The sequence below is a fragment of the Paenibacillus sp. Soil724D2 genome (genome assembly GCF_001427935.1).
In the GTDB taxonomy this organism is placed as follows: Bacteria; Bacillota; Bacilli; order Paenibacillales; family NBRC-103111; genus Paenibacillus_E.
Map to the genome: position 1 here is coordinate 57,672 of NZ_LMRY01000008.1, position 57,671 is coordinate 115,342.

General features: G+C 43.7%; 63 protein-coding genes (2 of these 63 cut by a window edge). 55 read left to right on the forward strand and 8 right to left on the reverse strand.

All coding sequences use genetic code 11. The features are described 5' to 3' along the window. The 23 genes from ASG85_RS10525 to ASG85_RS10635 all read left to right on the forward strand — a co-directional run. Positions 1-1,231 carry the 3' portion of a ribonuclease H-like domain-containing protein gene (locus tag ASG85_RS10525; RefSeq protein ID WP_060646169.1) on the forward strand. The gene continues 230 nt to the left of window position 1, outside the view, so 1,231 of the gene's 1,461 nt are visible here — the last part of the coding sequence; the start codon falls outside the window, past its left edge; it ends in the stop codon at positions 1,229-1,231. 187 nt (positions 1,232-1,418) lie between these two features. Further along, entirely contained in the window at positions 1,419-2,228 is an 810-nt protein-coding gene (locus ASG85_RS10530) for an Fpg/Nei family DNA glycosylase (RefSeq protein ID WP_057302371.1), read from the forward strand. A gap of 15 nt (positions 2,229-2,243) precedes the next feature. Continuing rightward, positions 2,244-3,071: a deoxyribonuclease IV gene (locus ASG85_RS10535; protein WP_060646213.1), complete on the forward strand. Its 828-nt coding sequence runs from the start codon at positions 2,244-2,246 to the stop codon at positions 3,069-3,071. Between the two features lie 42 nt (positions 3,072-3,113). Further along, complete coding sequence (locus ASG85_RS10540; protein WP_063860249.1) at positions 3,114-3,467, forward strand: cyclic-phosphate processing receiver domain-containing protein; 354 nt, start codon at positions 3,114-3,116, stop codon at positions 3,465-3,467. A 21-nt stretch (positions 3,468-3,488) separates the two neighbouring features. After that, positions 3,489-4,262, forward strand: coding sequence for an ABC transporter ATP-binding protein (locus ASG85_RS10545; RefSeq protein WP_057302372.1), 774 nt, complete (start codon positions 3,489-3,491; stop codon positions 4,260-4,262). 23 nt (positions 4,263-4,285) lie between these two features. Continuing rightward, entirely contained in the window at positions 4,286-5,323 is a 1,038-nt protein-coding gene (locus tag ASG85_RS10550) for an SAM-dependent methyltransferase (protein WP_057302373.1), read from the forward strand. Between the two features lie 86 nt (positions 5,324-5,409). Then, the gene (locus ASG85_RS10555) at positions 5,410-7,050 is read left to right on the forward strand and encodes a serine/threonine protein kinase (RefSeq protein WP_060646170.1); all 1,641 of its coding nucleotides are present in this window, start codon (positions 5,410-5,412) and stop codon (positions 7,048-7,050) included. A gap of 103 nt (positions 7,051-7,153) precedes the next feature. Next, a complete protein-coding gene (locus ASG85_RS10560) occupies positions 7,154-7,666 on the forward strand; it encodes an acyl-CoA thioesterase (RefSeq protein WP_057302375.1) in 513 nt (170 codons plus the stop codon). Positions 7,667-7,927: 261 nt separating this feature from the next. Then, positions 7,928-9,043, forward strand: coding sequence for an AAA family ATPase (locus ASG85_RS10565; RefSeq protein WP_060646171.1), 1,116 nt, complete (start codon positions 7,928-7,930; stop codon positions 9,041-9,043). Further along, a complete protein-coding gene (locus ASG85_RS10570) occupies positions 9,040-10,302 on the forward strand; it encodes a CpaF family protein (protein ID WP_060646172.1) in 1,263 nt (420 codons plus the stop codon). Before ASG85_RS10565 ends, ASG85_RS10570 begins: the two co-directional genes overlap by 4 nt. Then, complete coding sequence (locus ASG85_RS10575) at positions 10,299-11,171, forward strand: type II secretion system F family protein (RefSeq protein WP_082588045.1); 873 nt, start codon at positions 10,299-10,301, stop codon at positions 11,169-11,171. The genes ASG85_RS10570 and ASG85_RS10575 overlap by 4 nt, the downstream gene beginning before the upstream one ends. Position 11,172: 1 nt before the next feature. After that, a complete protein-coding gene (locus tag ASG85_RS10580) occupies positions 11,173-12,042 on the forward strand; it encodes a type II secretion system F family protein (protein WP_060646173.1) in 870 nt (289 codons plus the stop codon). Between the two features lie 15 nt (positions 12,043-12,057). After that, on the forward strand, positions 12,058-12,285 hold the full coding sequence (locus ASG85_RS10585) for a Flp1 family type IVb pilin (protein ID WP_057302380.1): 228 nt from the start codon (positions 12,058-12,060) through the stop codon (positions 12,283-12,285). Continuing rightward, positions 12,251-13,279, forward strand: a complete 1,029-nt coding sequence (locus tag ASG85_RS10590) for a TadE family protein (RefSeq protein ID WP_162257250.1) — start codon at positions 12,251-12,253, stop codon at positions 13,277-13,279. The genes ASG85_RS10585 and ASG85_RS10590 overlap by 35 nt, the downstream gene beginning before the upstream one ends. Positions 13,280-13,293: 14 nt before the next feature. Continuing rightward, positions 13,294-15,585 carry a hypothetical protein gene (locus ASG85_RS10595; protein ID WP_060646175.1) on the forward strand — a complete coding sequence of 764 codons (2,292 nt, stop codon included), beginning with the start codon at positions 13,294-13,296 and terminating at the stop codon, positions 15,583-15,585. A gap of 18 nt (positions 15,586-15,603) precedes the next feature. Beyond that, positions 15,604-16,269 carry a TadE/TadG family type IV pilus assembly protein gene (locus ASG85_RS10600; protein ID WP_060646176.1) on the forward strand — a complete coding sequence of 222 codons (666 nt, stop codon included), beginning with the start codon at positions 15,604-15,606 and terminating at the stop codon, positions 16,267-16,269. 36 nt (positions 16,270-16,305) lie between these two features. Beyond that, positions 16,306-16,815 (forward strand): prepilin peptidase, encoded by a 510-nt coding sequence (locus ASG85_RS10605; RefSeq protein ID WP_060646177.1) that lies wholly within the window; start codon positions 16,306-16,308, stop codon positions 16,813-16,815. A 13-nt stretch (positions 16,816-16,828) separates the two neighbouring features. Then, positions 16,829-18,322: a DUF6382 domain-containing protein gene (locus ASG85_RS10610; protein WP_060646178.1), complete on the forward strand. Its 1,494-nt coding sequence runs from the start codon at positions 16,829-16,831 to the stop codon at positions 18,320-18,322. A gap of 201 nt (positions 18,323-18,523) precedes the next feature. Beyond that, the gene (locus ASG85_RS10615) at positions 18,524-20,080 is read left to right on the forward strand and encodes an ABC-F family ATP-binding cassette domain-containing protein (RefSeq protein WP_057302386.1); all 1,557 of its coding nucleotides are present in this window, start codon (positions 18,524-18,526) and stop codon (positions 20,078-20,080) included. A gap of 13 nt (positions 20,081-20,093) precedes the next feature. Further along, positions 20,094-20,384, forward strand: a complete 291-nt coding sequence (locus ASG85_RS10620; RefSeq protein WP_057302387.1) for a Dabb family protein — start codon at positions 20,094-20,096, stop codon at positions 20,382-20,384. A gap of 427 nt (positions 20,385-20,811) precedes the next feature. Beyond that, positions 20,812-21,861, forward strand: a complete 1,050-nt coding sequence (locus ASG85_RS10625) for a M42 family metallopeptidase (RefSeq protein WP_235549179.1) — start codon at positions 20,812-20,814, stop codon at positions 21,859-21,861. Beyond that, positions 21,858-23,831 carry an ABC-F family ATP-binding cassette domain-containing protein gene (locus tag ASG85_RS10630; protein ID WP_060646179.1) on the forward strand — a complete coding sequence of 658 codons (1,974 nt, stop codon included), beginning with the start codon at positions 21,858-21,860 and terminating at the stop codon, positions 23,829-23,831. Before ASG85_RS10625 ends, ASG85_RS10630 begins: the two co-directional genes overlap by 4 nt. 189 nt (positions 23,832-24,020) lie before the next feature. After that, positions 24,021-25,634: an ABC-F family ATP-binding cassette domain-containing protein gene (locus tag ASG85_RS10635; protein ID WP_057302389.1), complete on the forward strand. Its 1,614-nt coding sequence runs from the start codon at positions 24,021-24,023 to the stop codon at positions 25,632-25,634. Between the two features lie 63 nt (positions 25,635-25,697). Here the strand turns inward: ASG85_RS10635 and ASG85_RS10640 are convergent, their stop codons facing one another. Further along, on the reverse strand, positions 25,698-25,910 hold the full coding sequence (locus ASG85_RS10640) for a hypothetical protein (protein ID WP_051253490.1): 213 nt from the start codon (positions 25,908-25,910) through the stop codon (positions 25,698-25,700). A 72-nt stretch (positions 25,911-25,982) separates the two neighbouring features. Between ASG85_RS10640 and ASG85_RS10645 the strand changes: the two genes are divergently transcribed. The 3 genes from ASG85_RS10645 to ASG85_RS10655 are packed head-to-tail and all read left to right on the forward strand — an operon-like array spanning position 25,983 to position 27,240. Further along, on the forward strand, positions 25,983-26,501 hold the full coding sequence (locus ASG85_RS10645) for a hypothetical protein (RefSeq protein WP_060646180.1): 519 nt from the start codon (positions 25,983-25,985) through the stop codon (positions 26,499-26,501). Between the two features lies 1 nt (position 26,502). Further along, positions 26,503-26,823, forward strand: coding sequence for a thioredoxin family protein (locus ASG85_RS10650; RefSeq protein WP_057302391.1), 321 nt, complete (start codon positions 26,503-26,505; stop codon positions 26,821-26,823). Between the two features lie 27 nt (positions 26,824-26,850). Next, entirely contained in the window at positions 26,851-27,240 is a 390-nt protein-coding gene (locus ASG85_RS10655; RefSeq protein WP_057302392.1) for a kinase-associated lipoprotein B, read from the forward strand. Here ASG85_RS10655 and ASG85_RS10660 read toward each other — a convergent pair. Further along, a complete protein-coding gene (locus ASG85_RS10660) occupies positions 27,237-27,458 on the reverse strand; it encodes a hypothetical protein (RefSeq protein WP_057302393.1) in 222 nt (73 codons plus the stop codon). The genes ASG85_RS10655 and ASG85_RS10660 overlap by 4 nt on opposite strands. Before the next feature lie 279 nt (positions 27,459-27,737). Here ASG85_RS10660 and ASG85_RS10665 point away from each other — a divergent pair, with 279 nt between their 5' ends. The 18 genes from ASG85_RS10665 (at position 27,738) to ASG85_RS10750 (ending at position 44,061) form a co-directional block, all read left to right on the forward strand. Then, positions 27,738-28,814, forward strand: a complete 1,077-nt coding sequence (locus tag ASG85_RS10665; RefSeq protein ID WP_057302394.1) for a Gfo/Idh/MocA family protein — start codon at positions 27,738-27,740, stop codon at positions 28,812-28,814. A gap of 16 nt (positions 28,815-28,830) precedes the next feature. Further along, positions 28,831-29,466: a trimeric intracellular cation channel family protein gene (locus tag ASG85_RS10670; RefSeq protein ID WP_057302395.1), complete on the forward strand. Its 636-nt coding sequence runs from the start codon at positions 28,831-28,833 to the stop codon at positions 29,464-29,466. 38 nt (positions 29,467-29,504) lie between these two features. Beyond that, a complete protein-coding gene (locus tag ASG85_RS10675) occupies positions 29,505-29,984 on the forward strand; it encodes a hypothetical protein (protein WP_156389907.1) in 480 nt (159 codons plus the stop codon). Between the two features lie 715 nt (positions 29,985-30,699). Next, entirely contained in the window at positions 30,700-30,855 is a 156-nt protein-coding gene (locus ASG85_RS37755; RefSeq protein WP_156389908.1) for a hypothetical protein, read from the forward strand. A gap of 28 nt (positions 30,856-30,883) precedes the next feature. Then, positions 30,884-31,588, forward strand: a complete 705-nt coding sequence (locus ASG85_RS10680) for a hypothetical protein (RefSeq protein ID WP_060646181.1) — start codon at positions 30,884-30,886, stop codon at positions 31,586-31,588. 470 nt (positions 31,589-32,058) lie between these two features. Further along, the gene (locus ASG85_RS10690; RefSeq protein ID WP_060646182.1) at positions 32,059-32,946 is read left to right on the forward strand and encodes an ATP-binding protein; all 888 of its coding nucleotides are present in this window, start codon (positions 32,059-32,061) and stop codon (positions 32,944-32,946) included. 49 nt (positions 32,947-32,995) lie between these two features. Beyond that, positions 32,996-34,876, forward strand: coding sequence for a nitric oxide reductase activation protein NorD (locus ASG85_RS10695; RefSeq protein WP_235550103.1), 1,881 nt, complete (start codon positions 32,996-32,998; stop codon positions 34,874-34,876). Between the two features lie 148 nt (positions 34,877-35,024). After that, the gene (gene purT / locus ASG85_RS10700; protein WP_057302399.1) at positions 35,025-36,203 is read left to right on the forward strand and encodes a formate-dependent phosphoribosylglycinamide formyltransferase; all 1,179 of its coding nucleotides are present in this window, start codon (positions 35,025-35,027) and stop codon (positions 36,201-36,203) included. 45 nt (positions 36,204-36,248) lie between these two features. Further along, on the forward strand, positions 36,249-36,731 hold the full coding sequence (locus ASG85_RS10705; RefSeq protein WP_029195928.1) for an acyl-CoA thioesterase: 483 nt from the start codon (positions 36,249-36,251) through the stop codon (positions 36,729-36,731). Positions 36,732-36,925: 194 nt separating this feature from the next. Beyond that, on the forward strand, positions 36,926-37,372 hold the full coding sequence (locus tag ASG85_RS10710) for a DinB family protein (protein WP_268796102.1): 447 nt from the start codon (positions 36,926-36,928) through the stop codon (positions 37,370-37,372). A gap of 239 nt (positions 37,373-37,611) precedes the next feature. Beyond that, positions 37,612-38,424 carry a class I SAM-dependent methyltransferase gene (locus ASG85_RS10715; protein ID WP_060646184.1) on the forward strand — a complete coding sequence of 271 codons (813 nt, stop codon included), beginning with the start codon at positions 37,612-37,614 and terminating at the stop codon, positions 38,422-38,424. A gap of 11 nt (positions 38,425-38,435) precedes the next feature. Beyond that, positions 38,436-38,879: an NUDIX hydrolase gene (locus tag ASG85_RS10720; protein WP_060646185.1), complete on the forward strand. Its 444-nt coding sequence runs from the start codon at positions 38,436-38,438 to the stop codon at positions 38,877-38,879. Between the two features lie 304 nt (positions 38,880-39,183). Next, on the forward strand, positions 39,184-40,062 hold the full coding sequence (locus tag ASG85_RS10725; protein WP_060646186.1) for a class I SAM-dependent methyltransferase: 879 nt from the start codon (positions 39,184-39,186) through the stop codon (positions 40,060-40,062). Positions 40,063-40,125: 63 nt separating this feature from the next. Further along, entirely contained in the window at positions 40,126-40,470 is a 345-nt protein-coding gene (locus ASG85_RS36900) for a hypothetical protein (RefSeq protein ID WP_082588046.1), read from the forward strand. A 311-nt stretch (positions 40,471-40,781) separates the two neighbouring features. After that, positions 40,782-41,636, forward strand: a complete 855-nt coding sequence (locus tag ASG85_RS10735; protein WP_060646187.1) for an ornithine carbamoyltransferase — start codon at positions 40,782-40,784, stop codon at positions 41,634-41,636. Positions 41,637-41,756: 120 nt separating this feature from the next. Further along, complete coding sequence (locus ASG85_RS10740) at positions 41,757-42,260, forward strand: GNAT family N-acetyltransferase (protein ID WP_060646188.1); 504 nt, start codon at positions 41,757-41,759, stop codon at positions 42,258-42,260. 115 nt (positions 42,261-42,375) lie between these two features. After that, on the forward strand, positions 42,376-43,161 hold the full coding sequence (locus ASG85_RS10745; protein ID WP_060646189.1) for a sugar phosphate isomerase/epimerase family protein: 786 nt from the start codon (positions 42,376-42,378) through the stop codon (positions 43,159-43,161). A gap of 105 nt (positions 43,162-43,266) precedes the next feature. Beyond that, positions 43,267-44,061 (forward strand): TIGR00266 family protein, encoded by a 795-nt coding sequence (locus ASG85_RS10750; protein WP_060646190.1) that lies wholly within the window; start codon positions 43,267-43,269, stop codon positions 44,059-44,061. Between the two features lie 80 nt (positions 44,062-44,141). Here ASG85_RS10750 and ASG85_RS10755 read toward each other — a convergent pair whose 3' ends face one another. From ASG85_RS10755 to cysT, 4 genes are read right to left on the reverse strand one after another with little or no spacing between them, the layout of a single operon-like run. Beyond that, positions 44,142-45,254, reverse strand: a complete 1,113-nt coding sequence (locus ASG85_RS10755) for a sulfate ABC transporter substrate-binding protein (RefSeq protein WP_060646191.1) — start codon at positions 45,252-45,254, stop codon at positions 44,142-44,144. Between the two features lie 35 nt (positions 45,255-45,289). Further along, positions 45,290-46,375 (reverse strand): ABC transporter ATP-binding protein, encoded by a 1,086-nt coding sequence (locus ASG85_RS10760; RefSeq protein ID WP_057302408.1) that lies wholly within the window; start codon positions 46,373-46,375, stop codon positions 45,290-45,292. Positions 46,376-46,389: 14 nt separating this feature from the next. Continuing rightward, positions 46,390-47,196 (reverse strand): sulfate ABC transporter permease subunit, encoded by an 807-nt coding sequence (locus tag ASG85_RS10765; protein ID WP_060646192.1) that lies wholly within the window; start codon positions 47,194-47,196, stop codon positions 46,390-46,392. After that, positions 47,193-47,999, reverse strand: a complete 807-nt coding sequence (cysT, locus tag ASG85_RS10770; protein WP_235549181.1) for a sulfate ABC transporter permease subunit CysT — start codon at positions 47,997-47,999, stop codon at positions 47,193-47,195. Before cysT ends, ASG85_RS10765 begins: the two co-directional genes overlap by 4 nt. Positions 48,000-48,503: 504 nt before the next feature. Here cysT and ASG85_RS10775 point away from each other — a divergent pair. The 9 genes from ASG85_RS10775 (at position 48,504) to ASG85_RS10815 (ending at position 55,936) form a co-directional block, all read left to right on the forward strand. Next, entirely contained in the window at positions 48,504-49,295 is a 792-nt protein-coding gene (locus tag ASG85_RS10775) for an ABC transporter permease subunit (protein WP_060646193.1), read from the forward strand. A gap of 16 nt (positions 49,296-49,311) precedes the next feature. Continuing rightward, positions 49,312-50,082, forward strand: coding sequence for an ATP-binding cassette domain-containing protein (locus ASG85_RS10780; protein WP_060646194.1), 771 nt, complete (start codon positions 49,312-49,314; stop codon positions 50,080-50,082). A 35-nt stretch (positions 50,083-50,117) separates the two neighbouring features. Beyond that, positions 50,118-51,728, forward strand: coding sequence for an FAD-dependent oxidoreductase (locus ASG85_RS10785; RefSeq protein ID WP_060646195.1), 1,611 nt, complete (start codon positions 50,118-50,120; stop codon positions 51,726-51,728). Beyond that, complete coding sequence (locus tag ASG85_RS10790) at positions 51,728-52,066, forward strand: 4Fe-4S binding protein (RefSeq protein ID WP_057302414.1); 339 nt, start codon at positions 51,728-51,730, stop codon at positions 52,064-52,066. The genes ASG85_RS10785 and ASG85_RS10790 overlap by 1 nt, the downstream gene beginning before the upstream one ends. A gap of 46 nt (positions 52,067-52,112) precedes the next feature. Then, positions 52,113-53,135: an ABC transporter substrate-binding protein gene (locus tag ASG85_RS10795; RefSeq protein ID WP_057302415.1), complete on the forward strand. Its 1,023-nt coding sequence runs from the start codon at positions 52,113-52,115 to the stop codon at positions 53,133-53,135. Positions 53,136-53,157: 22 nt separating this feature from the next. Beyond that, positions 53,158-53,565: a DUF4395 domain-containing protein gene (locus ASG85_RS10800; RefSeq protein ID WP_057302416.1), complete on the forward strand. Its 408-nt coding sequence runs from the start codon at positions 53,158-53,160 to the stop codon at positions 53,563-53,565. A gap of 228 nt (positions 53,566-53,793) precedes the next feature. Continuing rightward, a complete protein-coding gene (locus tag ASG85_RS10805) occupies positions 53,794-54,624 on the forward strand; it encodes an alpha/beta hydrolase family protein (protein ID WP_060646196.1) in 831 nt (276 codons plus the stop codon). A gap of 19 nt (positions 54,625-54,643) precedes the next feature. Continuing rightward, positions 54,644-54,853 carry a YezD family protein gene (locus ASG85_RS10810; protein ID WP_057302418.1) on the forward strand — a complete coding sequence of 70 codons (210 nt, stop codon included), beginning with the start codon at positions 54,644-54,646 and terminating at the stop codon, positions 54,851-54,853. 132 nt (positions 54,854-54,985) lie between these two features. Then, positions 54,986-55,936 carry an alpha/beta fold hydrolase gene (locus tag ASG85_RS10815; protein WP_060646197.1) on the forward strand — a complete coding sequence of 317 codons (951 nt, stop codon included), beginning with the start codon at positions 54,986-54,988 and terminating at the stop codon, positions 55,934-55,936. A gap of 97 nt (positions 55,937-56,033) precedes the next feature. Here ASG85_RS10815 and ASG85_RS10820 read toward each other — a convergent pair whose 3' ends face one another. Further along, positions 56,034-56,456: an ester cyclase gene (locus ASG85_RS10820; protein WP_060646198.1), complete on the reverse strand. Its 423-nt coding sequence runs from the start codon at positions 56,454-56,456 to the stop codon at positions 56,034-56,036. 193 nt (positions 56,457-56,649) lie between these two features. On the opposite strand from ASG85_RS10820, the gene ASG85_RS39075 reads away from it, so the two are divergent. Both ASG85_RS39075 and ASG85_RS39080 read left to right on the forward strand, forming a co-directional pair. Next, positions 56,650-57,024: a heparan-alpha-glucosaminide N-acetyltransferase domain-containing protein gene (locus ASG85_RS39075; protein ID WP_060646199.1), complete on the forward strand. Its 375-nt coding sequence runs from the start codon at positions 56,650-56,652 to the stop codon at positions 57,022-57,024. A 12-nt stretch (positions 57,025-57,036) separates the two neighbouring features. Further along, entirely contained in the window at positions 57,037-57,228 is a 192-nt protein-coding gene (locus tag ASG85_RS39080) for a DUF418 domain-containing protein (RefSeq protein ID WP_060646200.1), read from the forward strand. A gap of 63 nt (positions 57,229-57,291) precedes the next feature. On the opposite strand, the gene ASG85_RS10835 is transcribed toward ASG85_RS39080, so the two are convergent. Then, positions 57,292-57,671: the 3' end of an electron transfer flavoprotein subunit alpha/FixB family protein gene (locus ASG85_RS10835; protein WP_060646201.1), read on the reverse strand. Its footprint extends 607 nt past the window's final position; only the last 380 of its 987 coding nucleotides appear in the window; its start codon lies off the right edge, out of view — the gene reads right to left on this strand; the stop codon is at positions 57,292-57,294.

Consider the following 57,671-nt stretch of genomic DNA (forward strand, 5'->3'; position numbering starts at 1 on the left):
TCACGACCGTGACGCCGTCGTCCGGCTCGAAGAGTTGCTCTTCTTCGACACCGAAACGACCGGACTCGGCGTCGGTGCAGGTAACGTGCCGTTCATGGTCGGCATCGGCTTTTATACCGGTGAGCTGTTCACGGTAGAACAGCTGTTGATTCGCAACCCAGCGGAAGAGCATGCTATGCTTGTTTATTTGCAAGAACTGCTCGACCGCTTCACGCATATTATTTCCTACAATGGCCGAACGTTCGATTGGCCGATTCTAAAGAATCGCTATGTTCTTAATCGACTCCAATTGGACGATGGGAAGCTCCTTCAACTTGATCTTCTTTATCCCTCGCGAAGCTTATGGCGAAACACGCTTCCTTCTTGCCGTCTTAGCAAAGTTGAAGAGAGCCGCCTTGGCTTTGAGCGTGTAGATGATGTGCCGGGGTCTATGGCACCCGCTTTATATTTTCAATATCTGGCGGAGAAAAATCCATCCGTACTTGAAGGTGTGTTCGTTCATAATGAGCACGATATCGTTACTTTAGCTGCACTTGCCATACATTTCGGCAAACTGTTGAGCGGGGGTAGTGAAGTTACAGGAAGAATACCGGGTTCATACCGTTTTGAACTGGAGCAAATGAAGGGATTGCCGTCGAATGGAGAGCAAGAGATTGAAACTGATCCCGAGCTCGAACTCGAAGAATTGTTCCGAACAGGTGTATGGCTAGACAAAATGGGCCGTACTGTATTAGCTGAGAATTATTTCGATGAATTATTTGATAGGTTAATGAATGATCCAAGATCAGCTGATCCAGCTGATCAAGAATCTGCCATTCTTCTATTAGCTGCCTTTTACAAGAAGAATGGTGAAAATCTTCGAGCAGTTGAACTATGGAAGCGCTGGATTGCCATCAAAAAAGCGAGCATTGCGCTTCATTTGGAGCCTTATTTGGAGCTAGCGATGTATTACGAACATCGAGAGAAGAACTTTGCTCAGGCGATATTTTACGCTGAGGAGGCTTGGGCGAAGCTCTGGCGCCGCCGTTCGCTTCATCGTGGAGATAAAAGGCAAAACGAGGTCGAGGAAGCACTGGAGAAACGTATCCATCGATTGAAAGGAAAGTTGAGGAAAACCGAAAGTCATTCGTTTGAAATGACATCTCCTGTTGTGAAGGGGAAAAATACATCGAAAGAGAAAAACAAAACTCGCAAAATAAAGCCGATTTACGTCAGTGAAGGGCTAATTTAAGCATTTTCACCATTTTTGTTAGCATTCCATAGTAACAGAAGTCCCTAAAGACTGCTATTAGTCATTTTAATAACATTATGATTAAAATAAGACTCTCCAGAACCATCCAGAAGTTGTATTAGGTAGTTCCGTTTACTTTCCCAGTCATTTGGATATACAAGGAAGAAAAAGGCAAGGAGAATGTGCCATGCCCGAACTTCCAGAGATGGAAACCTATCGCCAGCAGTTGACGCGGTTGATCCAAGGTTCGCCAATCACAGGGGCGGAAGTTACTCGTCCGAAATCATTGAATGTGGAGCCGGATAGTTTCATTCGTACGCTAACCGGGAACCGTATTGTACGGATAGATCGCAGAGCTAAGCATTTGCTGTTTCATTTGGTATCAGGTGAAGTTTTATTATTGCATTTAATGCTTGGTGGTTGGATGTTCTATGGCACGGAGGAAGAGAAGCCGGATCGGACAACGCAAGTTATGATCCATTTTGGCACGAAGCACTTATATTTCATCGGATTGCGGTTAGGATATTTGCACATGCATAAACTGCCTGAGGTTGATCTGCTATTAGGCAAGCTTGGGCCTGAGCCACTGGAATCCAGTTTTACTTTTACACAATTCCAACGGGTGTTGAAAAGTAAGAATAGCAACTTGAAAGCAGCATTTGTCGATCAATCATTTCTCTCAGGGATTGGGAACTGTTACTCTGATGAGATATGTTTTTATGCGGGCATTCTCCCTCTTCGTAAACTTTCCTCACTGACAGAAGAAGAGCAGAATCGCTTATTTCAAGCCATGCGCTCGGTTCTTCTCGAAGCTATTCAATTCGGGGGATATATAGACGAGCCTCTGTTTGTTGGTGACCGTTTGACGGGGCAGTTCGATGCTATGTGTCGTGTATATGATCGAGAAGGGGAGCCTTGTTTGCGCTGTGGACATCAACTAATCAAGACAGAAGTTTCGAGTCGCAAATGCTTCTATTGTGCTAATTGTCAAGCGTGAAAGGGCTGATTCATGATGTTTATTGGCGCTCATGTTAGTACGCGTGGAGGCTATTTAGGTGCGGCCAAAACCGCACTGTCTATAGGAGCAAATGCGTTTCAATACTTTCCCATGAATCCGCGCAGTCTTTCTACCAAGTTGGTTAATCAAAGAGATACAAGCGCATGTGCGCAATTTTGCCTGGAACACGGCATTTTGTCAATTGGGCACGCTCCGTATCCACTGAACCCTGCGGCTGATGAGGCTGAACGCGAGAATATGATAAAGCTTTTGAGGAATGGTTTGGAAATTACGGATGCCTGCGGTTCGGTAGGATTAGTGGTGCACTTTGGAAAATATATTGGAAAAGACCCGTTACAAGGCTATAAAAATATAATACAATCTTTGAATAGTGCTGCTCAAGGATATGAGGGTTCTTCTTTGATTTTGCTTGAGAATCAAGCTGGAGAAGGTGCTCAGCTGGGGCTAACTTTGGAAGAAATGGTTCAAGTGCGCAAACTGAGTGAAGCTCCAGAGAAGATTGGATTTTGCTTGGATACGTGTCATGCATTTGCAAGTGGTTTATGGCAGGGGCATAATTGGTTAGAGCTTGAGACCAAGGGGAGACAGCTTGACTATTTTCCGCATCTGAAGGCCGTTCATTTGAATGACTCTGTCCATCCATGTGGTTCCCGCCGAGACCGCCATGCAAATATTGGGGCTGGTTATATTGGCCGAGAGAATTTACAGCAGATGCTAAGCTCTTCCTTTTTGAAGCAAATTCCTATCGTTCTTGAAACAGGTTCAGGTAGTGATGGTACACATGCTCAGGAAATTGCACTGGTGAAATCTTTGGTTTACTAGTCCATCATTCATTCCATCATGAATAGGAAAGGAAATCCGATCATGATTCATGTATACTTAGATGACTTGCGCCCTTGTCCCCAAGGATTTACTTTAGCCAAAGATGTCAAAGAATGCATTTTACTTCTCCAGGAATTTGATGTTGATATTTTGTCGTTAGATCATGATTTGGGTTGGTCTACGATGGAGACTGGCATGGACGTCGTCATTTGGTTGACGCAACAGCGTAAATTTCCCAAAACAATTTATATTCATACTTCCAGTCCCTCGGCTTGCACGGCCATGTATCAAACGCTTTACACGGCCAAACCCGAAGGAATGAGTCTATACCCTCACCGAATTCCTGACGATTTGCTCATGCAGATTGCACAAGGGACTTATAAGAGTGAGCCGTAGTCAGAAAGGAATCGACCGCAAATGATCCATTTATCCGGTATTCATTTTATTAGAGAAGAACGTCATATTTTACAGGATGTGAATGTACACATTCAGCCAGGTGAACACTGGGTATTGTTAGGCCGTAATGGTTCAGGTAAGACAACATTGCTTGAAATGATGAATGGATACGAGTTCCCGAGTCGGGGAACGGTAGACGTGCTGGGCAATCGATATGGTCAATGTGATGTGAGGGAAGTTCGCAAAAAAATCGGCTATATTTCACAGTCTTTATTCGAAAAATTGAACCTGAGTGACCCTGTCCTCGAGGTTGTCGCTACGGGTGAATATGCCTATTTACGGTTTTATCAGGAAATACCGCAAGAGGTGAAAGATCGTGCTCTAGTCATGTTGGAGCGTGTTCGCATTCCTCATTTGGCACATCAGCCTTTAGGAAGTCTTTCGCAAGGAGAACGTAAAAAAGTCATGCTTGCCAGATCGCTCATGATGAAGCCTTCCATTCTCATTATGGACGAACCAGCGGCTGGTCTAGATTTATACGAGAGAGAACGTTTTCTAACAGATGTCAATGACCTTAGCAAGCAAAACATTACGGTCGTCTACGTGACGCATCATATCGAAGAAATAATCCCTTTATTTACACATGTTGCTATCATTGAACAAGGTGAAATCATTGCTGCAGGGCGCAAAGAAGAGGTATTGACTCCGGAACATATTCATCGAGCTTTTGGGATCGAAATCACGTTGGAATGGTTCCAAGAACGGCCATGGATTAAGGTTATTGAATCAAGATAGTAGATTACATAAAGGATGCGGCTATGACACACTTAACGACATACATTGGTACCTCGAATCACGGGTTCGCTCAATATGCACAAGATGAAATTCGTAAGTTATTTCCCTTAACTAAGTTTACTTTGTTGGTGCCAACAGAGGTTTTTATATTCGAAGTGCCCGAGGGTGCAGAAGATATGATCACAACGCTTAAAGAGCAGGAGCCTATGTTTCTTAGGCATGTTCAGCCTGTGAGTCAAGACTGGGACTTGAGCCGTACGGATGCGGATATCGAACATCTCAAGGCTTGGCTAAGAGATGCCATTTCTTCAGGACTTATTGGTTCAGGCGAGAAAATAGCCACCCAAGTGCGCAAAGAAGAGCGGGCGGATGTACCTTACGCGCCTTTTACCGTCAAGGCAGCTTTAGATGAAATATTGGTTTCGGAGATTCAGGCTGAACCCGTAGTTCGATATGCGGATCAAATCATTTCCGTGTATATTAGCGCTAAGAAGTTATTCGTGGGGCTATCCAAGCCTGCCGACAATTTGTCAGATTGGTCAGGCGGTGCGATCCGGTTCATGAAGGAAGAGGATCAAATCTCGCGTGCTAAATTCAAGCTTTTGGAAGCGGAACAGCGATTCGGTATTGATTTCAGCGTTGCTCGTACGGCACTAGATATTGGTGCGGCCCCTGGTGGATGGACATCGTTACTTTTGGAGCGCGGCTTGCGTGTTACGGCTATTGACCCTGCTTCCATGAGTCCCAGACTTCAAGGCAACCGACTTCTCACGATTCTTAAGAAAAATGCTGGTGAAGTAAAGCTGAGGGAAAATGAGTTTGATTTGCTTGTCTGCGATATGAGCTGGGATCCACGTCAAATGGGTCGTTTAGTTGCTGATTTGCTCTATTCCTTACAAAGTGGGGGAACGGCAATCATTACGGTCAAACTCATGCATAAAAAACCGTTCCAAACGGTTCGTGATGTTTTGAAGATTTTGGAGCCGTCTCTCTTCCTGCTTAAAGCCAAGCAATTGTTTCACAATCGGGAAGAATTGACACTTTATTTGCAAAAGACGTAGAATGTGGAAAAAAATGTAGATTTTTAAAGAAGGCCCTCTTATAATCAAGGTAAATCTTACCTGATAAGGGGGCCATTTATTTATTGATGAATAAACAAAGCTTGATTGGAACATGTATTGGGGGAAGATATCGAATTGAAGCCTTGCTCGGTCAAGGTGGTATGAGTCACGTTTATTTAGCAGAAGATTTGAAGCTGAAAGGGAAGAAATGGGCAGTGAAAGAATGTTTGCCTTTTGAAGCCGATGATTTGACATTCTTTCTAGAAGAAGCGGAAATGCTCGCTAGGCTCCAACATCCACAGTTGCCGCAGTTAGTTGATTATTTTACAACCGATGATGGAAAAGGCTTCTTGGTAATGGATTATATTCAAGGGCCAACCTTGCAAGACTTATTCGAAGATAAAGGACGCGAGTTACCCGTTGCGAAAATTGTTCATATGGCCTTTCAGCTGTGCGATTTACTTCACTATTTGCACACGTTTCAACCTCGTCCGATTATTTACCGCGATCTCAAGCCATCTAATGTGATGTTGAATGAGCAGAACCAAGTTCGATTAATCGATTTTGGCGTTGCCCGGCACTTCAAAAACGGCAAACAATCCGACACCATCCAAATGGGTACGATTGGCTTTGCTGCTCCCGAACAATTCCTAGGCTTACAAACGGATGCGCGCACTGATTTATTTACACTCGGCGCTATGCTGTATTATTTATTATCAGCCGGCCAGTATGCGTATGTAACCCAAAAATCGTTGGAACAGATACGTCCAGATTTACCTGAAGCTTTAACCTCCACCGTACGATTACTCCTGCAAGAGCACCCGCAAAACCGCTGTCAATCTGCCATGGAAGTAAAAATGAGACTTCGTTCCATCTATTCCGAAACAACTGTGGCCCCATTAGCTCTTGGACAACACACACCAATCATCACTTCAACACCAGATAAATTAATTGTTATTGGCGGTTTATTTGCTGGTGTAGGTGCGACATTCATGGCAATTACATTGGCAAGAATTCTTCACGCTATGCACATTCCGAACGCGCTTGTTGAGCAGCCAACAATTGAACCTGATTTGTATATGCTCCTTTACGGCGATAACAAGGCCCCTAAGGATTACACATTCACTTCTAATCTCATTAGTGAACAAACGTCTGCTGCGATTTCATCATGGATCAACGGTTTTACGACATGGGTACCTCTTCATCCTGAAGGGTTTCAAAGCACATGGCATCCTGCGGATTCCTTCAAGCTTCTACATACGATAAAAAAACCGATCGTCATTTGGGATGTATCCACGCATTGGGAGGATCCTTCTGTTCAAGAACTTTGTCATAGTGCGGATGAGATCATTGTAGTTGTAGACGCCTCTCCTGGAAAGTGTAATCGCCCAAGTTCACGAGCGCATTTCAATCGATTTGATAAGTATCAGCAGCGTGGTAAAAAGGTGCATTTTGTGGCGAACGGCACGATGCCGGGAAATTTGCGGAATGAATGGGTAGATTCACTGCCAGCGGCACCGTTATGCACCTTACCTGAAATTCCGCGTGCTGAAGTCATGCGTGCTGTTTGGAAAGGGGAATGTATTCAAGATCAGACCGAGGTTTTGGAGAAGTTGAAAGATGCTCTGACCCCTTTACTTAGAGAAATTCTGCCGGCAGATACGGTTAGAAAAAGCAGTTTGAAGGAGAGTAAATCGTTATTCTCACGATTCAAAAAGCCTAGTTAACCCCTTTAATAAATTTGTAAATTGATTCTCAAATTATAACCAAACGACCTTAATTGTGTTATGATGAGTCATATTTCATTTGCAGATAGAGGGGGCCATACATATGGAACAAAGATTTGCTAGAGAATCCAGATGCTTTAAGACGTCACGAATTTTTCCTACGGATGTAAATAACCACAACACACTCTTTGGTGGAAAATTGATGTCCTATATTGATGACATTGCATCGATTGCTGCACATAAACATTGCCGGAGGTCTGTCGTGACAGCCTCAACGGATTCTGTTGACTTTTTGTCGCCCATACATACGTCAGACTCGGTTTGCTTGGAGTCATTCGTGACATGGACAGGCAAAAGCTCGATGGAGGTTTTCGTCAAAGTCGTAACCGAAGATTTGAAAACTGGGGCAAGAAAAATTGCCGCGACTTCTTTCCTGACATTCGTAGCACTCGATGACAACAAAGTTCCGGTTGAAGTTCCCGATGTGGTTCCAGAAACGGAAGAAGAGAAGAAGCTGCATGAATCGGCGCCACACCGAGCAGAAATGAGACGTTTACGAAGAGTTGAAAGTAAGAAGCTGGCGAGCTTCTTCACGATGAAATACCCTTGGGAATAAAAGGGATTGATTTTCCGGTAAAATGTGGTACAATTTGGATAAATTAAATCGGACAAGCGGAAGCACCGCTGATCGTGGAGATCATATCTCCTCAATCGGCGTGTGCTTTTTTTGTTTTCTCCGAATCGCGAAGGAGGCTGATGATGAAGGTTGAGACGACCATTCGCATTGCCATTGTGCTTACGGTTATTAGCTTTGTCTTAATCGCCAGTGGCGTGTATGCCAATGTTTCATGAATAAAATAAGAAAAAGGAGGTAGGAATGAATAAAATTCAACTTTACGTCTTAGATGATGACATCGTTTACGCAGAGAGACTTGCTGCCTTCATACGATCTTCTGAGTTCGCGGAGAGAATACAAGTGAGGCTTTTTTCCAAAATAGAATTGGTTTTCGAGGTGATTGAAAATCAGCAATTAGAAGGGGTTTTATTACTGTCCGAGGCATATTACCCCTTTATGATGAATCGGAGTACATCCTTATGCAAAATGATTTTGAGTGAAACGATTGCAAATTCCAAAGAAGCGGAGACGAAGATTCCGTTCTTATATCGCTTTCAATCCCTGCACCAATTAATATCGCGACTTCAGGCTTTTTATATGGAAAAACATAGATTTGATGCGGGGCCTGGGACGAAAAGAACTAAAGTTCTATCAGTCTACAGTAGCAGCGGGAATAGTGGGAAAACGATGACCGCCGTTCATTTGGCGAAGCAGTTGTCTTTTCGCGGAGAACAGGTTTTTTATCTCAGCCTGGAGTCGGTCAGTACAGCCTCTCAGTGGCTTCAGGGGGATTTAGGACGATTTTCACAGCTTCTATACTACATGAAAAGCACGCCTGAGTTATTGGGACCTAAGCTGCAGCTGCTCAAATCTAACGATTCTAGGCTGCGTATTGATTATCTTACTCCCAAAGATCAAATCAGGGAGATGCAGGAAATGAGCGGCGATCATGTCCGTCTTCTTATTGAATCATTGATTTCGTTGAACCAATATGACTTCATTATTGTTGATTTAGAAGCCACAGTGCATCCGAGAATTGTAAAAAGTTTGGATGTCAGTGATCATATCATCTGGATTGTACGGGACGATTTAAATGATTTATATAAAACTGAGGCACTCCAGAAGCAATTGGGTTCCATGCAAAATGTTCATTTCGTAATCAATAAATACACGGGCAAGGAAACGAATGATTTCTCAGATTTGGGTAAGGAAATAACGTTCAAGCTTCCGTATATCCCCGAGTGGAAAGTTTTAAGCACTCCAGAACAGATCTGGCAATCTGGCTTGTTTTCAGAACAGACGTATGACATGTTTACTGCTATTCAAATAGAAAAAGTTCATTCTTCTTCGGTTAGAGAAGGGGCTGCTGCTTCATGAATCATGATTTGTTTCTCACATTGAAGCAGCAGATAAAGGAGAAGATTGATCTTTCCAGTACGGTCAGCGATGTTACATTAATTGAACTTATCGAGGAGTCTGTTTTCAGCGCAGCAGGAGAGCACGGTTGGACATCAAGCGAGATGCAGGCTCTAGTAAAGCGAATTTTTGATTCTTTTCGTGGGTTGGATATCCTTCAACCGCTGATCGATGACCCATCCGTGACAGAGATCATGGTCAATGGGCACGAGTGCATCTTTTTTGAAAGGAAAGGCGCCGTTGAGCGATATCCGTATCCTTTGGAAAGTATAGAGAAGCTCGAAGATCTCATTCAGATGATTGTTTCTAAGGTGAACCGGATTGTGAATCAAGCAACGCCAATAGTCGATGCGCGTCTGCCTGACGGGTCAAGGGTAAACATTGTTCTTCCGCCAGCCTCTTTGAGTGGTCCAACTTTAACGATTCGTAAGTTTCCGGAAAAGCCCCTACTAATGGCGGATTTGATTCGTATGGGAAGTATCTCGGAAGAGGCAGCAGAAGTTTTACAAGTAATGGTTGAATCAGGCTTTAATATCTTTATTGGTGGCGGAACAGGTTCAGGGAAGACGACATTTCTAAATGCACTTAGTGCTTGGATTCCCCCGCACGAACGCATCATTACGATTGAAGATTCTGCTGAGCTACAGATACAGACTGTACCTAACTTGGTGCGAATGGAAACCAGAAATGCCAATACGGAAGGGAAAGGAGAGATTACGATTCGAGAGCTTATTCGTTCTTCACTGCGCATGCGACCCAATCGGATTATTGTTGGGGAGGTTCGCGGAGCGGAGGCACTCGACATGCTAGCTGCGATGAATACTGGGCATGACGGAAGTTTAAGCACAGGGCATGCGAATACATCTGTTGACATGCTCAGCCGACTAGAGACGATGGTGCTCAGTGGAGCCCCACTTCCGGTAGACGTTATTCGTAAGCAAATTGCCTCAGCGCTGGATGTTATGATTCATGTAAGCAGAATACGTGATCGTACCCGTAGAGTCACTGAAATTCATGAAGTACTTGGTGTGAAGGATGGTGAGGTCCAACTGCATCCCCTTTTCCTATTTGATGAAAAAGGGGAGACGATGGATCGAAAGGTAACAGGTGAGCTTGCTTATACCGGAAACCGACTGCACCACATGCACAAAATTCGAATGGCTGGCAAGAAGCTGCCAGAGTGGTTTGCACAGGTTCAGGGAGAGCGTGATGCAGGATGAAGATTTTCTTGCTTCTCCTCATTATTGGAGCGTTCAGCTGGTTTTTTCTTTTGTATTTGGAACGAAGAAAAGGATCAACTAAGAGAGCTGAATCTCAGCCCATCCAGCACTCAGCTACAATCAACCGTCTGATTGACTATAACCACTATCAGTTAACCTCCAAGGAAAAAGTAAGTGCTATCCTAATGCTTGCCTTACCAGCGTTTATTGTAGGCTACATTTTCTACAAAAGCTTCGTTCTTGCTGCAGCATTGGCAGCGGTAGGCTTCGCATTTCCCCGAATACGTAAGCAGCAATTAATTCAAATTCGTAAAAACAAACTGTATGTACAGTTCAAGCAAGCATTAAGCTGCCTATCCTCTTCCATGACGGTTGGTAAGTCGATTGAAACAGCGTTTAGAGAGGCATTAGAAGATCTGAAAATGCTGTATCCAGATCCCGCTTGCCTGATTGTCTTGGAATTTAGTATTATCTGCCGAAAAGTAGAGAACGGGGAACCCATTGAAGCTGCTCTGAAAAATTTAGCGGATCGCAGCCATCTAGAGGATGTAAGGAGCTTCACAGACGTTTTCTTAACTTGTAAGCGGACGGGTGGCAACTTGGTGGAGGTCATGAAACGAACGGCTACGGTGATTGGCGAAAAGCTTGAAATTTCACAGGATATCTCCGTAATGATTGCACAGAAACGTTTTGAATCAAGGGTATTGCTCTTTGCCCCGATCGTTATTGTTGCCGTGCTTGCGTTCTCTTCTCCAGAGTATATGGATCCTCTTTATACAGGCAGTGGTGTACTTATCATGTCTGCAAGTTTGTTGCTGCTTGGTGCTTGCTATGTACTCACTCAAAAAATCATGAATATCAAGGTGTAGCATGTGGATCACGATTGTGTTTATAACTCAGATTACTGTTTGTATCCTGTTATACCTTTGGGGGCGAGTACAGTATGCTGATACTTTCAAAACTCACCCTTATCCGTTCCAGATAAAGCTGCTGTTACCTTACAGCTACTTGCTTATCGACAAGCTTAATTTGATGGAAAAATTACCCGATTTTACGGCAAAAGTACATTATAAATTAATTACACTGCATGGGAGAAGCTTCGCTGCACATGGCAGTAAATGGTTTCTTGCAGAGCTTATCTCGGCTTCGACTTTATGCTTAGTAATTCTAACTCTGCTATCCATTCTTGCCGGAGGAGATAGTTCTTTGTTTGGATTTGGTTTGTTGGCTACTGCGATTATTCCCATGATCATGGTACGTGATTTAGATGCGAAAATCCGCAAGAAACAGCAGCTGATGATCCTTGAATTGCCTGAAATATTGAGTACAATCGTGCTGCTCGTAAACGCAGGAGAGACCGTAAATCGGGCATGGATACGCTGTGTAGAGGCCCGACCGCATAAAGCACAAACACCGCTGTATAAAGAACTGGCACAAGCCGTTCATGAGCTGGAGATGAATGTATCTTTTGCAAAAGTAATGGAGGATTTCAGCAAACGCTGCGCCCTTCATGAAGTTTCCTTATTTACTTCTACGCTTCTGTTGAATTATAAGCGAGGTGGTAATGATTTTGTTGTATCGCTTCACGCACTTTCGTTGGACCTTTGGCAAAGAAGGAAGTCGGTTTCACGAACACTAGGTGAAGAGGCTTCATCGAAGCTTGTATTTCCCATGGTGCTCATTTTCGTTGTCGTGATGGTCATTGTTGCGGCGCCAGCTTTACTTATGATGAAACAGTAATGGAGGTATGTAGAGATGAAAACAGCGTTAAATTGGCTAAAACAATTTTGGGAAGATGAAGAAGGATTAGGCACTTTGGAGATTTTGTTGATCGTTGCCGTGCTTGTCGCAATAGCTATTATTTTTAGAAAGTGGATCGTCTCGTGGTTCCAGAAGTTAATTGGAGATGCCAACTCTGATTTGAAAGACAACAGTGCGGTTGTTCCTTGTGCGCCTAGTCCAACAACTAGTTGTGCGCCATAGGCGTTTACTGTGTATCCGCGTTAGTGAGGAAGGAAGCTTTACGTTAGAAGCTTCTCTTGTATTTCCGCTGATTCTACTTTGCACGGTTACGCTTCTTTTTGTGGGCATGTATGCGTATCAGAACGTATTTGTTCAGCAGCTTGCGAGGACTGCGGCAGAGCGACTTGCTTTTACGTGGAATAACAGCCACAAAGATTTGGTGACAGGAAACTATAACCCTAGTGAGACAGATGGCCTTTATTGGCGACTTACACATGATAGTGTGACGGATTTATTTGGAATGCTGAGTGGTAGTGGCACAACAGAAGTCATTATTCCCTCGGGTAGTGCTAGTGGTCACGTGGAGAATAAACTTGCCAAATCCTCAACTTTACTACCTCCGGGAGTGACGGGAACTGCAAAATACGCCAACTATCTTTTTGACCATCAGGTTGAGGTTAAATTGAAAAAGTCATTTCTTATGCCAAAGCATCTAAAAAGATGGTTGGAATCTGAGCAAACAACTGGCAGGGCTGTTTCACATGTTATTGAGCCGGTTGAACTCATTCGATTAACGGATATTACTCGTACGTATTTCAAAGAGATCAAAGGTCGAATTTCGCCTCAAAAGGCTAGAGATGCACTCGTAGAACCTATTCAGGATAACTTGTCTGGACCAAGTGTGTCGATCCAATCAGAGCGTCAAGCCGCGGCCTATTTGAAATCACTGGTTGGGGGTAGAGAGGTCATCTTGACGACTATATCAGGAAAAAGCAGAACGGTCGATGCGCTGGATGCTCGAGGAATTGGTCATCAAGCTTTTTACAATATGACAGAATTTCAGCTTCGCACAGAGCAGCTGCCTAAGGATATTGAGCTGCTGGATGAAAAAGCACATGTGAAGGGCATCGTCTGGCACTTTTTCAAAAAAGATGCCAGCGGCAAAGGAATGCCGTCTAATTCATTTCGTAAGGAGCTGGAGCGTAAAGGGATTGTTGTTGTCATTCACAATTAGAAAGGGGGGAGTTTTTGAGGAAATTCGTTCGTTCAGAGAGTGGTGCAGTGTCTGTCTATCTGATTCTCATTATTGTGCCGATTTTCCTATTTCAAGCTGTGCTCATTGATTTTGCAAGAATTAAGCTGGCTGAAAAAGAGACAGAATCAGCGGTCAAAGCTGCAGCGCGATCGGTTATGTCAGCTTATGATTCAGAGCTGCAAGCGATGGGACTCTATGGTCTTGGCATTTCGCAGGATGAGACGGAGGCGTTATTCCGCCAGGTTTTTGCAAGTAATTTATCAGGTCAAGTATCGACAGGAGCATTTCATTATGTGGATACACGACCTATAGAGAATGGCTTGCGTGTTACTCCGGTGTACACATTAGCCAGTCATACGATTTTTGAACGGCAGGTTCTGGAGGATATGAAGATCAAGGCTCCCATCGAGTATACACTTGAGATTACCGATAAGTTTCGGAAAAGCGGGACGAAAGCCCCCTTTCACCTTGGGTCTCAGTTTTCTAAAGAAGCGGCGGAGCTTGAAAAACTCATTGATCAAAGAGAAAGCGCGTTAGATGAAGCTTGGCAGAGCAGTGAAGAGCTGATTGAAAAAATATCTAAGTATCATGCATATTATCAAAAACGCATCACCGAATTAGGCGAATTAGCTGCCCAAATCGGTATTCATACAGCAGATGAAGTTAGAAGCGAAATCGTAGAAGTGAAAAATCAGTTGAGATCCATTCAAGATTCCATACGGGATCTGGATATGTCAATAGCAGCGCTAAGCCAAGCTGGACCTGGCGCAGTGGCGAGCATACAATCCCTCGCAGCTTCTAAACAAGTATTAGGGTCTCAGGCACAGGTCATCGCCCAGAAGTTAAATGAGCTAGAAGCTTTGTTGCAACTGATAATTAAATACGCAGCACTCCTAGCTGCTACGAAGCTGGAGGTACCGGCTAACGGAAGAGAAATCCAGCTATTACAGCAATCAATTGAACCAGCTCTACGATTAGCAAAGCAGCGAAATGACGAGATACGTACGAAGTTAAATGGGATAGCTCAAAGTTCGGAAAGTGGAACTCAAGGTGGAACCTCTGGTGCATATGAAGTGTTTCAAAATGTTCCTGTTATGGGTGATGATTACTTCTACAGATATCAGACAGCCATAGCCAGCATAACTGCCTTATTTACTGCGTTCCAAGAAGTTATTAATTCCGTATATCTATATACGTCTGACAATACAAGCAGAGCAAACCTTGCGAATAATGCTTATTTTTCTGAATCTAGTGAATTTAATAAACTGCAAAGTGCTTTGGAAAAGACAAGAATGGACAAAAATGAGGCAACGGCAACGAATAAGCGTCAGCAAAAAAACAAGATACAAGCCATTTTGGATCAAGCTAAACAATCAATCGGTTCTTGCAGTTTGCCGAATACTCAGAGTAGTGACACTGAACTATACAATCGTCTTCAGGGGGATGCCGGACAAGCAGCGGGTGAGAAAAATTTGTACCAAAAGTATCGAGAAGCTAATGCTCAAGATACGATAATAGGCAGCGAGATTGCTTATGATTTAGAGAAACCAGAACCTGTAAGTTTAAAAGCGATGGGAATGCTCGAGGCGTTTAATAACGCGGCGGAATCGATGAGAAATGAGCTTTATGTGAATGAATTTGCCCTTACGAAATTTAATTACCGCACATATGGATTGGAAAAAGACCCTGCAGGCCAACCCAAATTGTCCAATGAACTGGTGGATCCAGGTTCGCATAAGTTGGCAAATCAAGAGGCGGAGTATCTGTTATATGGATTTTCTTCTTGCGTTGCTAATATTTCGTCCGCATATGCGGAAATGTTTGCATTCCGAATGGCGATCCGTACAGTAGAGGCGCTCCTTGATCCGAAAAAAGAGCTGCTCGGAATAGGCTCGCCCTTACTTGTGCTCTTGGCTGCTGCCGCGGAAGGCGCGCTAGAAGCTTTTCAAGACATGAATAAACTAACAAAAGGTGAAGCTGTAGAGTTATCTGCGAAAATCACTACATCATCTTTGAGTTTGACGTACAAAGACTATTTACGCATTTTCCTGCTTTTACACAGTAATAATACGAAACTTATGGCTAGAATGCAGGCACTCATCGAACTGGAAACAGGTAAGGATTTGGTTCAAGAAACGACGTATATTCAGGGAAATGGATCAAGCGAAGTGAGGTTGTGGTTTATACCGCAAATCATGAAGCTGCTAGATGGAACTGGGTTATTAGGGTGTAAAGTGCAAGGGAATCGGTGCCGGTTCAACAGTACTTCAGCTGTAGCTTATTGAAGAAAAAGGGGGCTGTTTATGCTTCGAAAGTTCCACCATGAGCAAAAAGGCGGCATGGTGCTGGAGGCTTCTTTAGTGCTGCCCTTCTTTTTAGCTTTTGTGATTGGTCTGATCATATGTATTCAGATTGCCGTATTAGAAATGGAGCTGCAAGCCGGGGTATCGGAAGCAACAAAGTCGGTTGCCGGTCAATTATACCCTGTACGGCTTCTTGTTCAAGAAGCCAAATCGAAATTTGATCATAGCCGTGCTGATGAAATGTTGACATCAGTTGTAGATCGTGTAAAAACGGCTCGAGATCAAGTGAAGAACACGGAGAATCTGGCAGATGAATATGCCGCTTACATTCCGAATTCACTCCTGGAGCTTGTTAAATGGGAAAAAGAAAAGCGTGAGTTAGGAGAAGGAAAAGCTCAAGCAGAACTGGACGAACTTTACGAGAGTCAAGTTAAGCCTCGCATTCATGCGGCTTTCACACCGATTGTTTATGCATTTTGCAATCAAACAATCATGAAGAAAGAGAAATTTAAGGTCATTTCAGTGACCCTCCCGAGTATGGAAAGCCGTGGCAATGCTTTTTTTGGTATAGAAGCTCAAATGACTTACAAGCTTCCGCTGCCGTTTATAAGTCACACGATAATATTAAAGAAAAAGGCTGTTGAGCGGGCATGGGTAGGCGCCTAAGATTCTCAAGAAAACTTTAGGAGGGACCTTTTTCCTTTGATTCATTTGATCTTATTTATACTTATAGCTATTGCATTTGTGATTGACGCACATAAATCACTGATCCCAAACAAGGTTACTTTCTGTGGAACAATGATTGGTTTTGTATACCACGCATTTATGGAGGGGTGGAGCGGTGTGTTTTTTGCTGGGATTGGTGCAATTACTGGGTTTACAGCTCTACTTTTACTTTATTTTTTTGGTGCTCTAGGTGCAGGTGATGTAAAGCTTTTTGCTGCAATTGGGGCGATAATGGGATTTGCATTCGTGCTTCAATCGATGCTGTATGCCATTCTATGTGCAGGATTTATAGGACTTATCTTGCTCTTTATCCGTAAACAGATGATAAATACAGGTCATAAACTTGCTGCATGGCTAGTTTCTATTGTTGTTATACAAGATATGGGCAGTCTGCTAGGAATGAAACATCAAAAAAACATGAAATTTCCGTTTATGTATGCAGTTGTACCGGGCGTGGCATTGGCTTGGTATTATTCGTTTTTATGAGAGAGGTGAATCCATGACGCAAGAAGTTTTTGGACTCCGTTATGAATTTGTATATCGACATGGTCATTATATGGTGTTGTATAAGGAGGACGGTTTGGATTCTAAGACTCTTTCAACTCTGCAGGTCAGGATGCTTGAAGCTAACGACGTGCCGAACCTTCTACCGTTAGAAATACAAGAGGTGGATTTCCGCATAAGTTTACTTTATAACTTGTCGGCCAAACGAATGCTGGCCCATGTTCTGAAGGTGGAGGAGTTATCTAAACAACATTTTGCAAAGCTCATGTATGCCATTGTTTGTGCAGTTGGAGAAAGTAAAAATTACATGCTTTTTGAATCAGGATACGTTTTGAAAGATAATTTCATCTTCATTGGCAGTGATTGGTCGGATGTATATCTGACTTATGTGCCGCTTGAACCAATTGATGTTGAAGATTCCGTCTTCAAGTCGCTTGAGTCTCTGATGAAACAACTCTCACAGAAATTGAACGATGATGATAGGGTCGTGGTGGTATCGTGGATGGAGACATTATCACGGAATCAGAGCTTGCAAGGATTTAAGGAGAATCTGCTAGCTCTGATGGACGAACAACCACTCGTGCAAGAAGCTTTTCAGATATCTAATCATGTTGATGAACATTCAACAGAAATACCTCTCAACATGCAATTGTCACCTGCAAAAGAAAATGGGTTGCCTAAGCCGCTTTGGAAGCGGGACGAAGGTCAGCAGCAAGTTCGGATAAACACCTCCATAGAGGAGTTAATGCAGCCCAATAATGTTCCGAAAATGAATAAAGAACAGGGCAATCCGGTATCTTTTATAGCTTTATCGGGACGGTCACGAACGATAGTCCTTACTGCTGTTATTTTGCTAATCGCGTTTCTATGGCAGAATTATTTTACATACCCATCTACAGGTACTTTGCAAATAACCGCAGGAATTTCGATTTTACTCATGAATGTTTGGTTTATCATTCAATTTTTGGGATTACCTCGCTTTCAACGGCATGCAAAAGTGAGCACTGGTGTTAACCTGCCCATCTTCCCGGTTGCAGAGAAGCAGCTAGACCTAAACCTAGCAACTCCAACACCTGAACCGATAAATATCCAAAATTATTATGAGAATTTGCATAAGCATACGACCTTGCTCAATCACAAAAAGCCAAACGCTACAGTTTTCCTCGGAAGGCTAATGAATCAACCATTAGGAGCCAGGATTGAATGGCAAACCGAAGGCGCTACTAAAACTGTTCCACTGAATAAAGATCATTTTACAATGGGCAGAGGAGATGCAAGTTTGAAGGTTGATTATGTTTTGGAAGAAGCTGGAGCATCCAGAATACATGCTGAAATAATGAAGAATGAAGAGGGTTATGTGATTAAAGATACAGGATCAACGAATGGGACCTATTTAAATGGCGAACCATTGGTTACCTATCAATCCTACCCGTTGAAGGATGGAGACGAAATACGAATTGTAAGGCAGGAGATTAAATTTCGTTTGTGAGATTAAGGCAATATCACGATCATATGGCACAATTTGCAGCGTCCCATGGGGGACGTTTTTTTGCATAGTTTTGGATAAAAGAGAATGAATACGCTTCCCAGATGAATTTACCTATTCCTGTCTTGCATGAGCAGTGGTATAATAAGAAGTCGCGAGTATGTGCGATTATCTTCGAAATAGACAGGAGTTTGGAATTACGAGATGAGTCTTTTGACAATTGAAGATTTAAGCCATAGCTTTGGAGATCGTACGTTATTTAAAAATGTATCCTTCCGTCTGCTCGCTGGCGAGCGCGTCGGTATTGTTGGAGCTAATGGCGTGGGTAAATCCACGTTAATGAATATATTAACCGGAAAAGTTCTTAAAGATACAGGTAAGGTTGAATGGACGCCGCGCGTTCATTACGGATATTTGGACCAGCATTCCGTGTTAGAACCGGGCAAAACCATTCGCGATATTCTGCGCGATGCTTTTCTTCCTCTCTTTGAAGCGGAGAAGGAGATGATGGCGATAACCGAGAAAATGGGTGATGCCACACCGGAAGAACTTGAGGTTCTTCTGGAGCAAATGGGCGAAATTCAAGAGCGTTTGGATATCGGCGGTTTCTATATGCTAGATGTGAAAATCGAAGAAATGGGTAATGGTCTTGGCCTTAATGCCATTGGTTTAGACCGTGATGTTACTTCCCTTAGCGGTGGACAACGGACGAAGGTTCTTTTGGCTAAACTCCTTTTGGAGAAACCGACTGTTCTTCTCTTAGATGAGCCGACCAACTATCTGGACGTTGAACATATTGAATGGCTGAAAATGTACCTCAAAGATTATCCGTTTGCCTTTATGTTGATTTCACATGATACTGAATTCATGAATGAAGTCGTAAACGTGGTATACCACTTGGAATTCACGAAGCTAACTCGCTACACGGCGAATTACGAGAAATTCCTGGATATGGCTGAAATGAACAAAACACAGCATATTGACGCTTATGAAAAGCAGCAAGAGTACATTAAAAAACAAGAAGATTTCATTGCGCGTAATAAAGCGCGGGCGTCAACTTCAACCCGTGCCAAGAGCCGGGAAAAACAACTTGATAAGATTGACCGAATTGAGCGTCCGGAGACGGCAATGAAACCGACTTTTGTGTTCAAGGAATCGCGTTCAAGCAGCAGAGTTGTTTTTGAAGCAGAAAACTTGGAAATCGGTTATGATCGTCCTCTTTTACCGAAGATGAATGTAACGATTGAGCGCGGCGAGAAAATCGCTATTGTCGGATGCAACGGTGTAGGTAAATCTACACTTCTCAAAACGATTCTTGGTAAGCTGGAGCCTTTCAACGGTAAAACGTACCGTGGAGACTACTTGAGTCCTGCTTATTTTGAACAAGAGATTAAAGCTCCGAACATGACACCGATCGATGACGTATGGAACGAGTTCTCTTCGATGACTCAAAATGAGGTCAGAGGGGCACTTGCAAGGGTAGGGCTCAAAAATGAGCACATCACGCGTGCTATGAGTAAGCTTAGCGGTGGAGAACAATCGAAAGTAAGGCTCTGTAAACTTCTGATGAGAGAAAGCAATTGGTTGTTGTTCGATGAGCCTACGAACCATTTGGACGTTGTTGCCAAAGAAGAGCTTCAAAGGGCTTTGAAAGAATATAAAGGTACCGTACTGCTCGTTTGTCACGAACCTGAATTTTATGAAGGTTGGGTAACAAGAGTGTGGGACGTTGAAGAATGGTCTGCAAAAGTAACCAATTAGGGGGAAATCATTCATGTTAACTCACGTTGTGTTTTTTAAGCTCAAAGATCGCAGTCCGGAAGCGGTTGAAGTAACAAAGGCTGTACTTACGAACATGGAAGGTAAAATCCCGATCCTGCGGCATATTGAGGTTGGAATCGACATTTTGCATCTGGAACGTTCGTATGATATTGCTTTGATTACCAAATTTGATTCTTTAGAAGATCTCAAGGTATATGACACACATCCCGTTCATGAAGAAGTGAAGGCCCATATGAAGACAGTCCTTGATGGAACGTCCATTTGCGTTGATTTTGTAAGCTAATCTAGTTTGAAAAACATAGGGGAACAGTGTAGTATCACTAGAAGAGACTTGTTTGTGACTTATGTCACGGGCTTGCTTTAGAATCCTAGGCTGCACTGTTTTTTTTACCACATAACAAAAGTTTTCGGGTCACGAAAACCGCTTTATTATTGGCGATAAACCTAATATAGGGATCTTTGGTCGTAGACCAAAGTCTCTCCGCTATAGGGATCTTTGGTCGTAGACCGAAGTCTCTCACCTCTACACGCGGTCGCTTATCTTTGAAGGGCCTCGATAGAGGTTTTCCCAGTTGATAAGAAAGTATAAGTTTTTATACTTTTGCTTCGCATCAACCTTGACAAACGCGATCGTCCTTTAAGGACGACGAAGTCGTTTATCCTTGTGTCTTTAGAGGAAATCTAATAAATAGAAAAGGGAGGAATCCCGAGTGAAAACGAAGTTAAATAAAGCTTATATGAAAGAAATTCTAGAGCTGCTGCTGCGGACTCCAAGCCCAACAGGCTACACGCATCACATTATGCAAAGAGTTGAACAAGAAGTGAATAAGCTCGGATTTGAGCTTACATATACGAATAAGGGCTGCGGCATTGTAACGATTCCTGGTACCCGCCAAGATCGAGTCATTGGCATTTCTGCTCACGTGGATACACTTGGCGCTATGGTGCGTTCGATCAAAGATAATGGCACTTTGAAAATCACTTCATTGGGCGGCTTTATGATGGGCGCTATTGAAAATGAATACGTTCAAATTCATACGCGTGATGAACGCGTTTATGATGGGACTATTCTGACGTCGAGGCCATCTGTTCATGTCTATGAAGATGCCAGAGAGTATAAACGGGATGAAGCCAATATGGAAGTGCGTATTGATGAGCTTGTGAAGACCAAGAAAGAGGTACAAGATCTTGGCATTCGAGTGGGGGATTATATATCGTTCGATCCGCGCGTACAGGTGAAGGAAAATGGCTTCGTGAAGTCGCGTCATTTGGATGATAAAGCGAGTGTTGCTTCCTTATTTGGGCTATTAAAGCTGATCAAAGATGAGGGCTTGAAGCCTGAATTTACGATCAAGCTGTTCTTCTCCAATTATGAAGAGGTTGGTCATGGTTCTTCCTTTATCCCTGACGATATTACAGATTTTATTGCTGTAGATATGGGGGCCCTTGGTGATGACTTGAGTGGTAGCGAGCTTGATGTATCGATTTGCGCGAAGGATTCCTCAGGTCCTTATGATTATCAAATGACTTCGAAAATGATTGAGCTGGCCGAGAAGCTGGAAATCGGCTATGCGGTTGATATTTATCCGCGATACGGTTCAGATGCATCTGCCGCGCTTAGAGGTGGACGCGATATTCGTGCAGCGTTGGTGGGACCAGGTGTTCATGCGTCACATAGCATGGAAAGAACGCATATGGATGCTGTAGTAAACACAGCAGCTCTTCTTGCGGCCTATATCATGGAGCCGGCCCACGCATGAATATACTTAGTGCAGTCAATATAACCAAAACATTCGGCGACAAGGTGCTGTTCGATGATATTTCGTTCACGGTGAACGAGAAGCAGCGCATCGGTCTCATTGGCGTGAACGGAACAGGCAAGTCCACGCTGCTGAAGCTGCTGGCGGGGCTGGAAACAGCGGATCGCGGTAAGCTGGTGCACGCGAACCATTTCCGCGTGGAATACTTGCCGCAGAACCCGGAGTTCGATCCGAACTCTACGGTTCTAGAGCAAGTATTCCACGGCGATACACCGCTCATGAAGACGCTGCGCGACTATGAGCTTGCTCTTGCTGACTTGGAGCTGGACGCCTCCAACGAGAAGAAACAAACGCGACTGTTCAGCGCCCAGTCGCGTATGGATGAGCAAGGTGCCTGGGAAGCCAGCACCTTGGCCAAAACCGTGCTGATGAAGCTAGGCATCAGCGAGTTCGACAAGCCCGTCGGCCAGCTGTCCGGCGGTCAGCGCAAACGCGTTGCCATGGCGCGCGTTCTCATTCAGCCCGCCGATCTGCTCATCTTAGATGAGCCGACGAACCATATTGATAACGAGACGGCCATCTGGCTCGAGGAATTCCTTAGCAAATGGCGCGGAGCCTTGCTGCTCGTTACTCATGACCGGTACTTCCTAGAGCGGGTAACCACCCGCATTCTAGAGCTTGACCGGGGCAAGATCTACAGCTACGAGGGGAACTACGAGTGGTTCCTCGAGAAGAAGTCGGAGCGGATGGAGTCCGAAGCATCCAGCGAAGATAAGCGGCAGAATCTATTGCGCCGCGAGCTGGCTTGGCTCCGTCGCGGCGCGAAGGCGCGCACGACGAAACAGAAGGCGCGCATTGGGCGCGCCGAGGAATTACGGGACCGCAAGGTGGATGGTCCCGGGGAGAAGCTTGACATGGCGCTGGCTGGCAGCCGTCTTGGCAAGAAGGTGATGGAGCTGGAAGACGTCACCAAAGCTTTCGAGAGCGGGAAGCCGCTGCTGAGCGGCTTCAGCTACATCGTGATGCCGAGGGATCGCCTCGGCATCATCGGTCCGAACGGCAGCGGCAAATCGACGCTGCTGAACATGCTCGCCGGGCGTATTCAGCCCGATAGCGGGACGATCGAGACCGGCACGACCGTGAAGCTTGCCTACTACACACAAGAGAATGTCGAGATGGATGAGAAGATGCGCGTCATCGAGTACATCAAGGAGGTTGCGGAGCAGATCCGCACAGCTGATGGAGAGACCATCTCGGCGTCGCAAATGCTCGAACGCTTCCTCTTTTCGCCAACCCTGCAGTGGTCGCCGATCGGAAAGCTCTCTGGCGGTGAACGGCGCAGACTTTATTTGCTCCGCACACTTATGGGAGAACCCAACGTACTGCTTCTGGATGAGCCGACCAACGACTTGGATATCCAAACTTTGACCATACTGGAAGATTATCTGGATCAATTTCCTGGAGCCGTTATTACGGTTTCTCATGATCGATACTTTTTGGATCGTACGGTTTCGCATCTATTTGCATTTGACGGTAAAGGCCAGATCGAGCCATACATTGGCAACTACTCCGATTACTTGGAAGAGAAGCAGGAGCAGGCCGAAGCGGATCAGACTCGGAAAGAATTGATACGTAATGCAAGCTCTGCCAAGTCTAATGTTGGTTCCAACACAGCTTCAGCAGCCGTTATTAGCAGTCCTGCGGCAGCGGGGGGTACATCGAATGCGAACCGTCCCAAGAAGCTAACGTTCAAAGAACAGAAGGAATGGGACGAAATCGAGAGTACGATAGCTTCTCTGGAAGACAAAGCGGCTAGCTTGAAAAAGCAAATTGAAGCGGCAGGCAGCGACTTTGACCGTGTTCGCGAGCTGTATGAGCAAGAGCAGCAAACGGCAGTGGATCTGGAAGCAGCGATGGAAAGATGGACTTATTTATCCGAGTTGCTAGAGGAAATAGAACGAAACAAGTAGGAGAGACTTCGCTCTTCGATAAGGGATCCCAAAAAGGAGAGACTGCGCTCTTCGATAAGGGATCCCAAAAAGGAGAGACTTCGCTCTTCGATAAGGGATCCCAAAAAGGAGAGACTTTAATCTTCGATTAAAGATCCCTATATATGATATGATAGAACAAACTACTATAAAGGCAGGTATGTACTAAACATGATTAATGTTAATAACGTGACGCTTCGTTACGGCAAGAGAGCCCTATTCGAGGACGCCAATATCAAATTTACACCGGGTAACTGCTACGGACTAATCGGAGCAAATGGTGCCGGTAAATCAACTTTTCTGAAAATTCTTTCCGGTGAGATTGAGCCTAACACAGGCGAAGTCAACATAACACCTGGCGAGAGAATGGCTGTTTTGAAACAAAACCATTACGAGTTTGACGAAATCGATGTTTTGAAAACTGTCATGATGGGTCATGCTCGCTTATTTAAAATTATGGAAGAGAAAGATGCTTTGTATGCCAAAGCTGATTTTACAGAAGAAGATGGCATGAAAGCGGCTGATCTCGAAGGCGAATTCCAGGATCTAGATGGCTGGCAGGCGGAATCGGATGCAGCTGAGCTTCTCATCGGTCTCGGTATCCCGACTTCCATGCATGATACGAAAATGAAAGACCTTGATGGTAATGAGAAAGTACGTGTGCTCTTAGCACAAGCCTTGTTCGGCAATCCGAATATTTTGCTGCTGGATGAGCCTACCAACCATTTGAACTTAGAGTCCATTCGTTGGCTGGAGAACTTCCTTTCCCGATTTGAAGGCACTGTTATCGTTGTATCCCATGATCGTCACTTCCTGAACCAAGTATGTACGCATATTGCGGATATTGATTTTGGAAAAATTCAAATGTATGTCGGGAATTACGACTGGTGGTATGAGTCCAGCCAACTGGCACTTCGTTTGACGAGAGACGCGAATAAGAAAACCGAAGAAAAACGTAAAGAGTTGGAAGCCTTTATCGCACGCTTTAGCGCGAATGCCTCCAAATCGAAGCAAGCTACATCCCGTAAAAAACAACTCGAGAAGCTTACTCTTGAAGATATCAGACCATCCAGCCGTAAATATCCGTTCATTCACTTCAAAGGTGAGCGTGAAGCGGGTAAGCAGCTGCTGGCTGTTGAGAAATTGTCCAAAACGATTGATGGCGTAAAAGTCTTAGACAACATCTCGTTTACCATCAATAAAGGGGATAAAGTTGCCTTTGTTGGTCCGGACGGCATCGCCAAAACGACGCTCTTCAAAATCCTGATGGGTGAAATGGAAGCGGATGAGGGTACGTACACATGGGGGATTACAACTTCCCAAGCTTACTTCCCTAAAGACAGCCAAGATTATTTCAACTCTGATTTAACTTTGGTGGATTGGCTTCGTCAATACTCCAAAGACCAAGATGAATCCTTCTTGCGCGGCTTCCTGGGCCGTATGTTGTTCTCAGGCGAAGAAGCACTGAAGAAAGCAAACGTTCTTTCGGGTGGAGAGAAAGTACGCTGCATGTTCTCCAAAATGATGCTAAGCGGAGCCAATGTCCTCATTCTTGATGAGCCTACGAACCACTTGGATTTGGAGTCCATTACTGCACTTAACAATGGTCTTGTTGATTTCGACGGAACGATTCTTTTCGTCTCCCATGACCATCAGTTCATCCAAACGATTGCTACACGTATTATGGAAATCACGCCTAAAGGACTCATCGATAAAATGTTTACTTATGATGAATACCTAGAAAGCGAAGACGTACAAAAACAACGCGAAGCGCAATACGCGTAAAGATAAATGAAAAGCGCCCTGACGTATTACTCTCAGGGCGCTTTTGCCTACGCAAAGCGACGTTTAGCTGCCGCCGGTACGACGGCGTTGATTGTTTACTTTTTTGGTCATTTGACTTTTTCCGCTTTGATTATTGTTTCCAGCTTGTTTCGGGTTTGCGCGTGCAGCGGCTTGATCCGCTTTCTTTTGGGCTAGTTTCTGCTTAATGGCATCAGCTAAACTAACTTTTTTTGGGCCTTGTTGTTCACCCAGCTGATCTTCAGGCTTGTCTGACATAGGAACACCTTCTTTACGTGGTATGCTTTTAGTATAATCGAATCTAACAAAAGATGAAAGAAGGTGTAGGAGATGTTTGATCCAACGATCTATGACAATATTAAGGTTGTGCTTGAAGGAGCCGTCTATGACTTGGATTTGGACGGTAAAATTATCATTACGCGGCGGCAAGATCAAGTTGATCTATCCTCGATGTCACGCACATATGCCATTGAATTTGCCCGTAAGATAGATAAACCAAGCAAAGCCGAAATTAACCTGCATGTTCATTTGAGTGATTTAGCAGCAGAAATTTTAGAAAATCCATCAGCTAAGCCAGGCTGTACGTTGACCATTAAGCTTTTTACCAAAGTTAAAAACCCAGATATCGAGTGCCCTTATATCGAAGAGCAATTAGGTGCCATTTGGGAGCAGCGTCCCCAAGTCGTTCAGCTGCTTTCTTATGAATATAGCCTACATCCAATTTCCTATCATAATCAAATCACGTTATCCTTCGGACGCAAAGTAGATGAAAGTCAAATTGATGATTTCCCGCATCTCATCGCGTATGCCGTAGATAGTTTAGCTTGGTTGGATGAAAGAGGGAGCTAGTATGCAGGAATTAACGGAGCAGGTACTGCTAGAGCGAGTAAGCAGAACGCAAGAAGGTTCGTTTGCTGTTTTTCTATATACACCTTTTTGCGGTACATGCAAAGTGACGGAACGGATGTTAGACATCATAATGACAATGCTGCCTGCCTTACCGCTTGTAAAGTGTAATATTAACTTTCTTCCGCAAATTACTCGTGAATGGCAAATTAGTAGTGTACCGTGTATAGTCATCTTAGAACAGGGAAAAGAGAAAGAATTTATGTACCGCATGCAATCGGTGGATGAGCTGTATCGTAAACTGCTGCCACTTAATCGCATGTGAATTAGAAAAGACTGGAGTTGTTGACGAATGAGTAGTTTTCAAATAGGAGATCGCGTAACGGCTGAGTATAAAACAGGCGCTTATTTCGGTGAGGTTGTGGAGGTAAGCAGTTCGATGAAAGCGGCAGTTCGTATTTTGGCTGTAAAGGAGCACCCGACACAAGGAGATTTACATAACCCAATGGATCCGAGTGTAGCTTTTTTTCATCAACGACGGGCGTTGTCTTATCAAGAAATTGCCTTAATGCCTATATCCACCATTCGTCCTTATGCAGGTCAGATTCCGGATTACCAAGATTCTCTGAAGAGAGCGCTACTCGCGCAAATTAGTAAGCTGTCGGAAATGGAAGCGTGGGCCCGACGCTCTCTGCAGGAGCTTGATCAGTTACAGAAAGAATATTTTCCAACGAAAGATTAAGAAACTTCCAGATACAATTTCGTGCCGTCGTTATATTTGAAAATGGCAACATCACCAATGATCTCGATCATCGAGATCATTTTTAATTTCTTGCGAAATTCAAAATTTAGTTCCAGTTCCTTAAGTTTACTCGATAACAATTCCATATGAGAACGTTTATGTGTGAAATTAAGCACGGGGATGGATTTGCTTTTGAATCTAATGGTTGATGCTTGCATGTTAAGCCCTCCTTCGAGTCTTCCTTTGGGAAAACTAACTTCTTACTCCTTACCCATTTCTTACTCTGGTCTACACATTAAGGATACATTTCAAATGTTAGATATGTTAGGGTCAAACTATTAAAAAAGTTTTAGCAATTTATTATATGTAAAGAATAGCTCTAGAGGGCCAGTTCCCTAAAGATTAATTTGAGCATAAAGATTGGCTGTTGCGAGGAAGGATAACCACATTTATAATAAGAAAGATTGAAATCTAAACACGTTCTGGAGGATATAGAAATGACAGCTGGAAAACCAATTCGTATAGGTATTATAGGTTCCGGAAATATCGGAAATGTACATATGGAAGTGCTGAAGAAAGTGCCGGAGGCCGAAATCACCGCCGTCACGGATGTATATTTGCCACTTGCTGAAGCTAGAGCCAAAGAACATAACATTGAACGTGTTTATGAGAGTACGGACAAGCTGCTATCGGACCCATCTATAGATGCAGTAATTATTGCTGTGTCCAATGAATGGCATGCGCCTATCGCAGTACAAGCTCTAGAGGCTGGTAAGCACGTGATGCTCGAAAAGCCTATGGCTTTAAATCTTGCTTCTGCTAAACAAATTGTTGAAGCAGAGCGCAAAGCAGGTAAAGTCTTGATGATCCCGCACCAACTTCGATGGGATGCCTTGTCACTAGCTGTGAAACAACAGGTTGAGAAAGGTGCGCTTGGCCACATTTATCACGCAAAAGCAGGTTGGTTAAGACGCAAAGGGATTCCGGGCTGGGGAACTTGGTTTACCCAAATGGGGAAATCCGGCGGCGGTCCTTTGATTGATCTGGGTGTGCATATGTTGGATTTATCTTTATATTTGATGGGGAATCCGAAACCTGTATCGGTCTATGGAGCGACCTACGCTGAATTCGGACCACGTAAAAAAGGGATTGGATCCTGGGGGGCACCCAATTGGGATGGTCAATATGATGTGGAGGATTTGGCAACGGCTCTGATTAAATTTGACAATGGCGCTACTTTATCTCTTGATGTAAGTTGGGCAGCTCTCATTGAAACAGATAACCAACCTTATGTGCAGCTGCTTGGAAGCGAAGGCGGTGCCTCGATTCGTGGAACAAAAGGGAAGCTGTTCGCAGAAATGTTCGATCGCGAAGCTGACATTGACCTCACAGTGCCTGAATTCGATGAAGGACCGCGCGTCCGTATGGCGAGACATTTCTTGTCGTGCATTGAAAGCGGCTTACAGCCGTTAACATCCGTCATGACGGGTTATACGAACAACTTGATCTTGGATGCGATTTACCGTTCGTCGCAAACGGGTAATGAAGTGAAATTGGATTGGGACATCGAGTAGACAGGGGCTGCAGGAAGTGAATTGGGAGTTATTTAGTATTATCGGAACGATTGCATTCGCGGTGAGTGGAGCCATAGTTGCGATGGAAGAAGAATATGATATATTAGGCGTCTATGTACTCGGGCTTGTTACGGCTTTCGGCGGAGGGGTCATTCGAAACTTGTTGATCGGTAAACCAGTTGTCCTTTTATGGGAGCAAGGCTTATATTTCCAAATTGCCTTGTTTGCAATGACACTTGTGTTCTTTATGCCCGTTCGATTCATCCGATTATGGAAAACTTGGGAAGCTTTCTTTGATGCGATTGGTCTAGCTGCTTTTTCTATCCAAGGCGCTTTGTATGCGACGAATATGGGACATCCGCTCAGTGCCATTATTGTTGCCGCTGTACTGACGGGAATTGGCGGGGGGATGGTCCGGGATGTATTAGCTGGACGCAAGCCGCTCGTGCTCAAGGATGAAATTTATGCTGTCTGGGGCATGCTGGCTGGGGCACTTGTCGGACTAGGTTGGACGCAAGGCGCTTGGCAGTTAGCTGTGCTATTTTCACTAATTGTGATTCTGAGAATGCTATCGGTCTTTTATAAATGGAAACTGCCTAAACGTTCCTTACGGGGTTCCATAGGTGAGGCAACTCGCAGAGCTGACATGTAGTACCGTGTTATCTAAAGCTGGAAAGGAGGATGGTTAGCATGGAAACATCATTGTTACAGCAGCAAAAGATTTCAGCAGAGACGATTGCATCGCGGATTATTTCGGTGAAAGAATTGCTGCAAACGGAGCTTGACATGTATGAGGTGTCTAAGGATGTTGAAACAGGTGAACATTATCTCCATTATGCTTACATGCATCGAGATTTTACGAACACTGGTGAGCCGGAATCGTTTCATTATTTGCTGCCCATTGACAGCGATGATGTGCTCGGTTTGATATTTGGGGAGCAGGGTTATGCCTATCCAGAGCATTGGAACAAATCATTTTTGCGAAACGGTCCAGAGGGATTTTACATTTGGTTTGACCCATCACATGAATTGCAGCAATCAGAGGATGATGCTATTGCACAGGATTTGTTAAATAAGCTGAGAGCTTTTCGTGAAAATGGGAATGTAGACCCGGAAGCGGTTCGTAAGTTGCTTGAAGAACTGGATGAAACACGCAATAAAAAGGAATAGCCAGGATTGAATGCCTTAATCATATTTTTCTCCAAGAGCCCGCTTGCCGACGATTCGGCGGCGGGCTTTTTGTTAAATAAGAAATTATATGTTTTGGGGTAGGGACTGAGGCAATAGCTTCTCCCTATTTTTATTGGAGTCGTTCCTCAGTTTTGTGATTGGTTTTGATATTTTGGTTACCGATGTTGCATTTTCTACAACAATTCACAACCCAAAGGGCTATTTCGCAACTTGAAGTTGCAGTTTGTACAACAATTAGAACCCATTTGATTCGAAATGGCCTATATAGGACCAAATTGTTGTACATTATGCAACAACGAAGGGGGAAAGTCGAGATTTAAGGAGAAATTGTTGCACTTTTTACAACATCAGTCAACCGCGACTATGGATCCATTCATCTAGCAACCTCAAGTGAGCACATACGTAGAAGGACACTGATTAAAGTCATCTCAATATAAGAAAATTGGACGGTGAATGAATTATTCGCTTAGAAAAAGTAAATTAGCCTGCCTAAAGTTTTAGAATTTACAACTTTACACGGAGTTAGCAAGCGATTGGCTAAACATACACGTAATAATCGTTATTTGCTCTGCATCAACCTTTACAAACACTATCGACTAAGGACAGAGTAAGCTGGTTTTTTTGTTTAGTAAAAATCAGGATAAATGTCCATATTAAAACCAATGGCTTTTGATTAGGAGAGGGGGGAGAAATCATGGATACAGAGTCCTACCGTTTTGCTAACTTTGGCACACGTGAAGATTTGCTGGAAGATCTGCGCAGCCTCGAGTCCCGCATGAAGGATGAACTGGGGTATGAGGTAGCCCTGATTGCTTACACGCAAGAAGATGATGGGAGTAACAAAAAGTAAAGTTTGAGCTATTTGAAGGGGGGCCTATATGAAAAAAACGATGGTCAAAATCGTGGTAACCGTTATACTCGTCGGCATGTCAGCAGGCTGTACAGCAGCGAGTCCAAAAAATCAAGCAGGCGCAAGCTCTGCCAACCCGAAAGCTGGCAGCTGGGATACAGCATTAAGAAACAATGAAAATCCTTCTATGGGTGCAAAGAGTGTCAATCAATCACCGCAGCCCACAATGCTTCAACCTACGATTGATAATGTGAAAGCACATATCAACTCGCATTTGCAGCTAAATCGGGATTTAGCGGATCAAATTATTCAAGCGGCACACTTAGGCTCTACTGCTGTTGCCGTAACTGATAACAATATTTATGTCGCTGTTGATATGGGGGGCATGCAAGCGATGGGCGCCGATGATGGCGTTAAAATGTTAACAAAAAATAACGACCCGGAAAACGAAGCAGGCTTGTTCGGCTCAGGGGTAGGGGCACAGATGGATTGGCTCTCGGCTAAACCGATTCCAGCGGAAAGTTCTAATGCCATTCGACATTTGTTAACGCGTATTTATCCGGAAACGAATATTTTCATCTCTTCGAACCCACATTTCGTGAATCGGATGATGTACTATGACACGCAGCAGCGAAATAATAAACGAATGGATACGTATTTGAATGAATTTAACACGATGGTCCAGTATGCGTTCCCAACCTATTCTTCGGGTCAAAGAAACGTTTTACCTTAAAGATGCTTAAAAAGACAAAGAGCGTAACTATTTCATAGTTGTTCCATAGTTGCTCTCCCTCAGCTGTCTGCTGGGGGTTTTGTCGTATATATTTGCGTTCACATCAAATGAAAGATTTCAAAAAGGAGCTCGACGATGATACCAGAAGCTGAATTTATGGTGCAAGGTATGTCTGAAAGAAAGTATGAGTAATCGGTATAAGGTCCGTGCTTATTGTAGTTCACGAGAATGTGATTATGTTCATAAGGAGGATGTGATCCAAGCGATTAACTTTGAAACCGCATACGGCTTAGCGCTGTATTATAATGATATTCCTTCCAAGCCGAGTTGTCCGAAATGCGGAGAATCGATGGCTTTTTATTCTCACTCGATTATTGATGAACCGTGGCTGCCCTGAAAAGCTTGACAAGCTAAGCTTCCCTGATAAATAGTAAGAGGACAAAAAGGATCAGGAGAGGACTGCCAAAGTCATGATGACAGACACGTTACCACAAGAAATACGTGAGCATATAGAGCAGAATAAACAGCAAAGACACACAGACTATACCCCAGAAGAACGTAAACTGATTGGAACTGCAGCTTTCGAAGCCCCTCGTGAAGACATTTTAACGGATACCTTGATTGCACTTTACTTGGGTAAAAATGTCTTGTTGAAGGGTCCGACAGGATCGGGTAAGACGAAGCTGGCTGAGCATGTTTCAGCGTTCTTTGATCAGCCCATGCATGCCGTTAACTGTTCAACGGATCTCGATGCTGAAGCCTTACTAGGATTCAAAACGCTAACGCACGATGAGCAGGGTCGTACTCAGATTGCTTTCATTCCCGGTCCGATCATGAAGGCCATAACGAAGGGACACTTTCTATACATAGACGAAATTAATATGGCCAAGCCGGAAACTTTACCATTGATCAACGGTGTTTTGGATCATCGCAGATCGATTACAAACCCTTTTACAGGGGATGTCATTACAGCACATCCGGACTTCCGAGTTATTGCAGCGATAAACGAAGGCTATATTGGCACAGTGCCGCTTAATGAAGCTTTGAAAAACCGATTTGTAACGATTGATGTTCCCTATTTGCAAGGTGAGACACTGCTTCAACTGTTGAAGAGCAAATCTATTTTACGGGATGAAAAGAAGTTAAGAACATTCGTACAGTTATCTGCCGATCTACTATCCCTTATTGAAATGGGGCAGCTGCCGGATGAAGCAGGATCGATTCGAGCTTTACTGGATGCTTGCGATTTGACGACTTATATTCCTCCCATGCGGGCAGTTGCGCGGGCTATTGCTGATAAATTGGAGGATGAAAGGGAGCGTGCAGCCGTGATGAATGCGGCCGAGACGCTATTCTGAGCCTATGTTTGTAGGAAAGCTAAGCCTATTAGAGGATAAAATCGATGCGATGCTGCAAATGCAGCTTGTGGATCTGGCACGGATGTTCACTAAGCGTAAAGAACTTGAGGTAGAAGCAGCGTTCCACGCTGACTACGAGGAAGCTTCCGCTCGTATAACCGTGAGCCAGTTTTGGCGGGATTATCCTGCGGTCGATAAAACGGCAGGAATGAAGAGTGATGTTTACCTGCGCGGTATCGGTAGTGCATGGTTCACAGGAGCTGATGCGGTTAAGTCATATTTACTCTTTTGTCAAAGTGCAAGTTTCCCGAAGTTGGCTAATTCGCTCTTTGCTTTATGTGAGGATATGCGATTAGAGCGCATTTGTCGAGCTCGCAGACCGGGGACCGCCCGCGTATTCGCACATCGGCATCGCATATTGAGAGTCTATTTTCAACATAAGCTGCGCACACACCTGAGCAAAGGCGAGATGGCAGATGCTGTTCTTTTATTCGTCTATGGTTGGTTTACTGGTGTGGAATGGCATGCAGGCTTGGTGGATGCTGGTGCTGGACTTTCTGGCCGGTTAGCTCAGCTTTATCCGATTTTGGAGCAGATTGAGGAAGCAACACATACCGCTGAGGTTGCCGCTTGCTGCGAGGCGATGATGGACTCGCTGTCTTATTGGCTAGACAGAGATGCGACAGCCGCCTATTTCTGGATGCAGCCGGGCAGCGGAGTGGCGGAGCCGCTGCCAGCAGGGTATAAGGGCGAGCTGAAGCGCGCGAAGCGGCTCGCGAATGATGATGTGCTTCCCGAGCAAGAGGGGGAGCGTCGTCATCAGTCGGGCCAGGAGCGTATGCCAACCTGGCACCGCGAGAGCAGCGACCGCAGCCCGGGGCTGCTGCGGTTCGAGCTCGAGCGCGGCTCGCGCACAGCCGCGCAGGGGTCTGCGCCCCGCGAGGGCGACGCGGCCGATCAGGCGCTCGCCATCGCCCAAGGGCGCTCGGTGCGCGCTAAGCGCACTGGCGCCGCCTCCGGCGAGCGGCGCGAGGGTGCTGCCGTGCCCGCCGCCGCGGGGCACGGAGAGGGCGCAGTCGCCGCGTATGCGACGGCGAAGTGGCTGGCGCCTGAACGGCCGACTGCGGCGCAGGAGGCCGGGTACAGGCGCCTGAGCGAGCGCGCAGCGCCGCTCGCGAAGCCCTTGCAGCGCGCCATTCGGCGCACGCTGGAGCAGAAACGGATCGCCCCGCAGGGCGATCGGCTGTTCGGGCGGCTCGACAAGCGGTTAACGCGAGCCGTGACGCAAGAGATGCCGCGCCTCTTCTATAAGAAGCGCGCGCCAGTACCCCAGCTCGACGCGGCGTTTGCGCTGCTCGTCGACTGCTCAGCGTCCATGTATGACAAAATGGACGAAACCAAGCTCGGTCTCGTGCTCTTCCACGAGACCCTCCGAGACCTTCGAATCCCGCACGAAATCGTTGGATTCTGGGAGGACGCGGACCGCGTCACGGAGCAGGAAGCGCCGAACCTGTTCCAGGTTGCGGTCGACTTCGGATCCTCCTTAGCGTCCGCAAGCGGCGCGGCTCTGATGCAGCTTGAGCCGCAGCAGGACAACCGCGACGGCTTCGCGATTCGCCGCATGACGGAGCGGCTGCTGCGGCGCACAGAACGGCAGCGCATCCTCTTGGTGTTCTCGGATGGGGAGCCTTCGGCAGCCAATTACAATGATGTCGGTATCCTCGACACCTATGAAGCCGTGCTGCACGCTCGGCGTCAAGGTATTGAGGTCATCAGTATTTTTCTGGCCAGTGGCGTTGTTCACGAAACGGAACGTATGGCTATGCGCAATATGTATGGGCGCAGCAGTATTGTCGTCCCCAATGTGGAGGAGCTCGCCGAGCAGTTGGTGCCCATTTTGCGCAAACTTCTGCTCAAATCTATCTTTTAATGTCGAAATCCTTTACAATAGATCAGGGTATTTTTAAGTTTATTGCGGCTGAAATGCCCTGCTTATCGCCATTATCTTTTTCTTTACTTACATACATGTTAACCAATTATTAGCTAATTTCGACATAACATAAGGGGGATTTCATTTCATGTACGGAGCACCATTATCGAACAAAGCCAAGAAAATTATGCTGCTTGGATCCGGAGAACTTGGGAAAGAAGTTGTTATCGAAGCGCAGCGCCTGGGGATTGAAACAATCGCTGTTGACCGTTACGCGAATGCACCAGCTATGCAAGTAGCACATCGCAGTCATGTCATTAATATGCTCGATGGAGAGCAGCTTAGAGCTTTAATTGAGCAAGAACGTCCGGATCTTATCGTACCTGAAATTGAAGCTATCGCTACGCCCGTTCTTGTTGAGCTTGAAAAGGAGGGTTACCGTGTCATTCCTACGGCTACAGCTTCCCGTTTGACGATGGACCGCGAGGGGATTCGTCGCCTTGCTTCAGAAACATTAGAGCTGCGGACAGCTAAGTATGCTTTTGCTAATAGCCTAGAAGAATTGCATGCTGCTGTTGCGGAGATTGGTACACCATGTGTTATTAAGCCGATCATGAGCTCCTCGGGTAAAGGTCAAAGTGTATGCCGCACACCTGAGAATGTGGAACAATCGTGGAACATCGCCATGGAAGGCGGCCGCGCGAAAAACGCTCGTGTAATTGTAGAAGAATTCATTCATTTTGAGTCTGAAATTACGTTGTTGACTGTTCGTTCAGTTTCAGGAACAACGTATTGTGAGCCGATTGGTCACATTCAAAAGGATGGAGATTACATCGAATCGTGGCAGCCTCATGCAATGACGGAGCAGCAAATTTTAGACGCCCAGCACATGGCCAAAACCATTACGGATGCACTCGGAGGCTTCGGACTTTATGGGGTTGAGCTGTTCCTGACCAAGGAAGGCGTTTATTTCAGTGAAGTATCGCCGCGACCGCATGATACAGGGATGGTTACGATGGCAACGCAGGATTTGAGCGAGTTCGCCCTGCATGCTAGAGCAATTCTGGGGCTGCCTATTACAGGTATTCGTCTTTTGACGCCGGGTGCTAGCTATACCCTTAAAGCGGATCGTGAACAGGTAGAGTATACAATTAGCGGGTTAGAGCAAGCTTTATCCGTACCCAATACACAGGTTCGCGTCTTTGGTAAGCCGGAGACGAAAGTGGGACGCCGCATGGCAGTTGCGCTGAGCAGTGCAGATACGGTAGAAGAAGCGCGAAGCCTTGCGAAGCAAGCAGCTGGCCTGCTTAAACTAAACTACGAATAAGATTAAATGATCCAAGTCAAAAGTCATCATCAGGAGGAAATCACAATGGAAGCAAAACCAGCAAGACTTTCCCGAACCGTGCTGACAGAAATCATTTTGCCGGCAGACACGAATTATCATAATACCGTGTTTGGCGGCCGTGTAATGCAATATATAGATAAGGTAGCAACGATTGCCTCGATGCGTCATTCGCGCAGAGGTGTCGTAACTGCATCTAGTGATAGCTTGGATTTCTTCGCCCCTGTCAAACTAGGTGAGGCTATTCAATTAGAGGCATTTGTTACGTGGACCCATCGAAGTTCGATGGAGGTATATGTGAAAATCGAGTCGGAGAACCTTCTGACAGGCGAAAAGAAGCGTACTGCGACGGCCTACCTAACCTTCGTGGCGTTAGATGACAACGGACAACCGTGTCCTGTGCCGGAAATCATACCTGAAACGGATGAAGAAAAACGCCTATTCGAAACAGCAGAAACTCGATTTGCCGCGCGTAAGCTTCGCAAAGAAGAGCGTAATTTGAACATGTAGTCTTTTTGATTGAGAGCACATATGTCCCTGAAGCGTCGGGCAGTTCCTTACAAGGAACTGTCCTTTTTGTATGCTAGGAAGAAAAAACTTTGACTACCTTAGCCATCGCTATGTATTGTGGTATAATATGCCATAAACAATGATTTGAAGGAGTGAGGACGATAGAACACTATTTGTTCAAACAGCTGGCTTTCGTGAGGGGCCAAACCTTAAAATTGATGGATGGAATTACCGAGGAAACCGCCGACCGAATCCCTGATGGTTTTCGAAATACGATCCGTTGGCAGCTAGGACACATTTATGTTGTGCTTGAAAGGTTCGCATTTCAATATATGGGTCTACTGCTTCGTTTGCCAGAAGGGTTCAAGGAGCAGTTTGAGTATGGTACCACGCCTTTAAACAGGCCCAACTCCATTGCCGTTCCTACCTTGCCAGAGTTGGAGAGCTTGCTAAAAAATCAGCAAGAGCGGATACGTGATGTGCTTGGTCTTCGTTTGCAGGAGAAGATTGTTCCACCTTATACTACCTCCGCCGGAATGACTTTGGAAACGCCTGAGCAATTTCTTAGTTTTAATTTGTACCATGAAGGCATGCATATTAGTGTTATTAAACTTTATAAAATTTTATTACGAGATTCATAGTCAAGGTAATAGTAAAGCCGCATGTTGCTTAAGTGACGTGCGCTTTTTTGTGCACATTTTTAAGTTAGTAGGATTCATCGGGACAGATACCCCAAGGGGTGCTGTCCATTTTTGATTTGCTTTTTGTATGAAATAGAGGGATATTTTGGGATATATTGAATTAAAGAAAGGAGCGATAATTTCTTTTGAACGAAAGAGTTACTCTGTCTATTAAAAATTAATGAAGGAGAGGATTATACATGGATAAAGTGATTAATTATTATAATAGATTTGACGAATGGGGCCGTCTTGATAGAGAGCCTATTGAATTCATTGTTAACTGGCACCATATAACGAGTTTGCTGCCGCAGAAAGGGCACATCTTAGATAACGGAGCTGGACCGGGTAAATACTCAGTTGAATTAGCGAAATGTGGTTATGATGTTACACTAACGGATCTTACCCCAAGATTAGTGGAAATAGCTGGTGAGAAGGCAGTCGAATTGAATGTAGAGGAATATTTCAAAGGTTTTCATATTGCTGATGCAAGAAATTTAGACATTTTCAATGATGAGCAATTTGATGCCTCTCTAATGTTGGGACCGTTATATCACTTACAGACACCAGCAGATCGAGACTCAGCCGTACAAGAATTGCATCGAGTTACTAAGCGGGATGGTATTGTATTTGTCGCATTTATGACAAGGATACGGCATTTAACGACTTCCTTATTATTTCCTCAACATTGGAAACCGAATGATAACATAGAGGATATAAGCTCATTTTTAGAAACCGGTATATTTAATCATAAGGACGAAGGAAGATTCACAGGGGCGTATTATTTTAATATAGAAGACATTAATCCTTACATGGAATCCCATGGATTTGAAAGCCTCAAATTGATTGGGTCATCTAGTATAGCTGGTTCATTCAAGTCAGAACAATTTGAATATTGGCATTCTCGTGGCGAAGATGAATTTCAAGAAGTAATGAATATGATTTACAAAGAATCTGAGAATCCTCACCTATTAGGAGTGTCTTCACATTTATTGTATATCGGTCGAAGAAAGTAGATGATATAACTATGGGTTACATAATGGATTTAAGAAAGATCGTTGGAACAAGACCTTTAATTATGGCAGGTGCCTGTGTCGTCGTTTTTCATAATAACACCATTTTATTTGAGAGAAGAACTGATAATGGCATGTGGGGATTGCCAGGAGGATCCTTAGAGCCAGGGGAAACAATGGAACAGGTAGCAAAAAGAGAGTTATTTGAAGAAACGGGTTTACAAGCCAAGAAGCTTGAATTATTAGATGTATTTTCAGGTCAAGAGCTATATTACAAATATCCACACGGTGATGAGGTCTATAACGTAGTGGCTGCATTTATATGTAAAGAATTTGATAGGGTTATCCATAACGACGAGTTAGAAGTAGCGGAAATTAGATTTTTTGCATTAGAAGAGCTACCTGACAATATTAGTCCTCCAGATAAACCAATACTACATGCTTTTTTAAAGAGATAGTAAATCTAGAACAAAGATTATATTGAGTAGTTCCAATAAGGCACAAATAACTTAGTGTACAGCTGAGAGACTCTTGTACAATACTAGCGCAAAGATTTATTAAGAAGAGGAAAACCATGAAAATCATTAAAACAAATACCAGAAATATTTTCAGGATATTTATACTATGTACCATGATTATTATTTTGTATTAATCTATAGACGAAAGAGTCGGGGTTATTAGTTTAGGAATTAAGTGATTTGTATGAAAGTTCGGAGAAGGCTATTACGTCACCTTAAGTCATAATAAAGAAGGAACCTTAAGATGTCCGAATATTACTGGGACCATAAAATTGAATATTTAAGAAATACTCGAGGTTTGTATTACAATGATGATTATTTAGAATTTTTAGTAAAGACTGTTTGGAAGATCTTAAAACCAGTGAACATCATCGATTATGGTTGTGGATTTGGATATTTGGGGCTTAAGCTGTTACCGTTTTTACCCGAGGGATCAACCTATACAGGAGTTGACAAGGGAAATGAACTTATTAATAAGGCGAGGGAAGTCTTTCAAAATCAGCCTTATCCATCAGAATTTTTCGCAAGTGATATTGAAGAAGTTGCAATCGACAGAAAGTATGACATAGCAATGTGCCATGCTTTTTTATTACATATGTCTGATTCGAAGAAAGTACTTCAGAAGATGATTGATTGTGTTTTTGATGAGGGAATGGTCATTTGTTTTGAACCACATTGGATTGCTAACATGTCAAACTACTGTTTTGATGAACTTGAACAGTCTAAAATGATTAAATTGGGTATATTGCAAAAATTGTACGAGGGAGATTTTAATCACAAGGGTAAAGACGGGAATATTGGAATCAAATTACCCATCTATCTCAGTCAATTAGGTTTGAAGAACGTTGAGTGTAGAGTAAGTGATAAGGTTAATTTCCTAGATCAGAATATGGACTTGCTAAGTAAGCAAAGTCTTTATAACTCTTTGAGGGAGGAAGGTTTAGGGGAGTTACCTGGAGAAAAACAGGGATTTCTTCATAATTTAGTGAATCGGGGTTTAACCTTTAATGAGGCAATGAATCAATATGAAGCTGAGTTACTATTTTCAAAGGAATTCGATGATAATTCTTATTTAACATATGCACCCAACATGAAAATTACATTTGGTACTGTTAAGAGATAGATGAATTACATTATCTAGAAATGAAACTCTTGAAAATCTTCATTTTTGAAAGAGGGTGCACTGATGAATAAACCAAAACCATTTGTTTTTGCAGTTTCAGCAGTATCTGGTGGTGGCAAAACCACATTAGTAAAACAGTTGAATACTACATTAGTGAATTCTAAGGCCTTTTATTTTGATGAGTATGATTTTGACGATAGTCCAAACGATATTTGCGAGTGGGTAGAGAGCGGGGCTGATCATAGCCAATGGAATTTATCACCACTAATTAATGATCTCAAAACTTCTATGTTTGAAGAAAGCCAGTCACTTAAATATATCATACTTGATTATCCCTTTGCTTATCAGCACAAGGCAATGAGTAAGTTATTAAACTTTACAATTTTTATTGATACCCACTGGATGTAGCATTATGTAGACGAATTCAGAGAGATTACAAAAATACGAAGACCGAGATAATTCAAAATGATATCACTAATTATCTTACTCGCGGTAGAAATGCTTATCTTAATATGTTAAGTACAGTAAGACCTAATTCGGACTACATCGTTGATGGATTATTACCTATTGAAACGATCATTGAATTGATAGTAAAAGAAATAACAAAGTAAATTGCATGCATATCAGAAAAGTAATGAGCTTCACTAAACCTGTTTTCACAATTCAAGGGAAAGTCCCTTTGGTTTCCCCAAATAAATTAACAAAGGACGAAATATCTCATGCATTTGTTGGAAATAAAGTCTCTTTCAGAAGAACAAGTACTAGAAATATTTGAACTAACCAAATACCTAAAAGAAACTCAAACTAATAAATTTCTAAGTGGAAAGACATTCGTTTTATTTTTTCCTGAAACAAGTATTAGGACCAGAATTACTTTTGAGAAAGGGATTAAGGATTTAGGTGGCGAGTGTATATTGTTTCCCCCTGAAACACTTGATAAAAGAGAGCACCCAAAAGATGTAATGAATTATTTGAATAATTGGGCTGATGGCTTAATAATCAGGCATTCCGACTTTTCAAAACTTAATGAACTTTCACTTTATGGCTCGATTCCAATAGTCAATGCTATGACTACGGATAACCATCCATGTGAGATACTTTCTGACCTGTTTTCAATAGCGGAGTTAAGAGATAATTATAGGGAATTAGTTTATACATTCGTTGGTGCAGCAAATAATATTTCAAACTCATGGATGGAAATTGCTAAAGTAATGGATCTTACATTCAATCACGTTTGTTCATCTGGTAATGAACTCGCCGATAATAATTTAAATTACCAATTTTCGACTTTTCTTGAAACTACGCTGAATGGTAGCGATGTGGTACTGACGGATTCTCTACCGAGTCAATTCTTAAATAATAAATATATAGGTAAGTATCAAATTACATTAGACAGAATGAAGTTAGCAAACAAAGGTGCATTATTAAATCCTTGTCCACCATTTTTTAGAGATGAAGAAGTTAGCGATGAGGTAATGGGTTCCGAATATTTTGTGGGACATGCATTCAAGAAAAATCTAATCTTTGTTCAACAAGCTGTTTTGATGTACTGTTTGGGTTTGAAAGTTTACTAGTAGTGTAAAGCATTTTCGGAGAAAGCGCTGACATCCAAATACGACGCGTATCCGAAGTAAGACTAACGGAGCTTGTTTTTTCACAACTCATGAATCAATAAATGAAAGGAACTAAATATCATGATCAGATTGTGTGATTACCAAGATAAAGAAGTTATCTATCAAATTATCAATGATGCAGCTCAAGCATACGAAGGAGTTATTCCTTCTGATATGTATCATGAACCATACATGACTATGGAAGAATTAATTCATGAAATGAATGAAGGAGTTGTATTTTGGGGGCTAGAGGAAAACAATGAATTACTTGGAGTCATGGGAATACAAGATAAAGGGGAAGTATCATTAATCAGACATGCTTATGTTAAAACGAGTCAACGTAAAGGTGGTATAGGGACCCAGCTTCTGTATCATTTAATTAGTTTAACAGATAAACCAATATTAATCGGGACTTGGGCATCGGCTGAATGGGCAATTCATTTTTATCTAAAGAATGGATTTAAGTTAATTTCACATAAAGAGAAGCGGGAATTACTACATAGATTTTGGAATGTATCTGAAAGACAAATCGAGACATCGGTAGTTCTAAGTGATAGTAAATGGAATTATAGTGAGTCATCGTAATGAAAGTCTAGTAACACTGTTACCCCGATACGGGCATACGCCTCCTTGTCTACCGAGGCATTCCGAGGAAGTGAACCAGGGAGATTACCAAACAAGGAAAAGGAGGTAGTCCAAAATGAAACTAGGAATGCCAACTTTAATAGAATTTAAAACACTTGAACAGAATGTTGACCTATGTAAAGAATTAGGTCTTGATTTCATTGAACTAAATATGAATCTTCCGATATGTCTGCCCGAGAATTTAAGCTATCAGGAAATAAGGCAAATGAAGAACGAATATGGCATCGAATTTACAGTTCATTTACCAGAAGAAATTGATTTATCATCGTTTCATCCTTCAATAAGGCTGGGACATTTACAGAGATGTAAGGAAACAATTGAATGGGCTGGTAGGGCAGGGATACAAACTCTGAATATGCATTTAAATAATGGCATTTACTTTACGCTACCCCATGAGAGGATGTGGATTAATGAACAATACGAATCTGAATTTAATAAATTACTCTTTGAATCATATTCTCAACTCTACCAGCTTGCTGATTCTTTAGATGTTATTTTGTCAATTGAAAATACATGTAACTTTCATATTCCATTCATCAGTAGGGCTCTTGAGATGCTAAGGAAGTTCGAAAACTTTTCTCTCACATGGGATGTAGGACATGATGCTAAAGTTCACTTTAAGGAAGAGACTGTATTCCGCGAATATACGGATCGTATTAAGCATATGCATCTCCATGATTGCGATGATAAATCAGACCATCAGCCCTTATATAGCGGTTATGTCCCGATTAATGATCGACTTCATTTTGCCGAAAATTATGGTTTGTCCGTTGTGATTGAAGTGAAGACTAGTACATCTTTAAAGGAATCAGCAGAACAAATCAAGAAAAATTATAAGTGAAGAGGTATCCTGAAACCAACCCTCAAATACATCGTATAACATCTAAAATGGCTTAACTTATGTTGTCAATTTCCTTATGGAAAACAAATAGGAGGTAAGTAGGTAATGAACGCACATGAGATTGATTATCGTATTTTAGGAAATGAAATGCAGTATGTGGAAATTGAGTTGGATCCGGGTGAAAGTGTCGTAGCAGAAGCCGGTAGCATGATGATGATGGATCAAAACATCCAGATGGAGACTGTCTTTGGAGACGGCAGCAGTGATAATAAAGGGTTCATGGGCAAGCTGCTTGGTGCTGGTAAACGATTATTAACGGGTGAAAGTTTATTCATGACGGTTTTTACGAATCACAGTTCGCACGGGAAAGAACAGGTTAATTTTGCTGCACCGTATCCTGGGAAAATCATAGCGATGGATTTACAAGATCTCGGTGGTAAGTTGATTTGTCAAAAGGATTCCTTCCTATGCGCAGCGAAAGGTGTTTCGGTAGGCATTGCTTTTCAGCGTAAGCTAGGGGCTGGTTTCTTCGGTGGCGAGGGCTTTATCATGCAGAAGATTGAAGGTGACGGTTTGGCTTTTGTTCATGCAGGTGGGTCCATCTGTGAACGTGTCCTTCGTCCAGGAGAAATGCTTCGAGTGGATACGGGGTGTCTCGTGGCTATGACACAAGAGGTTGATTATGATATTGAGATGGTCAAAGGCGTTAAAACGGCGTTATTCGGCGGTGAAGGCTTATTCTTCGCTACGTTACGCGGACCTGGTCGCGTCTGGATTCAATCCTTGCCGTTCAGCAGGCTGGCGGACCGTATGGCTTCAGCATCAAGAGCGGGAGGAAGGAAAGAAGAGGGAAGTATCCTAGGTGGTCTTGGTAATTTGCTTGATGGAGATGGAAGATAAGGAACGCTCAAATGACGTATAATAATTAAGAAAGCCCGGAAGCGAATTGTACCATTCGCACCGGGCTTTTTCCTATATTCTTACTTGGCTCCACCTTCTGCAAGGATGGTTTCCCAGATTGCGCCTTTGCCATAAAGCTCTTTGTTCACTTTATCCCAACCGCCGAGGTATTCAATGTTGAATAAGCCAGCAGGCGTAGTATAGTTTTTCTCGTATTTCTTAGCAACCTCAGGTAGAACGGAACGGAAGCCCTTTTCTGCGAATACGGTTTGTGCTTCAGGTGTATATAAGAAGTCTAGGAACGCTTGCGCTACTTCACGATTACCATGTTTGTCTACGTATTTATCAATAAGGGCAACTGGATTCTCAATGGATGTTGTGTATTGTGGAATGACTTCTACATACTTTTTACCGGATTGAATACGAGCTAGAAGCTCATTTTCATAAGTTACGATCGCATCGCCAACACCTTTATCGAAGGTAGTAAGGGAATCTGCTCCACTTTTATCCAATACTTTGATGTTTTTGTATACTTTACTTACAAGATCTTTGGCTGCGGCAGGGTCTTTTTTGCCTGCAGCTTCGGAAGCTTTCAGGCCTGCGCCGTAGATGGCATTAATATCCCATTTGGCTCCGCCGGAAGTGCTCGGATTAGGAATCAGAACTTCAACACCCGGTTTCGTTAAATCAGCCCAGTCTTTAATTCCTTTGGGATTACCTTCACGAACACCAATTGCTGCAATTGAAGCTGTGATATTACCTTTGTAAGGATTGCTTTTCCAGTCGTGCGTAATTAAACCTTTTTCAGCGATCTTTTGAATATCACCTTCCAAAGACAGTGGAGCGATATCAGCCTCAAAACCTTGGATAATGGCAGTAGCTTGCGCACCAGAAGCCACATAAGATTCTTGGAATTCAACAGTTTGACCTGTTTTCTTTTTCCATTGATCTTTAAATTTTGGAATAATGAGATCGAAGGATTCTTTGACGACCGAATAAGCTCCAAGTGTAATTGTCACTTTGCCGCCTTCAGCTTTTGGAGCAGCGCTTACAGCGGCTGTAGCTGCAGCCGTTGTCGCAGCAGATGGAGCAGGTGAGCTTGCAGACTTTGTCCCTGATCCGCAAGCTGTTAGGGCGATACTTGCTGTGAATAGTGTTGCTGTGATTAAGCCAAGCGTTTTGAAATTTTTCATGGTTTACAACTCCCCTTCTAATGTATACACAATTTTTATATAAAAACAGGCAGTGGATCTTGTTTAGCCTGATTCTCAATTAACTTATTATCGGTTTTCGTAAATACGGAGATATGATGGATGAGGATATTTACCTCATCTCCAGGTTGATAAATCTTTTCCTTCACGGACTGATAAGCAAATAGCTTGATAGCCCCTGTATCAATTTCCAAATACCAGGAATCTCCACGGAAATGAGCATGTGTTACTTTCCCTTTTTCCCCAGCTGTAGCGAGATGAGACACGTCATGGGGGCGAACTTCAATGGATTCAGGTCGAATCAACACGTTCACATCAGGAAGCCATTTACCATCATTCTGCAATTCTTCTAAGTAAGGAAACCCGATTAGTGGGGTATATTGTGAAATGATGTTGGATTCTCCAATAAATGAGGCCACAAAAGAGGAAGCAGGCTTCGTGTAAATCTCCCAAGGACTTCCTTGCTGCTCAATTTTTCCGCCTTGAACAAGAATGATTTCGTCCGCAACCTCAATGGCTTCATCCTGATCATGAGTGACGAACAGGGTTGTTACTTTAAATTCATCGATGAGGTTTCTGAGCCAAACGCGCAGCTCTTTACGAATTTTAGCATCAATGGCTGCAAAAGGTTCATCAAGCAAGAGCAGTTGAGGTTCAGGTGCTAATGCTCTTGCAAAGGCAACCCGTTGGCGTTGACCGCCAGAGAGTTGATGAGGGTATTTACGCTCACTACCGGCAAGCCCCATCAAACCTAGTAGGTAAGTAACGCGATCTTGAATGAAATCCTTTGGCTTTTTCAGAACCTTTAAGCCATAGGCGACATTTTCAAATACGGTCATATGCTTGAAAAGGGCATAGCTTTGAAACACGAACCCAATTCCTCTTTCTTGAACCGGAAGATGAGTCGCCAGTTTCCCGTCGAAGTAAATATCGCCAGAGGTTGGGCTTTCTAATCCCGATAACATGCGAAGAATGGACGTTTTACCGCCTCCGCTTGGCCCGATCAAACCTACCAGATGACCTTTTGTAATGCTGAAATTAACGTCCTTGATGGCATGGAACTGCCCGAAATGTTTATTTAAATTTTTGACTTCGATATGCATGCTGGGGCTCCTCCTTAATGGCTTCTCAATTTTTCACTTCTTCTTTTCAACCATTCAAGTGCTAATAAAATAGAAATCGATATGAGACCTAGGACGAAAGCAACGCTGTTCGCTGCCACGAGGTGGAATTGTTCGGCATCTTGATAAACAAGGGTTGTAGCTGTTTGCGTTTGATTAATGATATTGCCAGACACGACTAGGATTGATCCAAACTCACCAAGTGCTCTTGCAATCGTGAGAATGAGACCATATAGCACGCCCCAACGAATACCTGGCCATGTAATTTGAATGAATGTACGCCAGGCGCCAGCTCCTAAAGTAGCGGAAGCTTCTTCCGACTGTGTACCAATCTCTTCAAGTAAAGGCACCACTTCACGTACCATCAGAGGGAATGTAATGAACATCGTTGCTAAGACCATGCCGGGCACAGCATAGACAATTTTCATATTATGATCTTCCATGAAGGTGCCAAACGTCGTATTTGGACCGAAAATCAAAATAACCATTAAACCAACAATGATTGGAGATACAGCAAATGGTAGATCAATAAGTGCATTGATGACAGGCTTCAACCAGCGAGAGATCCAAGAACCTCTGACAATTTCTAAGGAAACGTAAATGCCGACAATGGCATTAAGTATGGTTACAATCACTACTATAATTAAAGAAATTTTCATGGCATGCAGGGCTTCAGGTCGTACAAGAGCATCGAAAAAAGCTTGCGGGCCTTCTTCAAAAGCACCAAAGGTAATACCAAGAAAAGGCAACATAATAAGTAAGAAAATAACGAGAAACGAAATACTGATCAATACTTTTCTCATGCTAGGCGCCCCTTTCCGCGTGTCAGTACATTGATGATCCAGAGAATAAGGACGGACAATGTAAGGAGCACGAGAGAGATAGCGGCGGCGCCTTCGGGATTAAAATTCTGTGTTTCACCATATATATAGACCGATGCTACCATCGTTTTACCGGGCAAATTGCCTGATATAAGGGAGATGGCTCCAAATTCGGCAAGTGATCGAGAAAAGGCGAGCATGCTGCCGGCGATGATACCTGGGAAAATGGCTGGGAACACGATTCTACAGAAGGTATAAAATCTACCCGCACCAAGCGTAAAGCTGGCTTGTTCTTCTGCTGGATCGATTTGTTCAAGCAAGGGTTGAACAGTTCGAATAACAAAAGGAAAGGTAACAAATACAAGGCCAATAACGATAGCAGTTTGATTATAAAGCAGCTTAATTCCCAAATGATCGAGCCAGACACCTAGTGGACTTGAAGGTCCTAATAGGGTTAGGAACATTAAACCAGCTACTGAAGTCGGAAGCGAGAAGGGAAGATCTACCATGCTGTTTAAAATGCTTTTGCCGCGGAAGGTATAACGGACGAGGACATAAGCAATGATGGTACCCACAATCGCTTGAATAATAGTTGAGACAACGCTGAGCTTAATGGTTAGAACGATGGACTTCCAGGCTAATGGTCCTGTAACCTCTTTCCAAAATGGATCCCATCCCAATGAAAATCCCTTCAAATAGATGGAACCTATTGGGATGACAAGAAGTACAATCAAATAGCCGATAAGCACAGATCGAACCGTAGCTTTAAAAACCTTATTTCCCACATTACACCACCTAATTTTATTAATCATAGCTATTTACTCGGAATAATAAATTGACTATACCAACGATCGTTCTAATTTGTCAATACGCCTAAACTCATTTTTATGCAAGAAAGCTGAAAAATTTTTCTAACAAGCAAATTCACAAGGAATATGACATGATATGCAGTACTAAAATACAGTTTTTGCAAACGATTTTCTGACGTTAAAAGACAAGCTTATTAATGAAGGAATATTTCAATAGAAATAAACGTTGGCTGAAAATAACTATTTCTTAATGAAATAGTCTTTTAGAATGTAGAAAAAACTCATTGACGAAGCCTAAAACTGGTGATAGTATAGGAAACATATTAAAACCAAGTAATCGGGTATGAATTATTTAATTAAAAAAAGAGTCGACCAGATGACTGGAGACTCCCATTCTTGCTTAGCATTTTGAGGCATGAATCGGGAGTCTTTTCCGTTTTCTAACGCCACTTTACTTTATGCGAAGAAAGAGGGATTCACATGCTAGCTAATCGCACTTCATCATTAAAGGAATCTAAGTTTTGGCAGCCTTGGGTTATACCGATCCTCATTTTGCTTCTCTGGCAAGTTCTTGGATTATCTGGGTGGTTATCTGAGCGCATTCTGCCTACGCCTTGGGAGGTTTTAACTGCTTTATACGGTGTAATTAAAGATGGAACTATTTTCGAATATGTAGCAGTTAGTACGAAGCGGGCTTTTCTTGGGTTCCTGATTGGCGGGAGCATTGCATTCGTCATTGGTTTGCTAAATGGGGTATTCCCAATAGCCGAACGATATATGGATTCTTCTGTCCAAATGGTTCGAACCATTCCCCACCTAGCGATGATTCCTCTCGTTATTATGTGGTTTGGTATAGGTGAGACATCAAAGCTGTTCCTCGTTTCATTGGGAGTTGCTTTCCCCATATACCTCAATACGTTTCATGGGATTCGATCCGTCGATCCAGGTTTAGTAGAAATGGGTAAAGTGTATGGCCTTAAAGGGTTTGCATTATTTGCAAAAGTGATTTTACCAGGGGCATTAGCGAACATTTTACTTGGCATCCGATTTTCTTTAGGCATCATGTGGCTTAGTTTAATTGTAGCCGAAACGATAGCTGCGGATTCCGGGATTGGTTATATGGCAACGCATGCTAGAGAATTTATGCAAATGGATGTTGTTGTATTATGTGTGATCTTGTACGCCTTATTAGGGAAATTATCTGATTTAATAGCCAAGTATTTTGAAAATCGTTGGTTGAAGTGGCATCACAACTACTTGAATAAAGCCTAGAGAAGGGGGAAGAGTCATGAGCGTGAAAAGCGGAGGCACTCAGCTGCACATTCGGAATGTAAGCAAAGCATTTGGTCAAACACATGTGTTATCTGGGATTGATTTATCGATTAAACAGGGAGAATTTGTAGCGATAGTAGGTCGCAGTGGTTGTGGTAAAAGTACGTTGCTTCGTTTAATTGCAGGACTCGATGAAGCTTCAAGCGGTGCCATCTTATTAGATGCCCAAGCGATTAATGGAATTCACGAAGATACGAGGGTACTGTTTCAGGAGCACAGGCTGCTGCCGTGGAAAAAAAATATCGATAACGTGCGGATTGGGGTTAAATCCGGAGACAAAGAAGTTGCCTTTCGAGCACTTCAGCAAGTTGGGCTTGAACATAAACGGGATGATTGGCCTGCTGTTCTCTCCGGTGGCCAAAGGCAGCGAGTAGCTTTGGCAAGAGCTTTGGCGGGTAATCCGCGATTACTGCTTTTAGATGAACCGTTAGGTGCTTTGGATGCTTTAACTCGGATTGAAATGCAGCAGCTTATTGAGCAGCTATGGTTGGAGAAGCAATTCACTGTCCTGTTGGTCACACATGATGTTAGTGAAGCTGTAGCTTTAGCTGACAGGGTCATCATTATCGAAGATGGGAAAATAGGTCTGGATTTAAAGATCTCGCTTTCTAGACCTAGAGAGCATGATAGTGGATTCGCTTATTATGAGAAGACCATTTTGGATAGGCTTCTTGTGAAGCAATCGTATGAGCAGGTAAGAATTGCGGCAGATGCCTTCTCGATTTAACGAATAGAAGAACGAAAATAAAGGAGGACATAGGAATGAATCAATTTGATTTGCAGTTCCAAGCGGATGTACTAATTATTGGTGGGGGACCTTCTGGCGCATGGGCAGCCATCACAGCGGCGAAAGAAGGAGCGAAAGTCATTCTGGTCGATAAAGGATATTGCGGAACGAGCGGTGCTACGGCACCATCTGGCACAGGCTTATGGTACGTGAATCCCAATGCGGATGAGCGTGAAGAAGCTATGAAGAGTAGAGAAGCACTTGGCGGTTACTTAGCTGATCGCGGTTGGATGAAGAAAGTCCTAGACCAAACGTATACCAATACGAATCAAATTGCTGCTTGGGGATATCCATTCCCGCTCGACGAAGCAGGCACTTCGCATCGGAAGAGCTTGCAAGGACCTGAATACATGAAGCTGATGCGCAAGCAAGTGCAGAAAGCGGGAGTCCGCATCCTGGACCACAGTCCAGCGCTTGAATTGCTAGCAGATGAGCATGGTGTGGCAGGGGCAACAGGGGTGAACAACCAAACGAATGATACGTGGCGTGTAGATGCGGCCTCAGTCGTGATTGCAACGGGCGGATGTGCTTTCCTTAGTAAGGCTCTGGGGACGAATGTTTTGACAGGTGATGGATACTTGCTCGCGGCTGAAGCGGGAGCTAACTTATCAGGCATGGAATTCTCAACCGCGTATTCGTTAGCACCGGCCTTTTCTCCTGTAACGAAGTCTGCCTTCTATACGTGGGCAACATTTTACTATGAAGATGGCAGCGTAATAGAAGGTGCGGGCTCGCAAAAAGGGCGTTCGGTGATTGCTCGTACGCTGCTGACGCAGCAAGTGTTCGCAAGAATCGATAAGGCAGATGATATCGTCAAAAAAGCGATGCGTCAGGCGCAGCCTAACTTCTTTCTATCATTCGATCGCCTAGGCATCGACCCTTTCACGCAAAAGTTTCCTGTCACACTACGGTTTGAAGGGACTGTTAGAGGCACTGGCGGTATCCATATCATTGACGAAACGTGTGCAACAGAAGTGCCTGGTCTTTATGCAGCAGGAGATGCAGCGACAAGAGAGCTAATCTGCGGTGGATTTACCGGCGGTGGAAGCCACAACGCAGCTTGGGCTATGTCCTCGGGCTATTTCTCAGGTGAAGCTTCGGCTAAATATGCGCTGAAACTAGGCGCAGGAGCTTCAAATAGGAAGGCTAAAGGATTATCCGAGGCTACAGGTGTACCTAAACAAGCAACGACAAGATCCGATGCACCTGATACGCAAGAAATTATCAAAGCGGTTCAAGCCGAAGTGTTTCCGTATGACCGCAATTGGTTCCGCACAGGAGAAGGTTTACAAGATTCGCTGGGACGCTTGAATCATCTCTGGCATGAGCTGAAGCAGGGCATTCAAGCTAGTGATGGGAATGTTGTTCGAGTTCGTGAAGCAGCTGCTATGACGGCAACAGCGAGATGGATGTACACCAGTGGTTTGGAGCGAAAGGAAACACGCGGCATGCATCGCCGGGAGGATTTCCCGCGAGTTGATCAAGACCAGCAGTACCGCATCATTAGCGGCGGTTTGGATACAACATGGGCAAAGCCATTGATTGAGCAATCCTTTTTAAGCGTCAAAAAGGAGGTTGTTGTGTAATGATTGAACTGCTCAGTAAGGATCGCTGCATTAGCTGCAATCAGTGTGTATCCGTATGCCCAACGAATGTATTCGAATCCGTAGCAGGAGAAATTCCGGTCATCGCCAGACAATCGGACTGCCAAAGCTGCTTCATGTGTGAGTTATACTGCCCAACGGATGCTCTTTACGTTTCTCCGGTTGCGGAACAAACGATAGCAGTCGACGAAGGGGAGTTAGTTCAAGAAGGTTTATTAGGAAGCTACAAAGAGAACATAGGCTGGGGGAAAGGCAGAGAATCGACAGCCTCCTCAGACGGTTCCTATATCATTTTCCAACGTATGCGTGCATCGCATTAATTCGCTTATTATCATTCCACATGACTATCAGGGGGTCCAAAGACATATGACACAGAGATCATTGAAATTTCTCAGTTCTGCTCTTATTTTAACTTTATTTACAGTATTTTTAGCGGCTTGCGGTGCAAATTCGACGAAAACAACGGCTCCCGCAGCAACGACGACAGCAGCATCAGAAGCAAAAATTACACTGCCTGAAACACTTCGTATCGGTTTTATTTCAGCGAACAACAATAAGACCATTACAGGACCGGAAGGCTGGGCGCAATCCAAAGGTTACTTGGAAAGCGAACTCAAAAAATACGGCGTTAAGGAGTTCAAATATTTCAACTTTCCGAATGGTCCTAACTTGAATGAGGCGATTACCGCGGGAACGCTGGATGTTGGCATTTATGGGGATACTCCCGCAATTAATGGGAAAGCTGCAGGTCTGAAGACGCGTTTGATTAATCAAACGCAAATCAATATGAATGCTTGGCTGGTAGCTAAAGCAGACGGTCCGAAGACCTTAGCTGATCTCAAAGGTAAAAAGGTCGCTACTTCCCAGGGCTCCTATATGAGTCGATATCTAACTAGCTTGCTTAAGGAGCAAGGGCTTGATAAAGACGTGAAGATCCTGCATTTATTACCTGCTGATGGCGAAGCTGCGCTATCCCGCGGTGACATTGCAGCCTATGCCTATCCAACTGGATTCGGGCCATTACTTCTGAAAAAAGGATATGTTGCTATTGATGAAGCGGCGAAACATCCGGTTCTACAAGGCTCAAGTCTAACGGTAGTTACGGAAGACTATCTGGCTAAAAACCCTCAATTTCCTAAACTTTGGAATGATCTTCGCACAAAAGCAGTGAAGGAAATTCGTGAGAACAGTGAAGAGTTTTTCAAATTCTATGCGGAAGCATCCGGCTATCCAGTGGACGTTGTGAAAGCCTCCTTTAAGATCGAGCAGTGGCCTGTTGAATCAAGCACACCGGATGGGTTAAAGCTAATAGAAGAAACGAAGAAATTTCTTGTGGAGCAAGGTTTGGCGAAGAAAGATTTTGTTATAACGGACTGGTTAGTGAAATAGGATTGACCAAGGAGGGATGAGGGTGAAAGAAGTTCCAATTTCCTATGTAAAGGCCAATCAAACGGGTATTGTTGTCTTTGTCTTGCTAGCATTTGCGTTTCAATGGACTTGGCTAGTTGCCTTGCTTTGGCTGATTCAATTGCTTGGCCTAGTAAGTGGTGGGAAATGGAATCTGTTCGTAGCGGTGTCTAAAGGGTTTCTATCTCGAAGCGGTATTGAAACACAAGCCGCAGAGTTGACAAGGTTTAACAATACTTTGGCTGTATTATTTCTTACTTTATCACTTGCATCTTTTGCCATCGGTTGGAGTATGGTGGGATATATCTTTACTGGCTTTTTACTCTTAGCTGCAGGTGCAGGCTTGCTGGGCTATTGTATCGGATGTACGATTTATTATCAGTATAAGCAATTCATCCTCAGACGAGAGTGAAGTGCGGTTAATGAAAGGTAAATATGGAAAGACTCTCACTAGAGCAAGGTGGGAGTCTTTTCTATCCACATAATAAAGTAAATAACTCAAATTAGGGCCAATTATAATTGCTGAGAATATGTTAAAAATAGGATTGACACCTCTAGTAGGTGATGCTAATATTGGTTTATACCTAATTCATACTAAACTTATCGGAATTATATGCGAATGCGAAAGGGAGTTAACATCATGGAGCATGCTATCACAATTCAAAGCGACGACGTCGAATTGGCCGCAACGTTACATTACCCGACAAATCAAACAGGAGCCGCGCAAGTTGATTGTCAACGTTGGCCGCTAATCATCATCTGTCATGGGTTTATTGGCAGCCGGATAGGGGTGGATCGTCTATTTGTGAAAGCAGCTCGTGATTTTAGCTCGAAAGGATACTTGGTTCTCCGTTTCGATTACGGTGGTTGCGGTGAGAGTACTGGCGACTATGGAGCTGGCGGGCTGGATGTTCTGATTGAACAAACGCGAAGTGTTATTGATTATGCATCAACGATTGATTGTGTAGATCTCAGTCGTGTGATCTTGGTGGGTCATAGCTTAGGCGGTGCGGCTGCAGTTCTAACGGCAGCGAGAGATAATCGCGTGAAAACACTCGTGCTATGGTCAGCTGTCGCTCATCCGCACAATGATATTGTAAGAATTGTAAGCAAATCTGAATACGAGAAACTTCCGTTAGGTGGAGCGATCGATCATCATGGTTATGTATTGACAAGCCAATTTTTTGATTCTTTATCACAGCATCAGCCGTTTGAACAACTGCGTAAATTTAACGGCGATGTCCTCGTTATTCACGGTACTGCGGACGATATCATACCAGTCGATTATGCGCCATTATACCAGAAGATGTTCTGGATGCGATCAGAGGGCCAATGCGAACTCGAGCTTGTCTATCAAGCAGATCATACTTATTCAACAACAGGTTCTGCGAATGAACTTTTTGAGAAAACAGGGAACTGGTTAACCTTTATTCAGAAGCAGAAAAGAGAATGGAACGATTGGACAATTTAATGGAATCGGAGGCAAGAGAATGGCGAAACCACTAGAGTTAGATGATGTTTGGGTGGATAGAATTAAACAAATGTTAAACGGGTTGGAATACGGTTCCGTTCAAATCGTCGTACATGATGGAAAAATTGCTCAAATCGATAAAACAGAGAGGAAACGATTCGACGCGTCATCTCAACCGCAATCCCAACTGCAAGCAGTAAAGTCAGTCAAACAAACGAGTAAAGGTTAGCAAATAACGGTTAAGTATATAAGTGATTTACAAGCCCTCTTTCTTCGGAAAGGGGGCTGTTTTCATGAAGCGGAAGCCGTATAATGATGAAGAACAGTTTGGAGCGAAATGGAAAGTTTATGGGGGGATCTTATGCAGAAGCAGCACTTTATATGGAAAGACTTTCAGCAGATTAATAACTATGTCTATGAATGGCTGCCTGATGAGACCACTGAAATAAAAGCAATTGTTCAAATTGCACATGGCATGTCCGAAACGGCCTTTAGGTACGAGAGGCTTGCTGCTTTATTAACGAGTCAAGGTTTTGCTGTCTATGCGAACGATCATTTGGGGCATGGACGAACAGCAGGTTCACCTGAAGCTGTAGGTAAATTTGGCAAAGATTGCTTTCATGGCATGGTTGAAAATATGGGAGAGATCACAAGTGAGATCCGTAAAAGGTATCCCAATCATATTCCTATATTTGTGATGGGCCATAGTATGGGCTCGTTCTTAACACAGCATTACATGGTATCGTATATTAAAGAACATCCCGACAACGTTCAAGGTATCATTCTTTCAGGTACAAATGGCAAACAGGGTGCAGCTTTACATGCAGCAATCGCTATTGCAACAACAGAAGCAGCTATTCGTGGAGATCATCACCGGAGTAAGCTTGTTACATCTCTTTCATTTGGAGCTTTTAATAAAAAATTCGCACCGAACCGAACGCCATTCGATTGGTTAAGTAATGATGCAGGCGAAGTTGATAAGTATGTAGAAGATCCATATTGCGGAGTTACGTTTACATCGGGTTATTTCAGAGATTTCTTTAGAGGACTAAAGGAAATTCATCAAGCTAAGCATGTCCATCAAATCCGTAAAGATTTGCCTATATACGTATTTTCAGGTGAAGATGATCCGGTTGGTGGAGGTAAAGGGGTGCGCAGGCTGCTTAGCATGTATGAGGAACTTGGGCTTAAAAACGTTAGCAGCAAGCTCTATCCCCGCGGCAGACATGAAATGTTGAATGAAGTGAATCGGGATGAAGTCATGGATGACATCGCAGCATGGCTGAATGAGCAGGTTGCATCTAGGGGTTAAAATCATGAAGTGAATAGAAGAGAGAAGGCTGCTCCTCTTTGTAGAGAAATCTATGATTGAGGGGCAGCTTTTGCTTTTAAGTGAGTAATAAGGGGACTTATGCGTTTCTTTGGAGCTGCAGGCGAATGCCTTCGCGATCGATTTGAATCCAGTATTCTACGATTCGTTCGTTTTCGATGCGATATACGGCGCTAGCGATCTCAATGATGGTTTGGCCAGTTGGCGGGAAGCCGTCGACTTCTCCGATGTGAGTGCCGGTCTGTTTCCAGCGTACGTAAACACGATCATCCTGTGCAATAAGTTCTTGTACCTCCAGGTGGAAATCACCGTAGGCTGCGATCATTTCCCTAACGTGGTCAGCATAATTGGCTGGTGTTCGGCGGACGGTAGTTTCGTTTTCTGCGGTCATTTGATGAGCAAGCACCTGCTCGGCCATGTAGAGATTAGCTGTATCAGGCGCAAAACCTGAGCGAACTTTTTCAAAAAATTGGTGTACGATTGCTGATGGTAACGTGGTCATAGGGCACCTCTTCACAAAATTGATTCTATCCATATATTGTACATGAAAACGAAACTCCATTGATCAATTTCAGAGAGATTTTCGTATTTTTACTTTGAAATAAATATAAATTGCCTAATTAGAAACTTGCTTTTGATTACGATCGATTGTGGCAATACAGTGTGGAGCAAGTGTGGAATGGGGAGATAAAAACGTGAGTGGAGAACGAATAACTGGGCTTGACTTGGCGAGAGCAATTTCCATATTGGGAATGATTTTTGTCAATTATAAAATCGCAATGGGGGCAGAGGGCAGTGGCCCAGCATGGTTATCTTGGTTCGCTAGTTTATTCGAGGGAAGGGCATCTGCCGTTTTCGTAGTGTTAGCAGGGATTGGGTTTACGATTATGACACGAAAGGCAAGAGTAGGAGATCTAGGATTATTGCGCAAGCAAAGAGTTATCGTCTGGAAAAGATCGTTATACCTAATTTTCTTAGGTTGTCTATTGATCCTTTTTGGATGGAGCGCTGACATTTTGCATTATTATGCTTTGTTTTTGTTTAGCCTCTTTTCTGATACGCGCCACTAAGGGCGGATGACCTTGACACATTATGTCATGCATGTCGTTGTGGGGCTAGGTATTCATGAAATATTCGGTATTCTCGAAAATGGTTCTTTAATCTTCTCGATGCTGTATGCTGTGGCCTATTTTGTTGCCGCACTTGTATTCTCTCTAATCTGGAGACGTACATTTAAGCGTGGTCCTTTGGAATTGGTGATGCGGAAGTTCTAGAATAGAAAAAACAGCCTGGTTGCAGATCTTAAATGATCCGTAATCAGGCTGTTTTCGTAGCTGTTACTGGAGCAAACGGCGGAATTCCTCGGTCAGCAGCGGCACGACCTCGAACAGATCGCCGACGATGCCGTAGTCGGCGACTTTAAAGATCGGCGCCTCAGCATCTTTGTTAATCGCGATGATGACGCGCGAGGAGCTCATCCCGGCAAGATGCTGGATGGCGCCGCTAATGCCGCACGCGATGTAGATCTCAGGCGTCACGACCTTGCCGGTCTGGCCGATTTGCATCGCGTACTCGCAGTAGCCCGCGTCGCAGGCTCCGCGGGAAGCCCCAACAGCGCCGCCTAAGACGGCAGCCAGCTCTTCGAGCGGCTGGAAGCCATCGGCGCTGCGCACGCCCCGTCCGCCGGAGACAACGATCTTGGCTTCTGCCAAGTCGA

What these genes read in the sequence shown, in the direction of transcription:
- ASG85_RS10530 (WP_057302371.1), top strand. Translation starts at nt 1,419, where the DNA reads ATGCCCGAACTTCCAGAGATGGAAACCTATCGCCAGCAGTTGACGCGG.
- ASG85_RS10600 (WP_060646176.1), top strand. Translation starts at nt 15,604, where the DNA reads ATGCTTCGAAAGTTCCACCATGAGCAAAAAGGCGGCATGGTGCTGGAG.
- ASG85_RS10735 (WP_060646187.1), top strand. Translation starts at nt 40,782, where the DNA reads ATGCATTTGTTGGAAATAAAGTCTCTTTCAGAAGAACAAGTACTAGAA.
- ASG85_RS10805 (WP_060646196.1), top strand. Translation starts at nt 53,794, where the DNA reads ATGGAGCATGCTATCACAATTCAAAGCGACGACGTCGAATTGGCCGCA.
- ASG85_RS10675 (WP_156389907.1), top strand. Translation starts at nt 29,505, where the DNA reads ATGGAAACATCATTGTTACAGCAGCAAAAGATTTCAGCAGAGACGATT.
- ASG85_RS10540 (WP_063860249.1), top strand. Translation starts at nt 3,114, where the DNA reads ATGATTCATGTATACTTAGATGACTTGCGCCCTTGTCCCCAAGGATTT.
- ASG85_RS10795 (WP_057302415.1), top strand. Translation starts at nt 52,113, where the DNA reads ATGACACAGAGATCATTGAAATTTCTCAGTTCTGCTCTTATTTTAACT.
- ASG85_RS37755 (WP_156389908.1), top strand. Translation starts at nt 30,700, where the DNA reads ATGGATACAGAGTCCTACCGTTTTGCTAACTTTGGCACACGTGAAGAT.
- ASG85_RS10790 (WP_057302414.1), top strand. Translation starts at nt 51,728, where the DNA reads ATGATTGAACTGCTCAGTAAGGATCGCTGCATTAGCTGCAATCAGTGT.
- ASG85_RS10640 (WP_051253490.1), bottom strand. Translation starts at nt 25,910, where the DNA reads ATGTCAGACAAGCCTGAAGATCAGCTGGGTGAACAACAAGGCCCAAAA.
- ASG85_RS10635 (WP_057302389.1), top strand. Translation starts at nt 24,021, where the DNA reads ATGATTAATGTTAATAACGTGACGCTTCGTTACGGCAAGAGAGCCCTA.
- ASG85_RS10755 (WP_060646191.1), bottom strand. Translation starts at nt 45,254, where the DNA reads ATGAAAAATTTCAAAACGCTTGGCTTAATCACAGCAACACTATTCACA.
- ASG85_RS10620 (WP_057302387.1), top strand. Translation starts at nt 20,094, where the DNA reads ATGTTAACTCACGTTGTGTTTTTTAAGCTCAAAGATCGCAGTCCGGAA.
- ASG85_RS10760 (WP_057302408.1), bottom strand. Translation starts at nt 46,375, where the DNA reads ATGCATATCGAAGTCAAAAATTTAAATAAACATTTCGGGCAGTTCCAT.
- ASG85_RS10740 (WP_060646188.1), top strand. Translation starts at nt 41,757, where the DNA reads ATGATCAGATTGTGTGATTACCAAGATAAAGAAGTTATCTATCAAATT.
- ASG85_RS10585 (WP_057302380.1), top strand. Translation starts at nt 12,058, where the DNA reads ATGAAAACAGCGTTAAATTGGCTAAAACAATTTTGGGAAGATGAAGAA.
- ASG85_RS10660 (WP_057302393.1), bottom strand. Translation starts at nt 27,458, where the DNA reads ATGCAAGCATCAACCATTAGATTCAAAAGCAAATCCATCCCCGTGCTT.
- ASG85_RS10655 (WP_057302392.1), top strand. Translation starts at nt 26,851, where the DNA reads ATGAGTAGTTTTCAAATAGGAGATCGCGTAACGGCTGAGTATAAAACA.
- ASG85_RS10810 (WP_057302418.1), top strand. Translation starts at nt 54,644, where the DNA reads ATGGCGAAACCACTAGAGTTAGATGATGTTTGGGTGGATAGAATTAAA.
- ASG85_RS10550 (WP_057302373.1), top strand. Translation starts at nt 4,286, where the DNA reads ATGACACACTTAACGACATACATTGGTACCTCGAATCACGGGTTCGCT.
- ASG85_RS10565 (WP_060646171.1), top strand. Translation starts at nt 7,928, where the DNA reads ATGAATAAAATTCAACTTTACGTCTTAGATGATGACATCGTTTACGCA.
- ASG85_RS10785 (WP_060646195.1), top strand. Translation starts at nt 50,118, where the DNA reads ATGAATCAATTTGATTTGCAGTTCCAAGCGGATGTACTAATTATTGGT.
- ASG85_RS10630 (WP_060646179.1), top strand. Translation starts at nt 21,858, where the DNA reads ATGAATATACTTAGTGCAGTCAATATAACCAAAACATTCGGCGACAAG.
- ASG85_RS10575 (WP_082588045.1), top strand. Translation starts at nt 10,299, where the DNA reads ATGAAGATTTTCTTGCTTCTCCTCATTATTGGAGCGTTCAGCTGGTTT.
- ASG85_RS10570 (WP_060646172.1), top strand. Translation starts at nt 9,040, where the DNA reads ATGAATCATGATTTGTTTCTCACATTGAAGCAGCAGATAAAGGAGAAG.
- ASG85_RS10750 (WP_060646190.1), top strand. Translation starts at nt 43,267, where the DNA reads ATGAACGCACATGAGATTGATTATCGTATTTTAGGAAATGAAATGCAG.
- ASG85_RS10665 (WP_057302394.1), top strand. Translation starts at nt 27,738, where the DNA reads ATGACAGCTGGAAAACCAATTCGTATAGGTATTATAGGTTCCGGAAAT.
- ASG85_RS10615 (WP_057302386.1), top strand. Translation starts at nt 18,524, where the DNA reads ATGAGTCTTTTGACAATTGAAGATTTAAGCCATAGCTTTGGAGATCGT.
- ASG85_RS10555 (WP_060646170.1), top strand. Translation starts at nt 5,410, where the DNA reads ATGAATAAACAAAGCTTGATTGGAACATGTATTGGGGGAAGATATCGA.
- ASG85_RS10610 (WP_060646178.1), top strand. Translation starts at nt 16,829, where the DNA reads ATGACGCAAGAAGTTTTTGGACTCCGTTATGAATTTGTATATCGACAT.
- ASG85_RS10650 (WP_057302391.1), top strand. Translation starts at nt 26,503, where the DNA reads ATGCAGGAATTAACGGAGCAGGTACTGCTAGAGCGAGTAAGCAGAACG.
- ASG85_RS10690 (WP_060646182.1), top strand. Translation starts at nt 32,059, where the DNA reads ATGATGACAGACACGTTACCACAAGAAATACGTGAGCATATAGAGCAG.
- ASG85_RS10645 (WP_060646180.1), top strand. Translation starts at nt 25,983, where the DNA reads ATGTTTGATCCAACGATCTATGACAATATTAAGGTTGTGCTTGAAGGA.
- ASG85_RS10725 (WP_060646186.1), top strand. Translation starts at nt 39,184, where the DNA reads ATGTCCGAATATTACTGGGACCATAAAATTGAATATTTAAGAAATACT.
- ASG85_RS10745 (WP_060646189.1), top strand. Translation starts at nt 42,376, where the DNA reads ATGAAACTAGGAATGCCAACTTTAATAGAATTTAAAACACTTGAACAG.
- ASG85_RS10560 (WP_057302375.1), top strand. Translation starts at nt 7,154, where the DNA reads ATGGAACAAAGATTTGCTAGAGAATCCAGATGCTTTAAGACGTCACGA.
- ASG85_RS10705 (WP_029195928.1), top strand. Translation starts at nt 36,249, where the DNA reads ATGGAAGCAAAACCAGCAAGACTTTCCCGAACCGTGCTGACAGAAATC.
- ASG85_RS10535 (WP_060646213.1), top strand. Translation starts at nt 2,244, where the DNA reads ATGTTTATTGGCGCTCATGTTAGTACGCGTGGAGGCTATTTAGGTGCG.
- ASG85_RS10775 (WP_060646193.1), top strand. Translation starts at nt 48,504, where the DNA reads ATGCTAGCTAATCGCACTTCATCATTAAAGGAATCTAAGTTTTGGCAG.
- ASG85_RS10545 (WP_057302372.1), top strand. Translation starts at nt 3,489, where the DNA reads ATGATCCATTTATCCGGTATTCATTTTATTAGAGAAGAACGTCATATT.
- ASG85_RS10820 (WP_060646198.1), bottom strand. Translation starts at nt 56,456, where the DNA reads ATGACCACGTTACCATCAGCAATCGTACACCAATTTTTTGAAAAAGTT.
- ASG85_RS10580 (WP_060646173.1), top strand. Translation starts at nt 11,173, where the DNA reads ATGTGGATCACGATTGTGTTTATAACTCAGATTACTGTTTGTATCCTG.
- ASG85_RS10680 (WP_060646181.1), top strand. Translation starts at nt 30,884, where the DNA reads ATGAAAAAAACGATGGTCAAAATCGTGGTAACCGTTATACTCGTCGGC.
- ASG85_RS10695 (WP_235550103.1), top strand. Translation starts at nt 32,996, where the DNA reads ATGCTGCAAATGCAGCTTGTGGATCTGGCACGGATGTTCACTAAGCGT.
- ASG85_RS10720 (WP_060646185.1), top strand. Translation starts at nt 38,436, where the DNA reads ATGGGTTACATAATGGATTTAAGAAAGATCGTTGGAACAAGACCTTTA.
- ASG85_RS10815 (WP_060646197.1), top strand. Translation starts at nt 54,986, where the DNA reads ATGCAGAAGCAGCACTTTATATGGAAAGACTTTCAGCAGATTAATAAC.
- ASG85_RS10780 (WP_060646194.1), top strand. Translation starts at nt 49,312, where the DNA reads ATGAGCGTGAAAAGCGGAGGCACTCAGCTGCACATTCGGAATGTAAGC.
- ASG85_RS10715 (WP_060646184.1), top strand. Translation starts at nt 37,612, where the DNA reads ATGGATAAAGTGATTAATTATTATAATAGATTTGACGAATGGGGCCGT.
- ASG85_RS10765 (WP_060646192.1), bottom strand. Translation starts at nt 47,196, where the DNA reads ATGAGAAAAGTATTGATCAGTATTTCGTTTCTCGTTATTTTCTTACTT.
- purT (WP_057302399.1), top strand. Translation starts at nt 35,025, where the DNA reads ATGTACGGAGCACCATTATCGAACAAAGCCAAGAAAATTATGCTGCTT.
- ASG85_RS36900 (WP_082588046.1), top strand. Translation starts at nt 40,126, where the DNA reads ATGAATAAACCAAAACCATTTGTTTTTGCAGTTTCAGCAGTATCTGGT.